Source organism: Tardiphaga sp. 709, assembly GCF_032401055.1.
Lineage (GTDB): Bacteria > Pseudomonadota > Alphaproteobacteria > Rhizobiales > Xanthobacteraceae > Tardiphaga.
The window spans coordinates 2668510-2724060 of sequence record NZ_CP135529.1 but is presented as its reverse complement, the minus strand read 5'-3'; the positions used below and the strand labels follow the sequence as shown (position 1 = coordinate 2724060).

56 protein-coding genes, 1 tRNA gene and 1 pseudogene (2 of these 58 cut by a window edge) are annotated in these 55551 nt (G+C 61.5%); 35 read left to right on the top strand and 23 right to left on the bottom strand.

The window, feature by feature from the left end:
- From RSO67_RS13440 to RSO67_RS13430, 3 genes are all read right to left on the bottom strand, one after another.
- Positions 1-1017 carry the 5' portion of a sigma-54 dependent transcriptional regulator gene (locus RSO67_RS13440; RefSeq protein WP_315843857.1) on the bottom strand. Its footprint begins 486 nt before the window's first position, so only the first 1017 of its 1503 coding nucleotides appear in the window; it begins with the start codon at positions 1015-1017; the stop codon falls past the left edge of the window.
- Positions 1018-1079: 62 nt separating this feature from the next.
- Entirely contained in the window at positions 1080-1733 is a 654-nt protein-coding gene (locus RSO67_RS13435; RefSeq protein ID WP_315843856.1) for a TerC family protein, read from the bottom strand.
- 137 nt (positions 1734-1870) lie between these two features.
- Positions 1871-2212 carry a hypothetical protein gene (locus RSO67_RS13430; protein WP_315843855.1) on the bottom strand — a complete coding sequence of 114 codons (342 nt, stop codon included), beginning with the start codon at positions 2210-2212 and terminating at the stop codon, positions 1871-1873.
- Positions 2213-2322: 110 nt separating this feature from the next.
- Between RSO67_RS13430 and RSO67_RS13425 the strand changes: the two genes are divergently transcribed.
- The 9 genes from RSO67_RS13425 to RSO67_RS13385 all read left to right on the top strand — a co-directional run bounded on the left by RSO67_RS13425 (position 2323) and on the right by RSO67_RS13385 (position 8991).
- Entirely contained in the window at positions 2323-2652 is a 330-nt protein-coding gene (locus RSO67_RS13425; protein WP_089265882.1) for a helix-turn-helix domain-containing protein, read from the top strand.
- Positions 2649-3086 (top strand): hypothetical protein, encoded by a 438-nt coding sequence (locus RSO67_RS13420; RefSeq protein WP_315843854.1) that lies wholly within the window; start codon positions 2649-2651, stop codon positions 3084-3086. Before RSO67_RS13425 ends, RSO67_RS13420 begins: the two co-directional genes overlap by 4 nt.
- A gap of 25 nt (positions 3087-3111) precedes the next feature.
- Positions 3112-5010: a M3 family oligoendopeptidase gene (locus RSO67_RS13415; protein WP_315843853.1), complete on the top strand. Its 1899-nt coding sequence runs from the start codon at positions 3112-3114 to the stop codon at positions 5008-5010.
- A gap of 137 nt (positions 5011-5147) precedes the next feature.
- Positions 5148-5372 carry an AbrB/MazE/SpoVT family DNA-binding domain-containing protein gene (locus tag RSO67_RS13410; RefSeq protein WP_315843852.1) on the top strand — a complete coding sequence of 75 codons (225 nt, stop codon included), beginning with the start codon at positions 5148-5150 and terminating at the stop codon, positions 5370-5372.
- 11 nt (positions 5373-5383) lie between these two features.
- Positions 5384-5776 (top strand): type II toxin-antitoxin system death-on-curing family toxin, encoded by a 393-nt coding sequence (locus RSO67_RS13405; RefSeq protein ID WP_315843851.1) that lies wholly within the window; start codon positions 5384-5386, stop codon positions 5774-5776.
- Between the two features lie 109 nt (positions 5777-5885).
- Positions 5886-6038: an aa3-type cytochrome c oxidase subunit IV gene (locus tag RSO67_RS13400; protein WP_068728814.1), complete on the top strand. Its 153-nt coding sequence runs from the start codon at positions 5886-5888 to the stop codon at positions 6036-6038.
- Positions 6039-6120: 82 nt separating this feature from the next.
- A complete protein-coding gene (locus RSO67_RS13395; RefSeq protein ID WP_315843850.1) occupies positions 6121-7251 on the top strand; it encodes a Re/Si-specific NAD(P)(+) transhydrogenase subunit alpha in 1131 nt (376 codons plus the stop codon).
- Between the two features lie 11 nt (positions 7252-7262).
- Positions 7263-7577, top strand: a complete 315-nt coding sequence (locus RSO67_RS13390) for a proton-translocating transhydrogenase family protein (protein WP_089265888.1) — start codon at positions 7263-7265, stop codon at positions 7575-7577.
- Between the two features lie 10 nt (positions 7578-7587).
- Complete coding sequence (locus RSO67_RS13385) at positions 7588-8991, top strand: NAD(P)(+) transhydrogenase (Re/Si-specific) subunit beta (RefSeq protein WP_315843849.1); 1404 nt, start codon at positions 7588-7590, stop codon at positions 8989-8991.
- Positions 8992-9053: 62 nt separating this feature from the next.
- Here the strand turns inward: RSO67_RS13385 and RSO67_RS13380 are convergent, their stop codons facing one another.
- Positions 9054-9446, bottom strand: coding sequence for a VOC family protein (locus RSO67_RS13380; RefSeq protein WP_315843848.1), 393 nt, complete (start codon positions 9444-9446; stop codon positions 9054-9056).
- Between the two features lie 172 nt (positions 9447-9618).
- Between RSO67_RS13380 and RSO67_RS13375 the strand changes: the two genes are divergently transcribed.
- The 3 genes from RSO67_RS13375 (at position 9619) to RSO67_RS13365 (ending at position 12027) form a co-directional block, all read left to right on the top strand.
- Complete coding sequence (locus RSO67_RS13375; protein ID WP_315843847.1) at positions 9619-10719, top strand: ionic transporter y4hA; 1101 nt, start codon at positions 9619-9621, stop codon at positions 10717-10719.
- A gap of 20 nt (positions 10720-10739) precedes the next feature.
- Complete coding sequence (locus RSO67_RS13370; protein WP_068730343.1) at positions 10740-11027, top strand: cupin domain-containing protein; 288 nt, start codon at positions 10740-10742, stop codon at positions 11025-11027.
- Between the two features lie 166 nt (positions 11028-11193).
- Complete coding sequence (locus RSO67_RS13365) at positions 11194-12027, top strand: hypothetical protein (protein WP_315843846.1); 834 nt, start codon at positions 11194-11196, stop codon at positions 12025-12027.
- 42 nt (positions 12028-12069) lie between these two features.
- Here RSO67_RS13365 and RSO67_RS13360 read toward each other — a convergent pair whose 3' ends face one another.
- The gene (locus tag RSO67_RS13360) at positions 12070-12987 is read right to left on the bottom strand and encodes a LysR substrate-binding domain-containing protein (protein ID WP_315843845.1); all 918 of its coding nucleotides are present in this window, start codon (positions 12985-12987) and stop codon (positions 12070-12072) included.
- A 115-nt stretch (positions 12988-13102) separates the two neighbouring features.
- Between RSO67_RS13360 and RSO67_RS13355 the strand changes: the two genes are divergently transcribed.
- Positions 13103-13903, top strand: coding sequence for a type 1 glutamine amidotransferase domain-containing protein (locus RSO67_RS13355; RefSeq protein WP_315843844.1), 801 nt, complete (start codon positions 13103-13105; stop codon positions 13901-13903).
- Between the two features lie 63 nt (positions 13904-13966).
- Entirely contained in the window at positions 13967-14275 is a 309-nt protein-coding gene (locus tag RSO67_RS13350; RefSeq protein ID WP_315843843.1) for a putative quinol monooxygenase, read from the top strand.
- A gap of 24 nt (positions 14276-14299) precedes the next feature.
- On the opposite strand, the gene RSO67_RS13345 is transcribed toward RSO67_RS13350, so the two are convergent.
- Together RSO67_RS13345 and rpsU are read right to left on the bottom strand one after the other, a co-directional pair.
- Positions 14300-14959 carry a tetratricopeptide repeat protein gene (locus RSO67_RS13345; protein ID WP_315843842.1) on the bottom strand — a complete coding sequence of 220 codons (660 nt, stop codon included), beginning with the start codon at positions 14957-14959 and terminating at the stop codon, positions 14300-14302.
- A 169-nt stretch (positions 14960-15128) separates the two neighbouring features.
- Entirely contained in the window at positions 15129-15431 is a 303-nt protein-coding gene (gene rpsU / locus RSO67_RS13340) for a 30S ribosomal protein S21 (RefSeq protein WP_089265892.1), read from the bottom strand.
- Positions 15432-15714: 283 nt separating this feature from the next.
- Here rpsU and aqpZ point away from each other — a divergent pair, with 283 nt between their 5' ends.
- Positions 15715-16437: an aquaporin Z gene (gene aqpZ / locus RSO67_RS13335; RefSeq protein ID WP_315843841.1), complete on the top strand. Its 723-nt coding sequence runs from the start codon at positions 15715-15717 to the stop codon at positions 16435-16437.
- Between the two features lie 26 nt (positions 16438-16463).
- On the opposite strand, the gene RSO67_RS13330 is transcribed toward aqpZ, so the two are convergent.
- The 5 genes from RSO67_RS13330 to RSO67_RS13310 form a co-directional block, all read right to left on the bottom strand.
- Complete coding sequence (locus RSO67_RS13330) at positions 16464-17498, bottom strand: 5-(carboxyamino)imidazole ribonucleotide synthase (RefSeq protein WP_315844244.1); 1035 nt, start codon at positions 17496-17498, stop codon at positions 16464-16466.
- 71 nt (positions 17499-17569) lie between these two features.
- Positions 17570-18058: a 5-(carboxyamino)imidazole ribonucleotide mutase gene (purE, locus tag RSO67_RS13325; protein ID WP_068728790.1), complete on the bottom strand. Its 489-nt coding sequence runs from the start codon at positions 18056-18058 to the stop codon at positions 17570-17572.
- Positions 18055-18234: a hypothetical protein gene (locus tag RSO67_RS13320; RefSeq protein ID WP_315843840.1), complete on the bottom strand. Its 180-nt coding sequence runs from the start codon at positions 18232-18234 to the stop codon at positions 18055-18057. The genes purE and RSO67_RS13320 overlap by 4 nt, the downstream gene beginning before the upstream one ends.
- A gap of 119 nt (positions 18235-18353) precedes the next feature.
- Positions 18354-18605 carry a hypothetical protein gene (locus tag RSO67_RS13315; protein ID WP_315843839.1) on the bottom strand — a complete coding sequence of 84 codons (252 nt, stop codon included), beginning with the start codon at positions 18603-18605 and terminating at the stop codon, positions 18354-18356.
- Positions 18606-19015: 410 nt separating this feature from the next.
- Positions 19016-19222 carry a YdcH family protein gene (locus RSO67_RS13310; protein WP_068728782.1) on the bottom strand — a complete coding sequence of 69 codons (207 nt, stop codon included), beginning with the start codon at positions 19220-19222 and terminating at the stop codon, positions 19016-19018.
- 249 nt (positions 19223-19471) lie between these two features.
- Here RSO67_RS13310 and RSO67_RS13305 point away from each other — a divergent pair, with 249 nt between their 5' ends.
- Positions 19472-19657 (top strand): YdcH family protein, encoded by a 186-nt coding sequence (locus RSO67_RS13305; RefSeq protein WP_092145731.1) that lies wholly within the window; start codon positions 19472-19474, stop codon positions 19655-19657.
- Positions 19658-19826: 169 nt separating this feature from the next.
- Here RSO67_RS13305 and RSO67_RS13300 read toward each other — a convergent pair.
- Positions 19827-20929, bottom strand: a pseudogene (locus RSO67_RS13300) (NAD(P)/FAD-dependent oxidoreductase).
- A gap of 184 nt (positions 20930-21113) precedes the next feature.
- On the opposite strand from RSO67_RS13300, the gene RSO67_RS13295 reads away from it, so the two are divergent.
- The 4 genes from RSO67_RS13295 (at position 21114) to RSO67_RS13280 (ending at position 26738) form a co-directional block, all read left to right on the top strand.
- Entirely contained in the window at positions 21114-23783 is a 2670-nt protein-coding gene (locus RSO67_RS13295) for an EAL domain-containing protein (protein ID WP_315843838.1), read from the top strand.
- 65 nt (positions 23784-23848) lie between these two features.
- Positions 23849-25015: an ABC transporter ATP-binding protein gene (locus RSO67_RS13290; protein WP_315843837.1), complete on the top strand. Its 1167-nt coding sequence runs from the start codon at positions 23849-23851 to the stop codon at positions 25013-25015.
- Complete coding sequence (locus RSO67_RS13285; protein WP_315843836.1) at positions 25012-25923, top strand: ABC transporter permease; 912 nt, start codon at positions 25012-25014, stop codon at positions 25921-25923. The genes RSO67_RS13290 and RSO67_RS13285 overlap by 4 nt, the downstream gene beginning before the upstream one ends.
- The gene (locus RSO67_RS13280) at positions 25923-26738 is read left to right on the top strand and encodes an ABC transporter permease (protein WP_315843835.1); all 816 of its coding nucleotides are present in this window, start codon (positions 25923-25925) and stop codon (positions 26736-26738) included. Before RSO67_RS13285 ends, RSO67_RS13280 begins: the two co-directional genes overlap by 1 nt.
- Positions 26739-26747: 9 nt before the next feature.
- Here the strand turns inward: RSO67_RS13280 and RSO67_RS13275 are convergent, their stop codons facing one another.
- On the bottom strand, positions 26748-28676 hold the full coding sequence (locus RSO67_RS13275; RefSeq protein WP_315843834.1) for an AsmA family protein: 1929 nt from the start codon (positions 28674-28676) through the stop codon (positions 26748-26750).
- A 265-nt stretch (positions 28677-28941) separates the two neighbouring features.
- Here RSO67_RS13275 and RSO67_RS13270 point away from each other — a divergent pair, with 265 nt between their 5' ends.
- From RSO67_RS13270 to RSO67_RS13260, 3 genes are all read left to right on the top strand, one after another.
- Positions 28942-29646 (top strand): CoA transferase subunit A, encoded by a 705-nt coding sequence (locus RSO67_RS13270; RefSeq protein ID WP_068728766.1) that lies wholly within the window; start codon positions 28942-28944, stop codon positions 29644-29646.
- A gap of 28 nt (positions 29647-29674) precedes the next feature.
- Positions 29675-30325 (top strand): 3-oxoacid CoA-transferase subunit B, encoded by a 651-nt coding sequence (locus RSO67_RS13265; RefSeq protein WP_068728764.1) that lies wholly within the window; start codon positions 29675-29677, stop codon positions 30323-30325.
- A gap of 85 nt (positions 30326-30410) precedes the next feature.
- Entirely contained in the window at positions 30411-31475 is a 1065-nt protein-coding gene (locus tag RSO67_RS13260; RefSeq protein WP_315843833.1) for an AI-2E family transporter, read from the top strand.
- 5 nt (positions 31476-31480) lie between these two features.
- Here the strand turns inward: RSO67_RS13260 and RSO67_RS13255 are convergent, their stop codons facing one another.
- From RSO67_RS13255 to RSO67_RS13245, 3 genes are all read right to left on the bottom strand, one after another.
- A complete protein-coding gene (locus RSO67_RS13255) occupies positions 31481-33154 on the bottom strand; it encodes an iron ABC transporter permease (RefSeq protein WP_315843832.1) in 1674 nt (557 codons plus the stop codon).
- A gap of 188 nt (positions 33155-33342) precedes the next feature.
- Complete coding sequence (locus RSO67_RS13250; RefSeq protein ID WP_231079250.1) at positions 33343-34359, bottom strand: Fe(3+) ABC transporter substrate-binding protein; 1017 nt, start codon at positions 34357-34359, stop codon at positions 33343-33345.
- Between the two features lie 168 nt (positions 34360-34527).
- Entirely contained in the window at positions 34528-36831 is a 2304-nt protein-coding gene (locus RSO67_RS13245) for a TonB-dependent siderophore receptor (RefSeq protein WP_315843831.1), read from the bottom strand.
- A 362-nt stretch (positions 36832-37193) separates the two neighbouring features.
- Between RSO67_RS13245 and RSO67_RS13240 the strand changes: the two genes are divergently transcribed.
- Both RSO67_RS13240 and RSO67_RS13235 read left to right on the top strand, forming a co-directional pair.
- Positions 37194-37859 (top strand): response regulator transcription factor, encoded by a 666-nt coding sequence (locus tag RSO67_RS13240; RefSeq protein WP_089266246.1) that lies wholly within the window; start codon positions 37194-37196, stop codon positions 37857-37859.
- On the top strand, positions 37856-39190 hold the full coding sequence (locus RSO67_RS13235) for an ATP-binding protein (RefSeq protein ID WP_315843830.1): 1335 nt from the start codon (positions 37856-37858) through the stop codon (positions 39188-39190). The genes RSO67_RS13240 and RSO67_RS13235 overlap by 4 nt, the downstream gene beginning before the upstream one ends.
- A 5-nt stretch (positions 39191-39195) precedes the next feature.
- On the opposite strand, the gene RSO67_RS13230 is transcribed toward RSO67_RS13235, so the two are convergent.
- Positions 39196-39903, bottom strand: a complete 708-nt coding sequence (locus RSO67_RS13230) for a Crp/Fnr family transcriptional regulator (RefSeq protein ID WP_315843829.1) — start codon at positions 39901-39903, stop codon at positions 39196-39198.
- 153 nt (positions 39904-40056) lie between these two features.
- Here RSO67_RS13230 and RSO67_RS13225 point away from each other — a divergent pair, with 153 nt between their 5' ends.
- Both RSO67_RS13225 and RSO67_RS13220 read left to right on the top strand, forming a co-directional pair.
- Complete coding sequence (locus RSO67_RS13225; RefSeq protein ID WP_315843828.1) at positions 40057-40500, top strand: pseudoazurin; 444 nt, start codon at positions 40057-40059, stop codon at positions 40498-40500.
- Positions 40501-40524: 24 nt separating this feature from the next.
- Positions 40525-41733 carry an NnrS family protein gene (locus tag RSO67_RS13220; RefSeq protein ID WP_315843827.1) on the top strand — a complete coding sequence of 403 codons (1209 nt, stop codon included), beginning with the start codon at positions 40525-40527 and terminating at the stop codon, positions 41731-41733.
- Positions 41734-41748: 15 nt separating this feature from the next.
- On the opposite strand, the gene RSO67_RS13215 is transcribed toward RSO67_RS13220, so the two are convergent.
- Complete coding sequence (locus RSO67_RS13215; protein WP_315843826.1) at positions 41749-45009, bottom strand: PAS domain-containing protein; 3261 nt, start codon at positions 45007-45009, stop codon at positions 41749-41751.
- Between the two features lie 366 nt (positions 45010-45375).
- On the opposite strand from RSO67_RS13215, the gene RSO67_RS13210 reads away from it, so the two are divergent.
- The 4 genes from RSO67_RS13210 to RSO67_RS13195 all read left to right on the top strand — a co-directional run bounded on the left by RSO67_RS13210 (position 45376) and on the right by RSO67_RS13195 (position 47173).
- Positions 45376-45747, top strand: a complete 372-nt coding sequence (locus tag RSO67_RS13210; RefSeq protein WP_115033036.1) for a phasin — start codon at positions 45376-45378, stop codon at positions 45745-45747.
- A 268-nt stretch (positions 45748-46015) separates the two neighbouring features.
- Positions 46016-46450 (top strand): phasin, encoded by a 435-nt coding sequence (locus RSO67_RS13205; protein ID WP_116663246.1) that lies wholly within the window; start codon positions 46016-46018, stop codon positions 46448-46450.
- Positions 46451-46601: 151 nt separating this feature from the next.
- A tRNA-His gene (locus RSO67_RS13200) sits at positions 46602-46678 on the top strand.
- Between the two features lie 264 nt (positions 46679-46942).
- Positions 46943-47173, top strand: coding sequence for a hypothetical protein (locus tag RSO67_RS13195; protein WP_315843825.1), 231 nt, complete (start codon positions 46943-46945; stop codon positions 47171-47173).
- A 30-nt stretch (positions 47174-47203) separates the two neighbouring features.
- On the opposite strand, the gene RSO67_RS13190 is transcribed toward RSO67_RS13195, so the two are convergent.
- On the bottom strand, positions 47204-47851 hold the full coding sequence (locus RSO67_RS13190) for an SGNH/GDSL hydrolase family protein (RefSeq protein ID WP_315843824.1): 648 nt from the start codon (positions 47849-47851) through the stop codon (positions 47204-47206).
- A 267-nt stretch (positions 47852-48118) separates the two neighbouring features.
- Between RSO67_RS13190 and RSO67_RS13185 the strand changes: the two genes are divergently transcribed.
- From RSO67_RS13185 to RSO67_RS13175, 3 genes are all read left to right on the top strand, one after another.
- Positions 48119-48370: a hypothetical protein gene (locus RSO67_RS13185; protein ID WP_315843823.1), complete on the top strand. Its 252-nt coding sequence runs from the start codon at positions 48119-48121 to the stop codon at positions 48368-48370.
- A gap of 169 nt (positions 48371-48539) precedes the next feature.
- A complete protein-coding gene (locus RSO67_RS13180; RefSeq protein ID WP_315843822.1) occupies positions 48540-48911 on the top strand; it encodes a hypothetical protein in 372 nt (123 codons plus the stop codon).
- Positions 48912-49120: 209 nt separating this feature from the next.
- Positions 49121-49801 carry a ParA family protein gene (locus RSO67_RS13175; RefSeq protein ID WP_315843821.1) on the top strand — a complete coding sequence of 227 codons (681 nt, stop codon included), beginning with the start codon at positions 49121-49123 and terminating at the stop codon, positions 49799-49801.
- Positions 49802-49870: 69 nt separating this feature from the next.
- On the opposite strand, the gene RSO67_RS13170 is transcribed toward RSO67_RS13175, so the two are convergent.
- Positions 49871-52261, bottom strand: a complete 2391-nt coding sequence (locus RSO67_RS13170) for an EAL domain-containing protein (RefSeq protein WP_315843820.1) — start codon at positions 52259-52261, stop codon at positions 49871-49873.
- 270 nt (positions 52262-52531) lie between these two features.
- A complete protein-coding gene (locus RSO67_RS13165) occupies positions 52532-52807 on the bottom strand; it encodes a metal-sensitive transcriptional regulator (protein WP_089266249.1) in 276 nt (91 codons plus the stop codon).
- Between the two features lie 175 nt (positions 52808-52982).
- On the opposite strand from RSO67_RS13165, the gene RSO67_RS13160 reads away from it, so the two are divergent.
- Positions 52983-55238, top strand: a complete 2256-nt coding sequence (locus tag RSO67_RS13160) for a heavy metal translocating P-type ATPase (protein WP_315844243.1) — start codon at positions 52983-52985, stop codon at positions 55236-55238.
- A 252-nt stretch (positions 55239-55490) separates the two neighbouring features.
- Here the strand turns inward: RSO67_RS13160 and RSO67_RS13155 are convergent, their stop codons facing one another.
- On the bottom strand, positions 55491-55551 hold the final stretch of the coding sequence (locus RSO67_RS13155) for a LysR family transcriptional regulator (RefSeq protein WP_089266250.1). It continues 833 nt past the right edge of the window; the window shows 61 of its 894 coding nt (coding positions 834-894); its start codon lies beyond the right edge, outside the window; it ends in the stop codon at positions 55491-55493.

The following is a 55551-nucleotide window of genomic DNA, read 5'->3' as shown; positions in this document are numbered from 1 at the left end:
CTCCTCGGCGCAGAAACGCGCCAGGAAATGTCGCAGCAGATACGGAATGTCCTCGCGGCGCGCCCGGAGCGGCGGCACCGTCAGCGGCAGCACATGCAGGCGATAGAACAGGTCTTCGCGGAATTGCCCGGCTTTGACGAGATCGAGCAGCTTGCGGTTGGTGGCCGAAATGATGCGGACGTCGACCTTGACCGGCTTGCGCCCGCCGACGGCCTCGACCGAACCTTCCTGAAGCGCGCGCAGCAGCTTCACTTGTGCCGATAGCGGCAGTTCGCCGACTTCGTCGAGAAACAGCGTGCCGCCGTGAGCCTCGACAAACTTGCCAAGATGCCGGTCGGTGGCGCCGGTAAAGGCGCCCTTCTCGTGGCCGAACAGGATCGACTCCACGAGGTTGTCGGGAATGGCGCCGCAATTCACGGCTACGAACGGCTTGCTGCTGCGTTCGCCCGAGCCGTGGATGGCGCGCGCGATCAATTCCTTGCCGACACCGGACTCGCCTTCGATCAGCACGGGGATCGTGGAGGTCGCCGCCTTGCGTGCGGTGCGCAGCACGGCGTCCATGCCGGCATTGCGTGTGACGATGTCGGCAAAAGTGAGCTTGCCTTCGCGGCTGTGCCTGATGCGCTGCAATTCGCCTTTCAACGCGCTGGTATTGAGCGCATTGCGCAGGCTCACCTGCAGGCGTTCGACGCCGACAGGTTTGACGACGAAATCATGCGCGCCGGCACGCATGGCGGACACAACATTCTCGATACCGCCATGGGCGGTCTGGACGATGACGGGGATGCTGAGGCCGCTGTCGCGGATCTTGTCGAGTACGCCCATGCCGTCGAGGCCGGGCATCATCAGGTCGAGGACCAGCGCGTCGATGGCGGCCGCTTCGGGATCAATCAACCGGGCCATGGCAGCGTCGCCGCTATCCACCGTGATGGCCTCATAGCCGCAGCGCTGCACCATGTTTTCGAGGAGGCGGCGCTGGACGGCGTCGTCATCGGCGATGAGGATTCGTTCGGCCATGGCAACTCCAGAGCGGGTATGTCCCGATTTGAGCCACCATGGCGATCAAAGCCTTAATGCTTTCATAACACCGGGGCGAGGTAAGCCGTCGCATAGGGCCAAACTTCGCGGGCACCGCGATAGATCATGTCGCCAGCCACGTAGAGAATGATGGCGAGGCCGACATAGGCGATCCAGCGATGCTTCTGCAGCAGCTTGGCGATGAAGGAGGCGGCGAGACCCATCAGCGCGATCGACAGCACCAGGCCGAAGATCAGGATGCTCGGATGTTCTCGCGCCGCGCCGGCGACCGCGAGCACGTTGTCCAGCGACATGGAGACGTCGGCAACGGTGATCTGCCAGATCGCCTGACCCAGCGTCTTGCGCGGGCCGTTGACCGTGCCGTCGGCATTAAGCTGGTTCTCGAGCGCGTCGAGATCGTGCTCATGCCCGGCGCGCAATTCGCGCCACATCTTCCAGCACACCCACAGCAAGAGGATGCCGCCGGCCAGAAGCAGGCCGATGATCTGCAGCAGTTGAACGGTGATGCTGGCGAAGCCGATGCGCAGGATGGTAGCGGCGATGATGCCGATCAGGATGGCTTTGCCGCGCTGTTCCTTGGGAAGGCCGGCGGCCGCAAGGCCAATCACGATGGCGTTGTCGCCGGCGAGAACCAGATCGATCATCACGACCTGGAAAAGTGCAGTCATAGCTTCAGCGGTGAAGAACTCTGTCATGTGGGCCACTCCGTATGAACGTCCAGTCCGACATCACAGTTCGGGTGAACTGCCAGAGGGGCCCGGGCCAGGACGTGCTTGTTAAAAGTCGTACTTTGCAAAACATGCGGGTTTGATCCCGCGGTTGATCCGATCCGTTACTCGGGTTGATCCGAGAGGGTGACAAGCCGAACCATCTGGTCGGGCTCGATGAGAATGGTGATGCCGACCCCGATGAAGGTCAGGACGCCGGCGACATCGAACCAGGTCGCGCGCCGCGCGAAGTTCCGCGGAAGCAGCGCGCCACCGGCCATCAATGCTGCAAGTGCGAATAGCAGGGTGGCGACCATCGGCGCCAGCGCATCGAGCGAGACAAATGCGCGCAAGGCCAGTGCTGCGGTCAGCGCCAGCAGAAGGCTTGCGGCAAACAGCTCCTTGACCCGGTGAGGGGCAGGAGGCGCATACTTGCAGCCGATGCTGTTGCGATCCGTAAAGGCCATCGTTGTCCCGTCGGGTATCGTTTCATCCCGTCCGCAACGTTCTTGCAGCTTGATAGTCGTGCTACAGGAAGTCGTCAGATTTTTAATTCATAATGGATAGTTTCGTAATCATGAAACGTGGCGAAAATCAAGAGGATTTCGCTGGAGTGCAGCGCGGCAAAGCCTTGCCGGAAGCGCGGCAGTTGCGAAAACAGGCTGGGGATTGGCTGAAGGCGCGGCGCGCGGAAGCCGGGTTGTCGCAGGTCGATCTCGCCGCAAAACTCGGTCTCAAATATTACACGTTCATCTCGCAGGTTGAGAACGGCTTCAGTCGGGTGCCCACCGAAACGATGGAAGCATGGGCCATTCAGCTCGGTCTGGAGCCGGCCGCCTTCGCAAAACATTTGCTGGTCTATTACGAGCCGGAATTGCACCGGCTGCTGTTTGGAGCACCCAAATGAACGTCATCGCATTTCAGCGCAAACCGCTGCAGGGCGCGTGGAGCGAGACCGAGCTCGCCACGCTTGCCGATACGATTGATCTCGGGCATCGCGGCCGCGAATGGGAGACTGGCGTCACCGAGAACGGCGATGCGCAGCTCTATCTGCTGGGAGCACAGCCGGAGCAAGCCTGCGAATTGTGTGTATCGCGCGTGGGTGGCCGATACATTCTCGAAGACGGCACCGGGCGCCTGTTGTTCGAGCATCGCAGCCTGCCGCTGGTGGCGGCGCATGCCCGCACTGCGCTGCGCGGGACGCGATGGTGGCTTGTCGCACGGATTGTCATGGTGTGGTGTACGATTCGCCATATGCTTCATGACGAGATCGAACCCTTGATGATCGAGGGCGAAGAACTGCTTGTCCATTTCGCTCCGCAGCTCGCTGCTTTGGTGTGACGGCTGCATCCAACTGAAAGTGTCCATGACGAAATCTGCGACTGCCCGGACTCCCAAGCCCTCCCGCAAAACTGTTTCGCGTAAATCTGCCCCGGCCAAAAAGGCGGTGCGCAAGGTGGCGTCGAAATCATCGGCCAAATCGCGAGCGGGGGGCAAGCTGCCGGAATGGAATCTTGCGGATCTCTATACGGCGATCGACGCGCCGGAGATTGCCGGGGATCTCGACAAGATTGACGCCGAATGCGCGGCCTTCGAAGCGGACTACAAGGGCAAGCTCGCGGAAGAGACCGCCAAGCCCGGCGGCGGTGTGTGGCTCGCGGGAGCTGTTCGCCGTTATGAGGCGATCGACGATCTTGCCGGCCGGCTTGGCTCCTATGCCGGCCTCGTTCATGCCGGCGACAGCGTCGATCCCGCGATTTCGAAATTCTACGGCGACGTGTCCGAGCGCATCACCGCAGCGTCGGTGCATCTCCTCTTCTTTGGCCTCGAACTCAATCGTGTCGACGATGCCGTGATCGAGCAGGCGATGCAGACGCCCGAGCTTGGCCACTACCGGCCGTGGATCGAAGACAGCCGCAAGGACAAGCCGTATCAGCTCGAAGACCGCGTCGAGCAGCTGTTTCACGAGAAGTCCCAGACCGGTTATGGCGCCTTCAACCGCCTGTTCGACCAGACCATCGCGGGGCTTCGCTTCAAGCTCGGCGGCAAGGAGCTGGCGATCGAGCCAACGTTGACCATGCTGCAGGACCGCGCGCCCGCCAAGCGCAAGGCGGCGGGGCAGGCGCTGGCGAAGACCTTCAAGGCCAATGAGCGCACCTTTGCGCTGATCACCAACACGCTGGCCAAGGACAAGGAAATCTCCGACCGCTGGCGTGGTTTCCAGGACATTGCGGATTCCCGCCATCTCAACAATCGCGTCGAGCGCGAAGTCGTCGATGCACTGGTGTCGTCGGTGCGCGCGGCCTATCCCCGGCTGTCGCATCGCTACTATCAGTTGAAGGCACGCTGGTTCGGCAAGAAGAAGCTCGCCCATTGGGACCGCAACGCGCCGCTGCCATTCGCACCGACCGGCACGATTCCATGGTCGGACGCGCAGGACATGGTGCTGACCGCCTATGGCGCGTTTTCACCCGACATGGCCAATATCGCCAAGCGGTTCTTCACCGATCGTTGGATCGATGCGCCGGTGCGCCCGGGCAAGGCGCCCGGAGCCTTCTCGCATCCGACCACGCCGTCGGCGCATCCCTATGTGCTGATGAACTATCAGGGCAAGCCGCGCGACGTGATGACGCTCGCCCATGAACTCGGCCATGGTGTGCATCAGGTGCTTGCTGCCCGCAACGGCGCACTGATGGCGCCGACGCCGCTGACGCTCGCCGAAACCGCCAGCGTGTTCGGTGAAATGCTGACCTTCAAGCGGCTGCTGTCGCAGACCAAGAGTGCCAAGCAGCGCCAGGCATTGCTCGCGGGCAAGGTCGAGGACATGATCAACACGGTGGTGCGGCAGATCGCGTTCTATTCATTCGAGCGCGCTGTTCACACCGAGCGTCGCCACGGCGAACTCACCGCGCAGCGGCTCGGCGAGCTTTGGCTCAGCGTGCAGACCGAAAGCCTCGGGCCCGCGATCGAGATCAAGCCGGGTTACGAGAACTTCTGGATGTACATCCCGCACTTCATCCATTCGCCGTTCTACGTCTATGCCTATGCTTTCGGCGATTGCCTCGTGAACTCGCTCTACGCTGTCTACGAGAACGCCCAGGAAGGCTTCGCGGAACGCTACCTCGCGATGCTCGCCGCCGGCGGCACCAAGCACTATTCCGAATTGCTGAAACCGTTCGGGTTGGATGCCAAGGACCCGACTTTCTGGGATGGCGGGTTGTCGGTCATCGCCGGGATGATCGATGAGCTGGAGGCGATGGGGTAGGGTGCCGTAAAACGTTTGTTGAACGAGCCCAAAGGGTGCGTTATACATCTGTATAACGCACCCTTTGGCGTTTCAGGGGAGGAGGTCGAACTAGACGGCAACCCGGCCGATTGTGGCCACGCATCAGGAGACTGAACATGAAACTTGAGATCAAGAAAATCGGCAATTCCGATGGCCTCTTGTTGCCGAAGGAATTGATGCAGCGGCTCGACCTAAAGCGGGGTCAGGAACTGCACGTGACAGAGTTGGCTGGCGGTGGAGTCCAACTCACGCCCTACGATCCAGATTTCGAAGAGACGATCGAGATCGCCGATCGCATCATGGAAAAATACAAGGACACACTCGCCGCATTGGCCAAATGACGAAAGCATAAATGACCGTCCCGATCGAGCCGCGCTGGATCACCTATGAGCAAGCTATTGCCATCCACAGCCGTCAGTTGCGCCGCTTTGGTGGGGCAGCAGGCTTGCGCGACGAGGGGATGTTGCGATCGGCGCTGGAGCGTCCGATCAACAAATGGCGTTACGAGCAATCGGAGCTAGCCGAACTGGCTGCGGCTTATGCGTATGGGCTCGCGAAGAACCATGCGTTCGTGGACGGCAACAAGCGTATCGCGTTCATGAGCATGATGATCTTCTTGGACAAAAATCGTGTCGCCTTCAGTCCCGATCCCGCGCAATCGACCTCGATCATCCTCTCCCTCGCTGCCGGCGAAGTCAGCGAGCAATCGCTCACGCGCTGGATTCGGGATAACTGGCCGGCATAATGCGCTGCATCATTTAAAGGCGTGCGTGGTATGCCACGAACCGTTGCTCTCCATATCCAATTGCGCTAATTCCGTGGCAACATACGAAAGTACGAGGCGGGAGACCCTGATGTCCGATCACAGCGAAGTCGCTTACACCACGGCCGATGGCAACGACTATCCGGCGCATGAGCAGACCTATGAGGGCTTTCTCGTGCTGGTGAAGTGGGGCACTATCGGCGTCGTCGCCATCGTGGCCCTAATGGGCATCTTCCTCACCTGATCTATCGCCGATTGCGCCGCCCGGCTCGGGTGGCGTCCTGTCCTATTTGCTCACGCGCGTGCCTTGCGCCGCCGGAGGCCCCATGAAGATTGCCGTTGCCAAGGAAATCGATCCGTCCGAACCGCGCGTGGCGATCTCGCCCGACACGGTGAAGAAGTTCAAGGCGCTTGGCGTCGATGTGGCGATTGAGCCTGGTGCCGGCATCAAGTCCGGCCTGCCGGACTCGGAATACACTGCTGTCGGCGCCACGATCAGCGCCGACGCGGTGAAGGACGCCGACATCGTCATCAAGGTGAAGCGTCCCGAGGCGTCCGAACTCGCTGGCTACAAGCGCGGTGCGCTGGTGATCGCGATCATGGACCCCTATGGCAATGATGCCGCGCTGAAGGCGATGGCGGATGCCGGCGTGTCGGCCTTCGCGATGGAGCTGATGCCGCGCATCACCCGCGCGCAGGTGATGGACGTGCTGTCGAGCCAAGCCAATCTCGCCGGCTACCGCGCCGTCATCGAGGCCGCCGAAAGCTTCGGCCGCGCCTTCCCGATGATGATGACGGCTGCCGGCACCATTCCGGCCGCCAAGGTGTTCGTGATGGGCGTCGGCGTCGCCGGCCTGCAGGCGATCGCCACCGCGCGCCGCTTGGGCGCCGTGGTCACCGCGACGGATGTGCGCCCGGCGACGAAAGAGCAGGTCGAGAGTCTCGGCGCGAAATTCCTGGCTGTGGAAGACGACGAGTTCAAGAACGCGCAGACCGCTGGCGGCTACGCCAAGGAAATGTCCAAGGAATATCAGGCCAAGCAGGCCGCGCTGACCGCCGAGCACATCAAGAAGCAGGACATCATCATCACCACGGCGCTGATCCCGGGTCGTCCGGCGCCACGTCTGGTCACCGCCGAGATGGTGGCGTCCATGAAGCCCGGTTCGGTGCTGGTCGACCTCGCTGTCGAACGCGGTGGCAATGTCGAAGGCGCCAAGCCCGGCGAAGTCGCTGACGTCAACGGCATCAAGATCGTTGGTTATACCAATGTCGCCGGCCGCGTCGCCGCCTCGGCGTCGAGCCTCTATGCGCGCAACCTGTTCTCGTTCATCGAAACGTTGGTCAACAAAGAGACCAAGGCGCTCGCAGTGAACTGGGACGACGAACTGGTCAAGGCAACGGCTTTGACCAAGGACGGCGCCGTCATTCATCCGAACTTTCAGCCGAAGACCGCTTAAGGAGCGCTGCCATGGATCATGCCTCGCTGGTCAGCCCGTTCGTCTTTCAGCTCTCGATCTTCGTGCTCGCGGTGTTCGTCGGCTATTTCGTGGTGTGGTCGGTGACGCCCGCGCTGCATACGCCGCTGATGTCGGTGACCAACGCGATCTCCTCGGTGATCGTGGTTGGCGCACTGCTCGCGGTCGGCGTCAACATGGTTGGCAGTGGCGGCGCCTTGGCGCGCGGCTTCGGCTTCGTCGCGCTGATCTTTGCATGCGTCAATATTTTCGGCGGCTTCCTGGTCACGCAGCGCATGCTTGCGATGTACCAGAAGAAAAAGAAGTAAGGGCAGCCCGATGAACGCCAATCTCGCCGCACTGCTCTATCTCGTCGCTGGCATCCTCTTCATCCTGTCGCTGCGCGGGCTGTCCAGCCCGGCGTCCAGCCGCCAGGGCAATTTCCTCGGTATGGCCGGCATGGTCATCGCCGTGGGCACCACGCTGGCCGCGCATCCGCCGGCCGACGCACTCGGCTGGGTCCTGGTGATCCTCGGTATCGCCATCGGTGGCGGCATCGGTGCCGTCATCGCCAAGCGCGTGCCGATGACCTCGATGCCCGAACTGGTCGCCGCTTTCCATTCGCTGGTCGGCATGGCCGCGGTGCTTGTCGCCGCGGGAGCGTTCTATGCGCCGGAAGCCTTTGGGATTCTCGATCCGGTGACCAAGAAGATCGTCGGCGCGAGCCTCGTTGAAATGTCGCTCGGCGTCGCCATCGGCGCGCTGACTTTCACCGGCTCGGTGATCGCGTTCGCCAAGCTGTCTGGCCGGATGAGCGGCGCGCCGATCATCCTTCCGGCACGTCACATCATCAATATCGCGCTCGGCCTGGCGCTGGTGTTCTTCATCTTCGGTCTGGTCCGTTCGGGCAGTGCCGTCGACTTCTGGCTCATCACCGTCATCGCGCTGGTGCTCGGCGCGCTGCTGATTATCCCGATCGGCGGCGCCGACATGCCGGTCGTGATCTCGATGCTGAACTCCTATTCGGGCTGGGCCGCCGCCGGCATCGGCTTCACGCTGGGCAATTCGGCGCTGATCATCACCGGCGCGCTGGTCGGCTCGTCGGGCGCGATCCTGTCCTACATCATGTGCCACGCGATGAACCGCTCCTTCATCTCGGTCATCCTCGGCGGCTTCGGCGGCGAGACCGCTGCAGCTGGTGGCGGCTCGGGCGAACAGAAGCCCGCCAAGCTCGGCTCGGCTGACGATGCGGCCTTCATCATGAAGAACGCGCAGAAGGTCATCATCGTCCCCGGCTACGGCATGGCGGTGGCACAGGCCCAGCACGCGCTGCGCGAAATGGCCGACACGCTGAAGAAGGAAGGCGTCGAGGTGAAATACGCCATTCATCCGGTGGCAGGCCGTATGCCCGGCCACATGAACGTGCTGCTGGCGGAAGCCAACGTGCCTTACGACGAGGTGTTCGAACTCGAGGACATCAATTCGGAATTTGCGCAGGCTGACATCGCCTTCGTGATCGGCGCCAACGACGTCACCAATCCGGCGGCGGAAGACGACAAGACCTCGCCGATCTACGGCATGCCGGTGCTGCAGGTCTGGAAGGCCGGCACCGTGATGTTCATCAAGCGCTCGCTGGCGTCCGGCTATGCCGGCATCGACAACCCGCTGTTCTATCGCGACAACACCATGATGCTGCTCGGTGACGCGAAGAAGGTGACGGAGAACATCGTCAAGGCGATGTAACTGGCCCGCATGGATTTCATTAAACGCCCGGCTGAAAAGCCGGGCGTTTTTCGTTTGGAAGGTCAGCTCGCAACGTCCTCTTTCGGCAAGCGATATAGCGCGCACAGCTTGTTGCCGTCGGGATCCCTGAGATAGGCGAGATAGAGCTTCACGCCACCTTCGCGGATGCCCGGCGGCTCTTCACAGGTGGTGGCGCCATTGGCGATGCCGGCGGCATGCCAGGCATCGGCCTCTTCCTGTGACTTGGCGAGAAAGCCGATCGTGCCGCCATTGGCAGCGCAAGCAGGCTCGCCATTGATCGGCTTCGACACCGAGAAAGTGCCGGTCTTGGTCCGCCAGAATACCCGGTGGCGATCGACGGCGCCGGGCGGGACGCCCAGCGTGCCGAGCAGCTTGTCATAAAACGACTTTGCGGCTTCGAGGTCGTTGGTGCCGATCATGACATGTGAAAACATCTCGCTTCCTCTCCGGGTTTCTTGCAAACTCACCTTCAGGTGATACGCAACTATACGCATCATCTGCAGTTTGGCGAGACGGCATGACCCTGCGTCGCAATCGGTCTTGTGGGTCTGCAATGGCGGCGTGTCGCTTGCTGCCGAACCCGTTTTCAATCAGGACACTTGCTTGATGTCAGCACATCCCATGCCCAGATCGTCCTGGATTTTCCCCACATTGGCCGTTCTGCTTTTTATCGCGACGTCGATTCCTTCGCTCGGGATCGGATTCACGGAGACGACGGCTGGCATTGTGTTCGCGGTTGTTCTGCTGATCATCCTGTTCGGCACGGTGTTCGCCGCCGTGCATCATGCCGAAGTCATCGCACACAAGATCGGTGAACCGTTCGGCACGCTGTTGCTGACACTGGCCGTCACCATTATCGAGGTGGCGCTGATCGCCAGCATCATGCTCGGCGATAAATCCGTCCCGACGCTGGCGCGCGATACAGTCTTCGCGGTGGTGATGATCGTTTGCAACGGGTTGGTTGGCATCTGCATCCTCGTCGGAGGGCTGCGCTACCGTGAGCAGGATTTCCAGGTCACGGGGTCGAATATCTATCTCAGTGTGCTGATTGTGATGGCGACGATCACGCTCATCCTGCCGAATTACACCCTGACCACTCCAGGACCTTTCTATTCGAACGCACAGCTCGCTTTTGTCAGCGTCGCCACCATCATGCTCTATGCGGTGTTTCTCTACACACAGACCATCCGACATCAGGATTACTTCGTCGCAGACGGAAGTGGCGAAGGTGCCGCAGGCGGGCATGTTTCCAACCGTCTTCTGGTCGTCAGCGCCGTTTTGCTGCTGGTCTCGTTGCTGGCGGTGGTGCTGCTGGCGAAGAAATTCTCGCTGGTGGTAGATGCCGGCATTGAACGGATCGGCGCGCCGGAAGCCTTTGCAGGTATCCTCGTGGCGCTGCTGATCTTGCTGCCGGAAAGCGTCGCCGCGATTTCTGCCGCGCGTGGCAACGATCTGCAGAAGAGCATCAACCTCGCACTCGGTTCATCGCTCGCCACCATCGGACTGACGATACCTGCGGTTGCGGTGGCAGCCTATGCGTTAAACAAGGAATTGGTGCTCGGTCTCAGTGCGCAGAAGATGGTGCTGCTGGTGATGACCTTCGTGCTGAGCATGCTGACCTTTGGCACCGGGCGCACGAACATCCTGTTCGGGCTGGTCCATTTGGTGGTGTTTGCGGTATTCATCTTCATGGTGTTTGTGCCGTGACCACTTTGGAGAATGAGACGATGCTCGCTGCCCAGTCCGACGTTCAGCAGGACACGCCCGAAGTTCGCGTCACCGAATGGAGACTCGCGCCCGGCGCGGCGACTGGTCACCACACCCATGGGATGGACTATGTGATCGTTCCGATCACCACGAGCGTGATGACCATCGTTGCGCCGGACGGCACCCGCTCGCAGGCGCCGATCACGACCGGCAAATCCTATTTCCGCAAGGCAGGCGTCGAGCATGACGTTCTGAATGAAACCGACAAGGAAATCGTGTTTCTCGAGGTCGAGGTTAAGAAAGCTTAACCTTGTCTGCCTCCAGCGGCTGCCGGTTCATTGTGTTTAGCCTGCTGAGGACCAGCTGAAACAATTCAATGCGACGGATTGGAACTTTGCCTTCGATCCGTCGCGATTGATCCCGAAATCAGCCTCAAATTTCCAGCATGAAGCAGCTTGGGGAAGAGGCCGGTTCATGCTGCACAAGTATCTCTCGAAGTTCACCATCGATATCTTGCCGTCGATTCTGGCGACGATCGTGGGTGCCTATATCGTCAATCACTACATCATCCCGAAGGCGAGCCCGGATCGCCCCGCTGCGGCTGTCGCATCGACGCCTGCGGAGCCGAAGCCTGACACCAAGGCAGCGACAGCCAAGCCCGCCGAGAATTCTGCCGACCTCGCCCATCTGCCCGAATCGGCCCCGGCCAAGGCCGGCGACAAGCCGGTGGTCGAGAAGGCCAGCATCGAAAAGCCCGAGGCAGCCACCACACCCGAGCCGCGCCGCCATCAGCCCCCATTGCGCGAGAAGGCAGCAGCCAAGCCGGCTCCGGCCGCGCCTGCGCCCGTCCTTGCCACCGTGGGCACCGCGCCGGCGGCGAATGCCAGCGCTGATGAACGCCGCGACGCCAACGATCTTGCTCGTGCTGCCATCGAGCGCCTGAACCGCAGCGAGCCGCGACCCCAGGAAGCTGCCCGTACGCCCGAGACCTCGCGTGCTCCGGAAGCGCCGCGGGTGCAGGAAGCCGCACGGACTGTTTCCCCTCCGTCGATGCAGCAGTTGCCGCCGCCGATCGTGGTGGCGACGCCAAGCGTCGAGAAGCTCGATCCTATGCCTTCGCCGCAGTCTGAGCGTTCCGAAGCGCGGCGCATGCGTCCGCCCGGCGAGATCCCGGCACCGCAGCCGATGGACCTGCAGGCGGATGCTGTCGGCGGACCGCGCTCGGTGCGCACCAACGTGGCCGAAGACGTGCTGTCTGCCGCGAAGTCGGTGTTCAATTCGGTGATCCCGCGCCCGTTCGAGCGGTAAGCCAGCGACATCCAGGGCGCGACGAGTCATATTTTTCGCGCGTCATTCCTCCGACGTGCCACCCGCGATCTCTCTCGTCACCTCCGCCACCAGCGACCGCAGCCAGCGATGCGCCGGGTCGTTGCGATAGCGTACATGCCAGGCCATATCGAGCGGGAAAGTGCCGAGATCGACAGGCGCAGGCAGGATCTTTAAGCGCGGGTCATGGGCGAGGTGGTCGCAGATGAGTGTCGGCAGTGTCGCGCAATAGTCCGTCACCGCGATCATTTCCGGCACTGCCAGAAAGTGCGTGACGGAGACTGCAACCTCGCGCCGGATGCCGCGCTGCTCCAACGCGTGAAACAGGCCGACGCGCAGGCGGCCGGGTGGCAGCACGTTCACATGCTTGAGCCGTTCGTATTGCTCCTGTGATATCCGATCATGAATCTCTGGGTGATCGGCGCGCACGACGCAGGCGAGGCCTTCATCCATCAGATGCTGCACCACCAGGCTGTCCGGCGGATCAACGACGCGCCCCAACACCATGGTTGTCGTGCCCGAGATGACGCCGGTCTCGGCGAGATCATTGCCGAACGGCGTCAGCCGCAGCTTGATGCCGGGAGCCTGCTCGCGAAGCCGCGCGACGATCGCGGGCATCAGCACGAACTCTACGTAGCTGTTGGGTGCGATGGTCACCGACAATTCGGCCTGCAGCGGATCGAAGGTCTGTTGCCCCAGGACCACTTCGTCGATCTTCGCCAGTGCGGCGGCCACCACCGGCGCCAAGTCCTGTGCCATCTGCGTCGGCTGGATGCCGTAACGCTCTCTGATGAACAGCTGGTCGCGCATCATCACGCGCAGCCGCGCCAGCGCGTTCGAGAGCGCGGGCTGTGTGATTCCCAGCCGCTCGGCGGCGCGGGTCACGCTGCGCTCCTCCATCAGGGTGACGAAGACCGGCAGGAGATTGAGATCATAGCGCATAATCTATAATGTCCTATGAATATCTAGAATTAAAGAAATAAATTTCTCGAATATAATTTCGAGGAGCATTCTACCTCCGTCCAGATGGACGTAACCGAGCTCAACGGAGGCAATCATGTCGAAGGGAAAAGTGCTGGTGGTCGGCTCTAGTGGCACCCGAATCGAAGTCCAGGGCGGGCGCTTTGGTGCAACTGGCCAGTATCTCAACGAGACTGTCGTTCCGGCGATGGCTCTGATCGCTGCCGGTTATGAGGTTGTGCTCGCCACGCCGAGTGGCACCCAGCCACATATCGATGAGGCCTCGGACAGCGCAGTGCATTTCGGCGGTGACGAAGCCGCCTATCAGAAGGCGAAGGCCTTCTTCGCCAAGGATCCCGCTATGACCGATGTGCACGTGCTGCGCACGGTGGCCGAGCAAGGGTTGGATGAGTATGCGGGTGTGTTTGTGCCGGGCGGGCAGGGACCGGTGGTCGACCTCATGCAGGATCCGGATCTGGGCGAGATCCTGCGCCACTTCCATGCAAAGGCGAAGCCGACGGCGCTGCTCTGCCATGGCCCGATTGCGACCGTCGCGGCGATGCCGCATGCCCGCGAGTTCCGCTCGGCGCTGATCGCAGGCGATCCCGCCAAGGCCGGTGAATGGGCGAAGGGATGGCAATATGCCGGATACAAGATGACGGTGTTCTCGGCGACCGAGGAAAAAGTCATCGAAGATCAGATACTGCACGCCAAGCTCTACTTCAACATGCCTGATGCGCTGCGCACTGCCGGCGGTAACGTGAGTGTCACGGCAACCGACTTCGAGCCCTATGTGATCGAGGACCGCGAGCTCATCACCGGGCAGAACCCGCGCTCAGATCATCCGATCGCCACAGCCCTGATCGCGGCGTTGGATCGTAAGGTGGCGAAGGCGTGAGACCTTGCGTGATCGGCGGGACGTAAGACCCGCCGATCACCGCTTTCATGAAGGGACCAAGATATGCCGACTTCCGTGAAGATCGCGGCGATCCTTGTCGCCCGGCCGGGTAAGGCCGATGAACTGAAAGCACTGCTCCACGGTATGGTGGCGCCCTCACGCGCGGAGGCGGGCAACCTCCGCTGGGATATCTGGCAGGATCAGGCCGATCCTAATCGCTTCGTGCTTGATGAACTATACAAGGACAACGCTGCCGTGGCCGCGCATCGTGACACGCTACATTTCAAAGTTTATGCGGCAAAGATCAGCGAGCTCGCCGAACGCAGCGCATATGTGCTCGATCACGTCGAAGTGGCTGACATTCGCGGGTGACGACGACTCGCGCATATCTTCGAGTTAACCCGCCCTTCCACCCATCCGCGCGAGGCCGCTCCGCGCTGCATCGTCCTTCGGGCGCAGCGCGACCGCGCGGCTGTAGGAATCTGCAGCCTTGGCCCTGTCGCCAAGCTTCTCATAGGTCGCGCCGCGGGTCAGCCAGACCTGGGCATTGCCCGGTGCCACCTGCGAAGCCTCGTCGAGATCCGCTGCGGCTTCCTGGTGTTTGCCGAGGGCGAGATAGCATTGCGCGCGGCCGAGCAGGGGATCCGCCTGCTGCGGTGTCAAGCCGTTGGCTGACGTAAAATCCGCAATGGCGAATTCATATTTCTTCTCGGACTGATAGAGCAGCCCGCGTTGGTAGAAGATCTGCGCACTGTGCGGATCGAGGTCGATTGCCTGATTCAAGGCGAGCAGCGCGTCATCGGGTTTACCGGACTGTGCGAGCGCCTGCGCGCGTGCAGCGTGGATCTGCGCATCCTGCGGATTGGTCTTGCCGGAATTCGTGGGCGACGGGGGCGCCAGGGCCGTTGTCTTCGGTTCGTCCTTGTCAGAACCCGGTGTTAGTGACGACAGGTTGAATGAGCATCCGGTGCTGCACAGACCCGCAACGACAAGGGCAATCGCGGTAAGGCCGCGGGCGCCGAAGCGGAACGGGGACTCGCGGACGGGACATTCCATGCAGGGCCAATCTCACGCAGCGACCAATGACCTATTGGTAGCGCGACATCGGGCAAAATGCACCCGATCAAGACCAGCGCGCCAAGGAAGTAGTTCTCGCAAAAAGCAATTGCGCAAAAAAAATAACGCGGGCTTTGGCCCGCGTTATCGAACTTAAATGATGAAGCGCTTAGCGCGCCGGACGCGGAGCGCCCGCGCCGCCAGCGCCGGGACGGCCGCCACGATCGGCGCCAGGACCCGCGCCGAACACCGGCTTCGGCTTCATCGGCAGCAGGCCTTCGCGCTGCAGCTTCTTGCGAGCAAGCTTGCGTGCGCGACGCACGGCCTCAGCCTTCTCGCGAGCCTTCTTCTCAGAGGGCTTTTCGTAGTGACCGCGGAGCTTCATCTCGCGGAAAATACCCTCGCGCTGCATCTTCTTCTTCAGCGCCTTGAGAGCCTGATCGACGTTATTATCGCGAACGAGAACCTGCACGCGGCATCCTCTTTTCAATTGATCGGATTTGAATTTCGGTAAAGTGAAGGGCCGACAAAGGCCATGCCCTTAACCTCAAGGGCGCCGATGTACCAGATGAAATGGCGAATGTCCACCTTGCGGCGCCGTCATTTTAACCTTCTGGGCTGGGAAAATAACGTGCTTTTTCCGGATTTTCCCGGGTGGGGATAGGGCAGGTTCCCTGTCTCGACAGGTATTGGAGCACGGACGCATAATTCCCGCGGCGACTCAGCCGGGACGCCGATTACGACCGGAGAGCATCATGAATGGGAAAAAATACGCGGCCGAGCTGATCGGCACCTTTTGGCTCACATTTGCAGGCTGCGGCAGTGCCGTAATCGCGGCAGCATTTCCGCAGGTCGGTATCGGTCTCGTCGGCGTCTCGCTGGCCTTCGGCCTCAGCGTCGTGACCATGGCCTATGCCATCGGCCACGTTTCGGGCTGCCATCTCAATCCTGCGGTCACCGTGGGTCTTGCGGCGGGTGGACGTTTCCCCGCCGGCCAGATTCTCCCTTATGTGATCGCGCAGGTCGTCGGTGCGGTTGCAGGTGCGGCCGTGTTGTATGTCATCGCCAGCGGCGCTGCCGGTTTCGACCTTGCCAAGGGCTTTGCGTCGAACGGCTACGGCGATCATTCGCCCGGCAAATACAGCATGGTCGCGGGCTTCATCATGGAAGTCGTGATGACCATGATGTTCCTGTTCATCATCATGGGCTCCACACACGGCAAGGCGCCTGCGGGCTTCGCGCCGCTGGCAATCGGGCTTGCGCTGGTGATGATCCACCTCGTCAGCATTCCAGTCACCAACACGTCGGTGAATCCGGCGCGCAGCACCGGGCCGGCATTGTTTGTCGGCGGCTGGGCACTGCAGCAGTTGTGGCTGTTCTGGGTGGCACCGCTGGTTGGCGGTGTTCTCGGCGGCGCGATCTATCGCTGGCTGAGTGACGAGCCCGCTGGTGTGGTGGAAGGCAAGGCGACCAGCTGACGAATGAGGCGGTGAAGCCGGCGTCGTTACGTCGCCGGCTTCACTTCAACCACATGACCCATCTTGCGGCCGGGCTTCGGCGCGCCCTTGCCATAGAGATGCACGGTGGCGCCGGGGACGGTGAGCCACTTGCCGTAGTCGAGAATGTCGTCGCCGATCAGGTTGATCATGGTGACCTGGCCGTGGCGGACGGGTTTGGCGAGCGGCCAACCGGCGATGGCGCGGATGTGCTGTTCGAATTGCGACACCGAGGCGCCATCGAGCGTCCAGTGGCCGGAATTGTGCACGCGCGGCGCGATTTCGTTCACGACAAGCGTCGCACCGTCAATGGCGTCCTTTTGGCCCGGCACGACAAACAGTTCGACGGCAAAGACGCCGACATAGACCAGCGCGGTGCCGATCTTCTCGGCGATCTCGCGTGCCTTCGCGGCAAGCGCGTCGGAGATGCGTGCGGGCGCATAGGAGAATTTCAGGATGTGATCGCGGTGCTCGTTTTCGGTGACGTCGAAACATTCGACTTGACCGTCGGCGCCGCGTGCAGCGATGACCGAAACCTCGCGTTCGAACGGCACGAAGGCTTCAAGGATCGCGGAATTGGTGCCGAGATCCTTCCAGACCTGATCGAGATCGTCACCCTCGCGGATGATTGCCTGACCCTTGCCGTCATAACCGAAGCGACGCGTCTTGATGACAGCTGGCAGACCGATCTTCTTGACCGCTGCATGAAGCTCGCCAGCATTCGCAACGCCTGCGTAAGCGGCGGTGCCGATACCCAGCGACGTTACAAAATCCTTCTCGGCCAGACGATCCTGCGTGGTCTGCAGGATTGTCTGCGCGGGCAGAACCGGGCGCCGCGCGTCGAGGATCATCGCGGTGGCGGCCGGCACGTTCTCGAATTCGTAGGTGATGACGTCGCAATCACTGGCGAACAGTTCGAGCGCCTCGACATCCGCATATTCAGCGCATGTCGCGTTCTGCACCACGTCGAAAGCCGGCGAATCCGGATCCGGTGAAAAGACCTGACAGCGGAGGCCGAGGCGTGCTGCGGACATCGCTAACATGCGACCAAGCTGGCCGCCACCGAGAATGCCGATCGTATCGCCTGGCTTAAGAACCTTCGTCACCACAGCGCTCACGCCGCACCTTCCGGCTTTTCAGCCACGGCATCGGTCTGCGCCTTGCGCCAGGCGGCGAGCTTTGTCGCCAGTGCCGTGTCGTGCAGCGCCAGCACGCTCGCCGCGAGCAGTGCCGCATTGATCGCGCCGGGCTTGCCGATGGCCAGCGTGCCGACGGGCACGCCCCCCGGCATCTGTACGATCGAATAAAGTGAGTCGACGCCGGACAGCGCCTTGGATTCCACGGGCACACCGAATACCGGGAGTTCCGTCAGCGCCGCGGCCATGCCGGGCAAATGCGCAGCGCCGCCGGCACCGGCGATGATGATCTGGAAGCCCGCTGCCTTGGCGCCCTTGGCGAACGCGACCAGCCGGTCCGGCGTACGGTGGGCCGAGACGATGCGTGCCTCGTGGGATACGCCGAGTGCAGTCAGCGTTTCGGCGGCATGGCGCATGGTTTCCCAGTCGGACTGGCTTCCCATAATAATGGCGACGGGCGCGGTCATTCCGTATTTTCTTTCGCGAATCCAGAAAGATAGGCTGGAAATACAATGTCGTCCCCTTGCGTGGCAAGGAGCGTGGCAAACATGATCTCGTCTTGGTGAAGACTGGCAAGCCTTGTAACAAATCCCATGCAAAAGAAAACCCGAACGCCTGCTGCAAAGCCGGTCAAACGTTCCATGAAGCCGGCATTTCGGGGTTCCAAGGCGTTGGTGTCGCTGCCGAAAAGCCGCGGGCCGGCGGCCGCCTGACGCCGTGACCTGCGAAAGTGTAGCTAGTCGATCGTCGACGTTGGCGCCTTTACAATGCGCTGAGGTCGCTTGGCACTTCGCCAAAGGCGCGGATCACCTGCGCGTCGCCGAACTCGCCGATCATCGGATCGCCGGTACGGCTGAAGGCCAATGCGCCGATCGAGCCTGGCGTACGGGACAAGAGTTCGGCGCGGCGGATGGCGCCGGATGCACTCTGACATTCCTCGGCGGCACCGGCGGCCGGCGAACCGGAGTCGTCGTGCAAGAAGGGCAGTGCGACGTAATAGGTGATGTCGGCCATGGTGCCCTCACGAGTCGATTGATTTCGGCGCGAGCGTGTTCTTATTTTGTTCTTATGTCAAGTTCGGCGCCCTGTGAGCGATCTTCCCGTCGCGCGTCTTCATCCGCCGAAGCCGGCTTGCGCTGCGCCAGCGTCAGGCCGCCCAGTGCGAGCGTCACTTGATCAGTTCGCGCAGCCCATCCAGGTAAAGACGTCGGTGAACGATACAAACAACAGACGTGGAATGATGTGCCGCGTGCGCGCAAACTTCCGCCGCGCCACATCGCGATGCCATTTTGATGATGGGCCAGCTCAGCGCCCAGCCGACCGCAGTCACCGTGACGCAAAGAAAGCCGATCCATTGATCGTTACGCGTTGAGTTCGCAGCCCTGGCCGTTCTTTAACCCACAGCCACAGCGCGACGCGTTGTCTCAGGCAATAATATCCGGGGTGATCTGATCTTCGATGAAGGAGATCCGATCTTTCAGCTGAAGCTTCCTCTTCTTCAACCGTTGCAGTCGCAAAAGATCGGGTGCCGGTGAATGTTGCAAGGCATCGATAGCGGCGTCGAGGTCGCGATGTTCCTGCTGCAATCGGGCGAGTTCTAACGGGAGTTCGCGATCTTCGTCGTCGTTCATGTTTCTAGCTGACTGGATTCGCAAGTCATTTGCGAGGAATTTCTAGGATGACTATCGCCGGTGCAGGCGCACCACGCAAGCCGTCCGGTTCCATGTTTTTGCGGCGCAATCAGGTCACGATTCGTTTCACACGATACCTGAAACTCAAAATACACTTTTCAATACCCATCGACAGATGTCCACTGTCATGTAGAATTCATCGTCCAACCGAACGTATCCTGAGGTTCAATCCTACCGAGGAGTTTTCGAATGGCACTACAGGCGCATCTCGTCGAACTGGAACGCAAGCACAAAGTTCTCGAAAGCGAATTGCACGAAGCGCTCGTGCACCTGTCTACCGACGATCTCCGCATCGTCGAACTCAAGCGTCGAAAACTGATGGTCAGGGACGAAATACAGCGTCTCAAAAACGGGGCCAGCGACACGGTGCACTGATCAACGGCTGCACTGATCATCGAACGATAAATCACAGCATCGACATTGCCGTTTACGTCACTGCTTTGGCGTAGGTGCTATGACGTCTTGTCCTCATTCCGCGATAGGTTTGCGACGAAGCTCCAGTTATTCGGTTGGCCTGGATCGCTTCGCCTGCAACCCTTCGCGTTTAATTTTCCGCCATGTCAGCTACGTAGTCCGCGATGGCCAGGGATGATGTCAGCCCCGGTGACTCGATGCCGAACAGGTTGATAAGGCCCGGCACGCCATGGGTCTGGGCACCCTGGATCATGAAGTCCTGCACCGCGACTGCGGGCGGCACGATCTTCGGCCGCATTCCGGAATAGCTTGGCATCAATGCGCCGTCGGGCAGGTCCGGCCAGTAGCGCCTGATGGCCGGATAGAACCTCTCTCCGCGTGCCGGATCGACCGTGTAGTCGATGTGATCCACCCACTCGACGTCAGGGCCGAAACGCGCCTGGCCGGCCAGATCGAGCGTCAGATGCACGCCGAGGCCGCCCGGTTCCGGCACGGGATAGATCAGCCGCGAGAACGGCGCTTTCGCATTGCAGCTGAAGTAGCAGCCCTTCGCCAGATAAGCGGGGGGATCAGGTCGAGCGGCATGCCGTCGAGCATGCGAGCGATCGCGGTTGCGGACAGGCCTGCGGAATTGATCAGCATGTCGCAGGCGAGTGTCATCGGAGCCTCGCCGCCCACATCCAGTTCGAAACCGTCGGCGGTGACCCGGCCACGTTCCAGCGGCGCGAGGAACGCGAAGGCCGCGCCGGCGGCTTCCGCTTCACCGCGCAGCGACAACATGTAGCTGTGGCTATCGACAATTCCGGTGGAGGGGGACAACAGCGCGGCTTCGCAAGCCAGTGCCGGCTCCAGCGCCCGTGCCTCTGTCCCGGATAATTGCTGGAGGTCAGCGACGCCATTGGCTTCGGCGTGCGCTTTGATCGAAGCCAGTTTGGCGATCTCCTCCGGACGTGTGGCGACGATCAGTTTCCCGGAGTTGCGATGTGGGATGCCGCGATCCCGGCAATAATCATAGAGCGCCTGTTTTCCAGCGACGCAGAGCCGCGCCATCAGGCTGCCGGCCGGATAATAGATGCCGGCATGGATGACCTCGCTGTTGCGCGACGAGGTCACGGTACCAATCGCGTCCGCAGCCTCCAGCACGATGACCTCGCGTCCCGCTTCCGCCAGTCGCCGGGCGATCGCAAGACCCACGACGCCGGCGCCCACCACCACGCATTCAACCTTGTCCATGTCGCGTCCGATAGTTTGCTGCGCAGGTCATCCGCGGTTCGACCTTGTGGCGTATTAGTAAAACATTAAGCATCACAGCTAATTACCACCAATTTTCGCCGCATTCTGCAGGTGCGACGATACGCATTTACCTGATCCACATACCTGTAACCAAACACTCACGCTGCGAATACGCGGGTGTGTAATGACTGGCAAGATCGGGCGATCAGACAGCAAGGCGGCAGTGTCCGTCATCGCGGTCGCGTGCCTTCTTGGCAGCATTACCGGAGCCCATGCGGAATCCTCGGCGGTTCATTATATCAGCGAACTCGACCCGCAAATGATCTGGCAGCTTCTCATCGGTGGATTTGTCGCGCTGGCATTTCTCGCCGCCATTGTGCTGTGGGTCGCCTCGGCACTGCGCAACGTGCGTCGCGAGCAGCAGCGGCGCAATGCGTTTGTCGGTTCTGCCCTCAATCATCTCGGCCAAGGCATCGTGATGCTCGACGACCAGAAGCGGGTCGTGTTTTGCAATGATCGCTATCTCGAGATCTACGACCTGACGCGCGCCGACATCACCAAGGATATTACCGGCCCAGGATTGCGCGAGTTACGCCGCCAGCGTGGCAAGCTCGATCTGGCCACCCAGAGCTTCTACGAGCAGACTGTTTCCGCCGGCGAGTACATTGCCGAAATGCCCGGCGGGCAATCCGTCCACGTCAAGTTCAGCCGGCTTCCCAATGGCGGCGCCATTGGCATTCATGAGGACTGCACCGAGCAGCGTTTCCTGCAGCGCGAGCTTGCGACCACCAAGCAGTTCCTCGAATCTGTCCTTGATCACGTCCCGATCTGCGTCGCGGCCAAGACCATTGACGACGGCCGCTATATCTTCGCCAACCGGGCTTTCGAGACCTTCTCTCGACTCTCGCGCGATAAGATCGTCGGCAAGCGACCGGATCAGATATTCTCCGCACAGTCTGCGAAAGCGATTGCCGAAGCCGATGCCCTGGCAGTGGAAACACGCAGTCAGTGTCGCAGCGAGTTCAATGTGGAGATTGGTTCAGACGTCCGCACGCTGGATAGCAATCGCGTGATTGCCTTTAACGAACGCAATGAGCCGGCATTCCTGATTGCGCTGTTCGAGGATGTGACCGACCGCAAGTCGCTGTCCAAGGAACTGGAGAACGCCAAGAAATTCCTTGAGACCGTACTCGACAACATTCCTGTGTCGCTGATGGTGCAGCAGATCAGCACCGGTCGTTATCTGTTCGCCAACCGCGGCGCAGAGGTCATTCTGGGTCGTAAACGCGAAGACGCTATCGGTCTGACCGTTCCCGAAATGCTTCGCCCGGAAGAAGCGAAGCTGATCGTCAGCCGGGATCAGGCAGCGATCAGGGGCCGAACACCGATTGCGGAAGAGCATCCGATCAGCACGCGCGACGGATTGCGGCTGTTCCTGACCCGCCGGGTTACCGTCCTCGACGAAGCAGGCGAGCCGCAATATCTGATCAAGACCCACGAAGATGTCACCGACCGCCGCCAGACCGAGGCGCGGATGGCGCATATGGCCTATCACGACGGCCTGACCGATCTGCCGAACCGCCCGGCCTTTTTGCAGGCTCTGTCGCAGATGATCGATGCCTGCGGCGAGACCTCCGAGGAATTCGCGGTGCTGTCGATCGATCTCGACGGCCTGAAGGAGGTCAACGATGTCTTCGGTCACGCCATCGGCGACAAGCTGCTGATCGAGGTGTCGCGTCGTGTCGATGCAGCCGTGGGCGGCGGAGTTGTGGCGCGGCTCGGCGGTGACGAGTTCGGCGTGATCATCGACGGCGCGCAGCCCGCGGCCGGGCTGTTGATCGCAGAGCGGATCTCCGCGGCCCTTGCGGAGGAATTCCCGATCGAGGGCAAATCGGTGCGGACAGGCGTCACCACGGGCATCTCGCTGTTCCCGCGCGACGGCCATGACCCAGCCGCTCTGCTGGCGAATTCCGGCGCGGCGCTGTTCCGTGCCAAGTCGCAGTCGCGCGGTTCGATCAGCATCTTCGAGCCGCAAATGGACCAGCAACTGCGCGATCGCCGCGTGCTGCATCAGGACCTCTCGGCCGCGATCCGCAATGGCGAATTGTCGCTGCACTACCAGCCGCAGGCACGCGCTGGCCAGACCGTGGTCGATGCCGACATTACGGGCTTTGAGGCGCTGGCCCGCTGGATCCATCCGACCCGCGGCTTCGTGCCGCCCGGAGACTTCATTCCGCTGGCCGAAGAAAGTGGTCTGATCGTCGAGATGGGCGAGTGGATCCTGCGCCAGGCCTGCCTCGAGGCTGCCTCCTGGCCGGTACCGCTGCAGATCGCGGTCAACCTGTCGCCCGCGCAGTTCATGCATGGTGATCTCGTCGGCCTCGTGCATTCGATCCTGCTCGAAACCGGCCTGCAGCCCGGTCGACTTGAGCTGGAAATCACCGAAGGTGTGCTGATCGAGGATTTCGACCGCGGCGTCGCGTTGCTGCGGCGGTTGAAGGCGCTCGGTGTGCGCATCTCGATGGACGACTTCGGCTCCGGCTATTCCTCGCTGACCTATCTGCAGGCATTCCCGTTCGACAAGATCAAGATCGACCGCGCTTTCGTGATCAATCTGGGCCTCAATCCGCAGTCCGCCGCCATCGTGCGCGCGGTCATCGGGCTTGGCCATGGCCTCGACGTCGCGATCGTTGCGGAAGGCGTCGAGACCCACGAGCAGCTCTGCTTCCTCGCCAGCGAAGGCTGCGACGGCGTACAAGGCTACTTCATCGGGCGTCCTGCCCCGATTGCGCAATATGCTGCGCTGGTCGGACGGATTGCCGCCGCTACGCCCGCCGCGCGCATGGTCGGTTGAGCGACAGACCGTTGCGAAGTGCCGATGCTGTTGAGCCCGCGGCGTTCCGCGGCTAGCTTGCGGTTATGACGAATCTCACTGCGACAGTTGCGGATCCGGCGGCCAGCGATGCGCCGGTCGTCGCCTATCCCACGCCCTTGCTGCGGATCGACGGCGTCACCAAAAAATTCGGCGCGCATAGCGCAGTGGACAATCTCTCTTTAGACATCAAGGCCGGTGAATTCTTCGCGCTGCTCGGCCCGAGCGGCTGTGGCAAGACCACGTTACTGCGCATGCTGGCTGGTTTCGAGGCACCGGACACGGGCAAGATCGAGTTGAATGGCGAGGATATCGCTGCGGTATTGCCGCATCAGCGGCCCGTCAACATGATGTTCCAGAACTACGCGCTGTTTCCGCATCTCAACGTGCGCGACAATATCGGTTTCGGTCTCAAGAGCGCTGGCTTGACGCGTCTCGGCATCGATACGCGGGTTGCCGAGATGGTGGCGCTGGTCAAGCTCCAGGGACTGGAGAAACGCCGACCGGATCAATTGTCGGGTGGCCAGAAACAACGCGTGGCGCTCGCCCGGGCGCTGGCGCGGCATCCGCAATTGTTGCTGCTCGATGAGCCGCTGGCAGCTCTCGACAAGAAACTGCGCGAAGAGACCCAGGTAGAGTTGATGGCGCTGCAGCGCCAGCTCGGCACCACCTTCGTGATCGTCACCCACGATCAGGAGGAGGCGATGACCATGGCCGACCGCATCGGCGTCATGAATGACGGACGTCTGCAACAGGTAGCGACACCGCGACAGCTTTATGAGGCGCCCGCATCGCGCTGGGTCGCGGAGTTCGTCGGCGACATCAACATCGTCGAGGGCGGTATCACGCACCGTGACAGTCATCGCCTGACCATTGCAGGCCGCGACGTAGGAACCTTGTTTGCGATCGAGCCGCGACAGCCTGTCGGCGATGCGGTCATCTGCGTTGCGATCCGCCCGGAGAAGATCCGGTTGTCGCGTCGCGGGCCGGCGACGGACCTCATCAATAGCGGTGCCATGAACAGCCTTGAGGGTGTCATTTCCGACGTCGGCTATCTCGGCGGTCGCTCGCTCTACAAGGTGAAGCTCGACCGTGGAGCCACATTGCGGGTCGCTCTCGCCAATACCGCGCGGCTCGATGTCGATGCCTATTCGATCGGCGAGCGCGTTGCGGCATGGTTCGCCCCCGATGATTGCGTGGTACTGGTTCAATGAGCCGCAATCGCATCTTTACGGCGCCGGCGCGGCTCGCTGCCATCCCGCCCTATGTCTGGATGGTGCTGTTCTTTCTGGTGCCCTTCGGCTTCGTGCTGAAGATCAGCCTGTCGCAGACAGCGATTGCGCAGCCGCCTTATCTGCCGGTGTTCGGTCTGTCCGAAGGAATCGCCGGGCTCAAGGCCTCGTTTGCCGCGCTGTCGCTGGATAATTTCCGGTTGCTCGTTTCCGACAATCTCTATCTCGCATCCTATCTGCGCAGCGTCCTCGTCGCCGTCGTATCGACCCTGATCTTGCTCGCGGTCGGTTATCCCATCGCCTATGGCATGGCGCGTCTGCCACGGCGCTGGCAGGGCATCGCGATGATGCTGGTCATCGTGCCGTTCTGGACCTCGTTCCTGATCCGCATCTATGCCTGGATCAACATCCTGCAGCATGACGGCTTGCTCAATAAGGTCCTGCTCGCGCTGCACGTTGTATCGGCGCCAATCGTGTGGCTGTCCACCGACAGTGCGATGTATCTCGGCATCGTCTATTCCTATCTGCCTTTCATGATCCTGCCGCTCTATGCCACGCTCGCGAAGCAGGACCCCTCGCTGATCGAGGCCGCCGCCGATCTCGGCGTCTCGCGCGTCGACGCCTTCTGGCTGGTGACAGTTCCCTTGTCCCTGCGCGGCGTCGGCGCCGGGGCACTGCTGTGCTTCATCCCGATCATGGGCGAATTCGTCATTCCCGATCTGCTCGCCGGATCGAATTCGCTGATGATCGGCCAGACGCTGTGGCTCGAGTTCTTCACGAACAAGGATTGGCCGGTCGCATCGGCTACCGCCATCGTGTTGCTCGGACTGCTGTTGATCCCCCTGCTGGTCTATGACCGGCTGCAGCGCCGGCAGCTGGAGGCGCGCTGATGGCCGTGCATCCGCTCCGCCTGTCGCGCTTTAACGTCACGTCGCTGGTGCTTGGCCTGGCGTTTCTATATCTGCCGATCGTCATTCTGGTCATCTATTCGTTCAACGCTTCGCGGCTGGTGACCGTGTGGGGCGGCTGGTCGACGCGCTGGTACACCGAATTCTTCAACGACCGTGCGATGCTCGATGCTGCCTGGATGAGCCTTCGCGTGGGGGTCGTGTCGGCGACGCTGGCAACGCTGCTCGGCACTTTGGCCGCGATAGCGTTGACGCGTGGTGCGGGATTTCGCGGCCGGATGCTGATGTCCGGGATGCTCTATGCGCCGCTGGTGATGCCCGAGGTGATCACCGGCCTGTCGCTGCTGCTGCTGTTCGTGGCGCTGGACGCCGGGCGCGGCTTTGTCACGGTGACCATCGCCCACACCACACTCACCATGTGCTTTGTCGCTGTCGTGGTGCAATCGCGCCTCGCGAGGATTGATCGCAGCCTCGAGGAAGCGGCGATGGATCTTGGCCGCGATCCGCTCCGCGCATTTATAGCCGTTACGTTGCCGCTGATCTGGCCGGCCATTGCCGCGGGCTGGATGCTGGCCTTCACGCTGTCGCTCGACGACCTCGTCATCGCCAGTTTCACAACCGGGCCGGGCTCGGCAACGCTGCCGATCAGGATCTATTCGGAAGTGCGTCTTGGCGTGAAACCGGAGATCAACGCGATCTGCACGCTGATCGTCGGTTTCATCGCCGTCGTTATTGTACTGGCATCGCTGGTGTCGAAACTGTCGAGCGCCCGGGGCGAAAGCGCCGCGCCGTTGTAAAGCGAAAAGTTAATTCGCCTTCGGTGCTGCATCGGCAGGTGCTGCCGCTGCAGGTGCATCGGCGGGCTTATCCGGCTCTGCTACCGGCGCCTGTTTGGGCACACCCGTAAAGCGCTCGATCACCGAGCGTACGGCGTCGCGGGTCTTGCGATCCTTCACCGCATCCAGCAAAGGCGCCGCGCCCGGCGATCGGCGGATCAGGCTTTCCGGATCTGGGAAGATCAGCGGATCGTCCCACGGGCCCTGGATCACGAAAGGCAGCTCGAAGCCGCCGGTGCCGTTGGTTGCCGGATTGAGACTAGCGATGCCCTTGAAATCATATTCACGTGAGGGCACCGACGCGGTACCGGTCAGCGTCAGTTTTGCAGCGGGACCATCGATACGGATATCCTGTGCGGTAGCGATGCCGTCGTTGAATTTCACGGACATGTTGAGCGTATTGAACGGCGTCGAACCCGAGCGGAAATTGCCGGCGCCGGACAGCGGACGTCGCTCCAACCGCTTCAGCAACTGTTCGACGTTGAAGCCGCTGATGGCGCCGTCATGACCGGTCAACGTCGCGGTGCCGTCGAGTGATTGCGCGAGACCAAAGGGCGATGAGCCCGAGGCCTCCAGCATCATGCTGAGATTGCCGCGGCCGGTGAGCTTGTTGACGCCGAACAGATCGCTGGCACAGGCCTGCAGGTCGACATCGCTGAACTGGAACTGGGCCTTCACATCAGCGACTGCATCGGAATGGGCAACGTTGAACGAACCACGGACGATGCCGCCATACATCTGCGCTTCACCTACCGACAGCGCCAGTGTGCCGCCGCGCAGGTTGGCGCCGAGCGCGGTGCGGCCGAGCACTGAAGAGCCGACGGTGACCTTGGCGGCCGACAGGCGCATGTCGAGATCAGTGGTGGACAGCGCGTTCAGATCGAACAGCTGCCGGTTCCAGTCGCGGGCGCCGGAGGCCAGCAGCCGCACGGTGGACACATAGGGCGTGAAGTCGAGCGCACCGGCAGCCAGCGTCGCCTGCAGCGTCTGGCGGCCCGTGTTGCTGTAGGTCATGACGCCCTCGGCACTGTTGCCGTCGAGTTCGACATTGACGTTGGTGAGTGCAATCGACGGGCCCACCAAGCTGGCACGCGCCTTCAGGGCAAAGCGGCCGAAACCGCCGGAGCCGGGCGGTGCCTGACCGACCCAGCGCAGCGCATTGCGCAGCGACAGGCTGTCGGCAGTCAGCGTGCCTTCCATGACCAGACTGGCCTTGTTGGCGACGGTGCCGTCGAATGCCAGCTTGATCGGCGCACCGGCGATGCGTGCCTTTACGCCGGAGCGCTCACCGGACAGTGCGGCAATGAAGTCGCTGACGCTGAGGCTGCCGTCGATGCGTTCGCCGCGCCAGTCGAACTGGCCCGTTGCCGCGAATGAGCGCGAGATCGATGGCCAGGCGAGCGACAGGTCGATGTCGCCGAGACGCTCGGTGTTGTGTGGGTCCTGATAGTGCAGAACGCCGTCCTGGATGCGGATCTCGGAGAAGGATAGTGGCTGTTCAGCGCCCGGCCTCATGGTGCGGGCGATGGACTCGATGAATGGCGTCCAGTTGCTTTCGCCGGAGGCCTCGCGGATCACGCGGATACGTGGCCGCAGCATCATCATGTCGGCGATCTCGAAGCGCTGCAGCAGCAGCGGCAACAGCCGCAGATTGGCCGTCAGCACATCGACCGTCAAAGCGGGATCGATCGACCCGCCGCCTTTCAGGCCGACATCGTGAAACGAGACATAGCTGCCCGGAAAGACCGAGACATCCACCGCGCCGTTGACGACGAAATCCAGCCCGGTCACGGCGCGGATCTGGGCCTCCACGGCATGGCGCAACGTATCGCGGTTGAGCAACCACGACATGGCAAACAGCCCGATCACTGCAACACCCAGGAGCGCCGCAATCGGCATCCCCAGGCGTCTTATTCCTTGGGCACTCGTCAATGAACTATCCGGGTTGGTTGGTGGTCACACATAGCGGGGCGGCATCCATGTGCGCCCACGTCCAAGGTCCTCAATTTGAAGGGTTTTCTTGACGCTTTCAAGGCCATAGCGGGGGTGATGGGGTCGCAGTCCCCCGCGATTGACCTGCCGCGGAGTTTCCGCCTAATAATCCACGACATAGCCGCCCGCGCCCGCTGGGTTCTCAGCGCATTCCTGCATCAGGTCGATTCCCATGAACAAGGTCTACCCCGACGCCAAATCGGCACTCGACGGCATTCTCAAGGACGGCATGATGATCATGTCCGGCGGCTTCGGCCTCTGCGGCATTGCCGAAGACCTGTCGGACGCCTTGCGCGATTCCGGGGTCAAGGACCTCACTGTGGTGTCCAATAACGCCGGCGTCGACGGTATCGGCCTGTCGCGCCTGCTGGAAACCCGCCAGATCAAGAAGATGATCTCGTCCTATGTCGGCGAGAACAAGCTCTTCGCCCAGCAGTATCTGGCCGGCGAACTGGAACTCGAATTCTCCCCGCAGGGCACGCTGGCCGAGCGCATCCGTGCTGGCGGCGCCGGCATCCCGGGCTTCTACACCAAGACCGGCGTTGGCACGCTGATCTCGGAAGGCAAGCCGACCATGGAATTCAACGGCGAGACCTACATGCTCGAGCGTGGTCTGTTTGCCGACATTGCCATTGTGCACGCCTGGAAGGGCGATACCGCAGGCAACCTCGTTTATCGCAAGACCGCCCGCAACTTTAACCCGATGATGGCGACCGCCGCGAAGATCACCATTGCCGAAGTCGAGCATCTGGTGCCGGCCGGCGAGATCGACCCGGATCACATTCACACCCCCGGCATTTTTGTGAAGCGCATTGTCGAGGTCGGTACCGGCAAGAAGCGGATCGAAAAAGTCACCTCGCGTCAGCGTCCCGCGTAACCGCCAAAAGCAAAAACAGGAGAGAACGATGGCTTGGACCCGTGATCAAATGGCAGCGCGCGCGGCTAAAGAACTGCGCGACGGATATTACGTCAATCTCGGCATCGGTATTCCGACGCTGGTGTCAAACTACATTCCCGAAGGCGTGGACGTTCAGCTGCAGAGCGAGAACGGCATGCTCGGCATGGGCCCTTTCCCCTATGAGGGCGACGAAGATCCGGACCTCATCAATGCCGGCAAGCAGACGGTCACCGAACTGCCGGAGACCAGCTATTTCTCGTCGGCGGATTCGTTCGGCATGGTCCGTGGCGGCCATATTGATCTGTCGATCCTCGGCGCGATGCAGGTCGCCCAGAATGGCGACCTCGCCAACTGGATGATCCCCGGCAAGATGGTGAAGGGCATGGGCGGCGCGATGGACCTCGTCGCCGGCGTCAAACGCGTCGTCGTCGTGATGGAGCATTCGGCCAAGGATGGCGCCAAGCTGCTGAAGAGCTGCAACCTACCGCTGACCGGCGAGCGCGTCGTCGATATGGTCGTCACCGATCTCGCGGTGTTCACCATCGACAAGCACGGCAATGACGGCATGGCTCTGATCGAACTCGCCGATGGCGTGACGCTCGATGAGGTGAAGGCCAATACCGAAGCTGAATTCCGGGTCGCGCTGACCAACACCTGAACGATTGCGCGTTCCGAACGTTGACATGATGCCCGGCCTTGTGCCGGGCATTCGTGTTAGTATCACCCCTCACTAGGAAGCCGACATGCGCGCCAGTCTCGAAGACCGTTTCTTTCTGCTTCTGATCGTCGTGGTCACGTTGGCCTTCGGCTGGATCATGAGCTCGTTCTACAGCGCGATCCTGTGGGGCGTGGTCATCGCGATCATGTTCGCGCCGATGCATCGGCGGCTGGAGCGCCGGATGCCAAAGCATCCAAACTCGGCCGCCTTGCTCACCGTGGGATTGATCGTGCTGATCGTGATCCTGCCGCTGACACTGGTTGGCGCATCGCTGGCGCAGGAAGCGGCTGTCGTTGTCGGCAAGATGAAGTCTGGCCAATTCAATCTCGGCACGTTTCTGCAGCAGATACTCGATGCCGTCCCGCAATGGGCAAGGGGACTGCTGGATCGCTTCGGCGTTGCCAATCTCGGCGGCATGCAGGACAAGCTGACTGAGGGCCTCGTCAAAGGCAGTCAGTACTTTGCATCGCAGGCGCTGAACATCGGTCAGAGCACGTTCGACTTCATCATCAATCTCGGCATCATGCTTTATCTGCTGTTCTTCCTGTTCAAGGACGGCGAAGCGCTGTCGGAGCGTGTGAAGAATGCCATTCCGCTGCGGCCCGAGCTGCGTGACGATCTGATGGAGAAGTTCACGGTGGTGATCCGCGCCACGGTGAAGGGCGGCATTCTGGTCGCGCTGGCACAGGGCGCGCTCGGTGGGTTGATCTTCTGGATCCTTGGCATCAATGCTGCGTTGTTGTGGGCCGTGCTGATGGCGTTCCTGTCGCTGTTGCCGGCGGTGGGTGCTGGCCTCGTCTGGATGCCGGTCGCGCTCTATCTGCTTGCGACGGGCTTGGTCGTTCAGGGCGTGATCCTGATCGCCTATGGATTTCTCGTCATAGGTTTGGTCGACAACATCCTGCGCCCGATGCTGGTCGGCAAGGACACCAAGCTGCCGGATTATCTGGTGCTGATCGCGACGCTCGGGGGCATTGACGCCCTCGGTCTGAACGGTTTCGTTGTAGGTCCCGTGATTGCGGCGATGTTCGTGGCGGCCTGGGCGATCTTTGCGGAGTCACGCAAAAGCGGTTCGGTCCCGATCGCGTAAGCGCGTTACACCGGCCCCTGCGGCACATCTGCAAAGCGTGTCAGCCAGACCACCGGGCCGATGCTCGCAGCGACGATGAGAAGTGCGGCCAGGGCGCCTTCTTCAAAGCTGCCACGACTCGCATATTGATAGATCGAAGTCGCCAGCGTTTCGACATTGAGCGGTCGCAGCAGCAACGTGGCGGGCAGCTCCTTCAGACAATCGACAAAGACCACGATGACGGCGCCGAACAATGCCGGACGCAATAGCGGCAGTTGAATCACGCGCAGTGTGGTGATTACCGGTGCGCCGGCGGCGCGAGCGCTATCGTCGTAATCGACGGGGATGTGCTCGAAGCCGGCCTTGATGAAACCGGTCGGCACCGCCAGGAACCGGATCACATAGGCGATCACCACGGCGGCGCCAGAGCCGACCATGACAAGCCCGGGCGATGCGAGACTGAGCCATCCGGCGAGCTTGCTGAATCCATTGTCGATGAACAGCACCGGCGTCAGCAGACCCAGCGCCAGCACCGTTCCGGGCAGCGCATAGCCGGTCTGGGCGACAGCGACCGACAGGTTGGTCAGCCGCGAAGCACGCCAGCGCTGAGCGACGATCACCACAAGCCCGAGAAGCAGCGCGGCTCCCGTGGCAATTGCGGCCAGCGCAATGGTGTGGCCGGCATCGCGCCAAACCGTCGTTTCCATCGATAGCAGACCGCGGCGCAGGCTCTCGCGCAGCAGATAGAGCAAGGGCACGGCGAAGCCAAGCAGGGCAGGGAGGAGACAGGCGGTGAAAGCAAGCCATCCGCGTAGGCCTGTCAAAGGCGTGCGCGGTGCCAACCGCGGATTCTCCGAAGAGAATTCCACGCTGCCTTCGCGGCGGCCGAAGCGCTCGATGGCGATCAGCACCCCGACGATGGCGAGCATGAACAATGACAGCTGCGCAGCACCTGCAAGGCTGCCGCGGTTGAGCCAGGTCGTGAAAACCGAGACGGTGAGCGTACGAATGCCCAGATATTCGCTGGCGCCGATATCGTTCAGCGTTTCCAGCGATACCAGTGCGAGGCCCACAGCGAGGGCGGGGCGCGCCATCGGTAGCGAGACTCGGCGGAACGTCGTCCAGCGATCGGCACCGAGTATCTTCGCGGCTTCAGCAAAATCGGCGCTGCGATGCTGGAACATCGCGCGAGCAGAGAGATAGACGTAGGGATACAACACGATGCCGATCACGAAGATGGCGCCGGGCAACGAACGCAGGCTCGGCAGCCACCCGATCGCGCCGGGCAACGACATTGCCGTTGCCAATGCGCGATGGACGAGGCCCAGTGGCTCGAACAGGTCCACATAGACGTAAGCGGCGAGATAGGTCGGAATCGCCAGCGGCAGCGGCAAGAGCCAGAGCATGAGCGTGCGGCCGGGGAAATCATGCGCCGAGACCAGCCATGCGGTGCCGGCACCGACCGCGAGCGTGACGATACCGACGCCGATCAGGAGGGCTGCGGTGTCGCGCAGCGCCTGCGGCAATACATAGGCGATCAGATGCTGCCAAAGCTCGGGCTCCGGCTGTAGCGCCAGTAGCGCGATGCTGATGACTGGCGCAGCCACAAGGAGCGCGGTGGCAACTGCGACGAGAATCGCGAGCGCTTCGGTGCGGGAAGGCCTCACGGGCGTGCATGCCCGCGTGAGCACTCTCCACATGTCATCCCCGCGAAGGCGGGGATCCATACCCCAAGGAGAAGTAAGTCAGAAATTGCCGTAGCCACAGCGCCCTACCGAGAGTTCGGTGCGTATGGGTCCCCGGCCCCGTGTGCGCTGCAGGCACACAGGGCGGAGACAACATACTGATAGGCTGTGCATCATCACAGCCTACGGAGCAATAGCCGGGCTCAATTATCAAACCCGACCTTGTCCACCAGCGTCGACGCGGCTTTGCGGTTCGCGGCAATCTTGGCGATGGGCATCGGGTCGGCATTGAGCTTGCCATAGCCCGCGATGGTCGGATTGATCGTGATGCCGGCGCGCACGGGATATTCGTAATTGGCGTCGGCATAGACCTGCTGGGCATGCTCGCCTGCAAGCCATTCGATCAGCTTCATGGCATTGGCCTTGTTCGGCGCATGTTTGGCCAGCAGCACGCCGGACAGGTTCACATGGGTGCCGCCGCCTTCAAAGGTCGGCAGGATCACCTTGGTGGCTTCCGCCCACGGCTTCTTGTCGGGATCGGCATTCATCATCAGCGCCCAGTAATAGGTGTTGCCGATGCCGAGATCGCATTTGCCGGCCGCGACGTCGCGGGCGGTCTCGCGGTCGCCGCCGGACGGCTTCTGCGCCAGATTGGCCTTGACGCCGCGCAGCCATTCCTCGGCCTTGGCCTCGCCGTGCTTGGCGACATAGGCGGCGAACAGGCCGTTATTGTAGATGTGCTGGCCGGAGCGGATGCAGATCTTGCCCTTCCACTTCGGATCGGCCAGTTCCTCATAGGTGATGGCATCCTGCTTGACGCGATCCTTCGACGCATAGACCACGCGGGCGCGCATGGAGATGCCAGCCCAGTGGCCGTCGGGATCGCGATATTGCGCCGGCACGACCTTCTCGATCACCTCGGATTTCATTGGCTGCGTCACGCCCGCCTGCACGGCCTCGTCGATGCGGCCGATATCTACCGTCAGCAGCACGTCTGCCGGGCTGTTGGCGCCTTCGGCCTTCATGCGCTGCTCGAGGCCCGAGCTGGCCGAGATCACATTGACCTTCACGCCGGTATCCTTGGTGAAGGCCTCGAAGATCGGCTGCACGAGCTTGGTCTCGCGATAGGTATAGACATTGACCTCTTCGGCCGCCTGCAGCGCGGATGAGCCAAGGGCGGCGAAGAGGACGGCGGTGGCGAGGGCGTGGTGCTTGATCATGAAATGGCTCCGGCAAGGGGCATATCGACAATGTCAGGTGGAGTAGCGCAGTGGGCGTTCGAATGTCAGTGACTGAACGTCGCGTGGACAAAAGATTAGATTGATTCCAGATTTAAAAGTGGGCCGCAGATAAGCAACAGCTTACCTGCGGCCCGATGTCGAGAGCTCTTAGAAGTTCGCCGTCACCGATGCCCGGAACGCGCGCGGCGAGCCCGGCGTGATGTTGTTGGCCGCATCGGCGGTGGCGTAGTAGCTGGTATCGAACAGGTTCTCGATGTTCAGCTGGGCACGCCACGTCTTGTCGAGCCGGAAGTAGATTGCGGCATCGACGCGGGTGAAGGCTTTCAGCTTCACTGTATCATCCGACGTGGCGAAGAAGTCGTCGTAATGGATGATACCGAGGCCGGCACCCCACATCTCGTTGAACTGATATTTGTTCCACATGGTGAAGGTGTTGAGTGGCACCAGGCCGACGCGGTTGCCTGGGACGATTGTGGCGGAGCTGGCATCGACGATGCGCGCGTCGGTGTAGGCGTAGCCGCCGGTGACCTGCCACTGATCGGTGACATAGCCGGTCAGGCTGAGCTCAGCACCCTTGGTGTTGGTCTTGCCGAGGGCGACGACCTGGCCGCCCACGATGAACCTCTGGTTCTCCCGGTCGAGATCGTAGACGGCTGCGGACGCCTGCAGTCGCGGGGTAATGTCCCACTTTACGCCGACTTCGTTGTTGATGAATTTCTCCGGCACGGTGACGGCGAGCGATGGCGTCAGCGAGCTGAACTGGTCGCCAGCGCTTGGCAGATACGAAATGCTGTAGCTGCCATAGACCGAGAGATTATCGAGTGGTTTGATGATCACGCCAGCGCGCGGTGAGACAAGGTTGTCGACGCGGCTGTCGAGAGTGCCGCCCGGATTGAGGTTCTGTGAGGTGAGGTCGAAACGATCGTAACGAACGCCGCCGATGAACTGCAGGTAACGGCTGACCTCGATCTGGTCCTGAATATAGACCGATGCGATATCGAGCGTCGCATAGGAGTTGTTGTCGGAGGCGTTGTTGTGGATGAACGACCACGGGGCAAAGGTGGTCGGGCTGGCCGCGGGAACGAGCAAGGTCGCGCCGCCGTTGATCTGGCCGGTGTTGCGAAGGCTGAAAGTGTTCTGCCGTCCGAACTCGGTACCGAATACGATCGTGTGCAGCACGGGACCGGTATTGGTCTTGTAGGTCCAGTCGGTCTGATTGAACAGGTTCTCGCGCTGAGCCAGGTTGTTGTAGGCCGAGATGGACGCGGTGCCGCCGGGGGTGACGAACGTTCCCGTGGTCGGGAAAACGTTCTGGTAGAACTTGTCGTAGTTCGCATAGCGTGACGAGTTCTTGACCGTCAGGCCATTATTGAAATCGTGGTCGATGACGGCGTTGGCAATGTGGACGTCCTGCTTCGAATAGCTCTGGTCCGGATTGCCGAAGAAGGTCGAAGCATTGGTCGCGAACGGCACGGTCGGGCGTGCATTCGTGGGCGCTGGCACAGTGCCCTGTGCCGGGATGCCGCGATCCGCGGTGCGGTCGTCATGCAGATATTCGTAGCTGAGCTTGACCTTGGTATCCTCGCCGCGAATCGTCACGGTCGGATTGATGCCATAACGCTCGAGGTGGCCGTAGTCGCGATAGGTTCCGGAATTCTCATACATCGCGTTGATGCGCGCCGCGACGTTCTCGTTCACGGCGCCGCCGGTATCGATCGTCACGCGCTTGTTGTCGAACGATCCGCCCTGAACAGTTACCTCACGGATCGAAACTCCGTCGGCTTCCTTCTGTACGCGATTGATGACGCCGCCGCCGCCGCCGCGGCCGAAGATCATGGCATTCGGTCCCTTCAGGACCTCGATGCGCTGGGTGTTATAGAGATCGCGGAAATACTGCACGTCGTCGCGAATACCGTCGATGAAGAAGTCGGCATTGGTGCGCTGCCCGCGGATGACGACGTCATCGCGATTGCCTTCGCCCTGATGCGGCACGACGCCCGGCACATAGCGAACCGCTTCGCCGATGCTGCGGAAATCCTGATCCCGGATGAATTCCTTCGTGAGCACCGTGACCGATTGTGGCACGTTGAGGAGCGCGGTGTTGGTCTTGGTACCGCTCGAAATATTCTGGGTGATGTAGCCGACCTGGCCGGACTGTGCGTCCTGCGGGTTGACGCTGAGCGGCTGGCGAACCGGCTGCGGCGCAACAGCGCGTGTCCGGGCGACGCGGCCGGATGCGGCGCGCTGCGGCTGGGCACGGCGGACGCGCGGCGCGCTGGGAGCGTCGACCTGCACCGGCGGCAATGTCGATGAGCCGGAATTCGCGCTTTGCGCAATGGCTGGCTCTGCGATGCAGAATCCCGCCGCGATGATGGCCGCCGCGCTCGTCGAAATCAGAAAAGCTTTGCGCGCCGCCGTGCCGCGCCCCCCGATAGAAGTCCTGGAAGTCATTACTACGCCCCTGAAATATTCTCCGCTCATGCAAATGCCGGCGGTCCTTGTGCTTCCTCGGAAACACTTGGACACATCTGCAATTCGGAGTATTAGGCGCGAATTATATGGCGTTTAGAATAAATCGAACTTCGCGGGATATGCCCAAGGTGTGTGATCCGTGCACCAATAGGCGTCGAGATAATTTGTAATCGTTCTAAACGAAGGGCGACGGCTAGCCTGCGCCAAACGATTGGTCACTGGACAAGCGCTGCGCGTAAGCGCCGCAGTCACCGACACCTGGGATAAGGGAATATCGGGATGCCTCCGATGTTGTCTGACTGACTGGCCTTCCGAATGTCCTGCAGGCACGAGATTGAATAATGCGCGTTCTACTGATCGAAGACGATGCCATGTTCGGCAAGGCGCTGGTGCGCGGCCTGAGCGAGAATGGTATGAGCGTCGACTGGGCGCGCAATGGCCGTGATGGCTTCGCCGCGATGGACCGATCGGAATATGCGGTCGCATTGATCGATATCGGTCTTCCCAAGATGTCCGGTCTGGACGTGCTCAAGGCGAAAAGGAAAGCCGGCATGACCACGCCGGCCCTTATCATCACCGCGCGGGATGGCGTGTCCGACATGGTGGCGGGTCTCGATCTCGGCGCAGACGATTACATCGTCAAGCCGTTTGAACTGCCGGTACTGCTCGCGCGAATCCGCGCAGTCACGCGCCGCGCCAATGGTCGCGTGGTATCGCTCATGACGTCCGCGGAGATCACGCTGGATCCATCGACGCAGGTGGCGACCTTCCGCGATATCAAGCATCTGCTGTCGGTGCGCGAATTTGCGGTGCTGCAGGCCTTGATGGAGCGGCCCGGGCAAATCCTGTCGCGTAGCCAGATCGAGAGCCGGATTTACGGCTGGGGCGAGGAAGTCCAGAGCAACGCGGTCGACGTTCTGATTCACGGACTGCGCAAGAAATTCGACAAGGATATTGTCCGCAATGTCCGTGGTGCGGGCTGGATGGTCACCAAGGAGGGCGCATGACGTCGTTGCGAAAGACCGTGATGACGTATGTCACGGGTCTGCTCATTGTCGTCGGCGTCGCCGCATCGGTTATGTCCTATTATTTCGTCAAGTATGAGGTGAACAGCTTCCAGGACAACGCTCTTCACGAGGTTGCGCTTACGGCGGGCATGGTGTTCCGGCATGATATCGAGCCGCGGATCGATGCCGAACTGGAAGACCAACTGGTGATCCAGATCTGGGATCAGTCGAAACAGCTCATTCACCGTTCGGGCCCTTCGGTCGATATCCTGTTTCAGTCGGAACTCGGCTATGCCGACGTGACCGCGGGTGGAGAGCGCTGGCGCGTGTTCAGGTCGCGCGACGCGACGCATGCGATCCAGGTCGCACAGCGCTGGAGTGCGCGCGAAGAAGTGGCCGCCTATGCGGCCGCGGGCGCTGCGGTGCCGCTGGTCGTTGCCATCCCGATTGCGTGGCTGATGATCTGGTGGGCCGTGAAGCGCGTATTGTCCGGGCTTGGAACACTGTCGGCCGATATCGGCCAGCGCAGCGCCGATGCGAAGGACGCGCTCAGCTTGACAGGCGTTCCGGTCGAAGTCGCCCCGCTTGTGACAGCCATGAATTCCTTGATCGAGCGACATCAGACCGCGCTGGAGACCCAGCGCCGCTTTGTGTCTGACGCGGCGCATGAATTGCGGACGCCGCTCGCGGCGCTTCAGATCCAGATCGATAATCTGCGGGCACGGGAGCTCAGTGAGCCTGAGCGTGAGATCGCGCAGGATCTGCTCGACGGGATTCGGAGGGCCTCTTATTCGGTCAACCAGTTGATGACCATGGTTCGCGCCGATGCCGGCATCGAAAGCGAAACCGAAGTCGTCGATGCGGAGGCCTTCGTGCGGCTGGTGGTGTCCGGCTTCGTGTCCATCGCGGAGGCCAAGGGCGTCTCGCTCGCGATCGTACCGGGGACGCGTGATGAACTGAATGTCCGTGCCGCCGATCTCCGGCTGATCGTCTCGAACCTGCTCGACAATGCGGTGCGCTACACGCGCGCCGGCGGCGCGGTCAGCATTAAGGCTGAGCGCCGAGGCACGGATTTCGTCATCGAGGTGATCGACAGCGGATGCGGAATACCGGAATCCGCCGTGCCATATCTCTACGATCGCTTCTTCCGTGCGGCGCCCATGGATATCGATGGCACCGGGCTCGGATTGGCGATTGCCCGAACGGCGGCGGATCGTAACGGCTTCGGTCTCGATATTGCAAACCGCGACGATGCTCAGGGCGTCAGGGCTGCTGTCTCGATCCCACTCGGAGAAGTGTCGAACGAAGTCAGGCAGTTCGAAGCGGCGTAACCGCGCTACGCGTCGTCACCTGGAACGGCATCAGCGAGCGCACGCAATGTCTCGGGTTCGCGCAGCACGATGCGCTGCCGGCTGCTTTCGATCAGCCCGCGCTGTTCCCAGGTGCTGAGCGTGCGGCTCACGGTGAAGACCGTGGCGCCGGTCATTTCAGCGATATCCTGCCGGCTCAACTGGAAATCGATCTCGACGCCTTGCGCGGTCTTGCGGCCTGATTGATCGACCAGCCGAAGCAGAGCATGAGCAACGCGTTGCTCGACCTGCTGGGTCGACATCTCGACCACGCGCGTATGAGCCTCCTGCAGCCGGCTACCGACGGTCTTGAGCGTGTTGGCGGCGAGGGCGGGATAGTCGGCAACCAGCCGCGTCCAGACCGCGGTGGGCCACACCAGAACCACGCTGTCATCGACGGTCGTTGCGGTCGCCGGATAAGTCGTCAGCCCCATCGCCTGGCCGATCCCGAAGATCTCGCCGGTCGCGACATAGCGCACGATCACCTGTTCGCCGGCGGGCGTCATCTTGGTCGCGCGGATATGGCCATGGAGCAGTAGATAGAACGAATGGACGTCCTCGCCCTGCTCGAAAATCACCTTGTTCTTCGGGACGCGGATCGAATGCGCCTCGCGCAGGATCGCCTCGCAGGCTGCGGTGTCGAGACTCTCGAACAGCGGCAGATGCGCGACCATGGAGCTGTCGACCGCCGACATGCGTTCTCCGTCAAGTTCCCGTTCTGGCCACTTCTAGACCGTGATTGCGGGCGTCGATCAAGCGGAAGTTTGCGCTGGCGCAATGTCGAGGCCGGGCGGCAGGCCTAATTTGGCGCATCCGGCTGAAATGACCGGAGTTTACGGAGAAATACGATGCGCAAGGCTCTCATGCTTGCAACCGCCGCCGTCCTTTTCGCTCTGACAGGTGCCGCTGGCGCTGCGGAGGTCGAGGTCAAAATGCTCAACAAGGGCGCCGACGGGGCCGCAATGGTGTTTGAGCCCGCACTGGTCAATGTGCAGCCCGGCGATACCGTGAAATTCGTGTCGACCGACAAGGCACACAGCGTTGAATCGGTCAAAGGCATGTTGCCCGCCGATGCGTCCCCGTTCGTCGGCAAGATGAGCCAGGACCTCGTGGTGACCTTCGACAAGCCCGGCGTCTACGGCGTGAAATGCGCGCCGCATTACGGCATGGGCATGGTGGGACTGGTGGTGGTCGGTACGCCAACCAATGCGGCCGAAGCCAAGGCAGTGACCCATCCCGGCAAGGCCAAGACAGTGTTCGCGGCGCTGTTCGAGAAAGTCGCCGCGAAGTAACACGCCCCAAACGGGAGAGTAACGATGACGCTTCTTCGTGTTCGCTCCATCGCCGATTGGCCGTTGCTCTCGGCCGGCTTCCGCCCCTTTTTCCTGCTCGGTGCGTGTTATGCCGGCTTGGGAATTCTGATCTGGATGCCGGCCTTCCATGGCCGGCTGGCGCTGGCCACCGGTTTTGCGCCGCGCGACTGGCACATTCACGAGATGCTGTTCGGCTTCATGTCGGCCGTCGTCACCGGCTTTCTGTTCACGGCCATTCCGAACTGGACCGGTCGACTGCCGATCCGCGGCTTGCCGTTGCTCGGGCTGGTCGTCCTCTGGATCGCCGGACGGATTTGCCTGATGTTTTCGGCCTATACCGGCTGGCTCACGGCGATGCTGGTCGATGTGAGTTTCCTGACGCTGGTCGCTGCCGCTGCAACCCGCGAGATCGCGGCGGGCCGCAACTGGCGCAATCTGCCAGTGGTCGGCATCGTCGCCTTCCTGCTGGTCGGCAACATCGCCTTTCATGTTGAAGCTCATCTTGCTGGCGTCGCAGACATCAGCATCCGGATCGGCGTCGCGGTCGTGGTGTTGCTGATCTCGCTGATCGGCGGCCGGATCATTCCGAGCTTCACCCGCAACTGGCTGGTGCGCGAGAATCCCGGTCGGCTGCCAGTGCCGTTCGCGCGTTTCGATATGGTTGTCATTGCCGTCAGCGCCGCCGCGCTGTTGCCGTGGATCGCGCGGCCCTTTGGCGAGCTAACGGGGGCAGTTCTCGCGCTGGTCGGCTTGCTGCACATCATGCGTCTTGCGCGCTGGGCCGGCGATCGTACGTCGCGCGAGGGCCTGCTGCTGATCTTGCATATTGGTTACGCTTTCGTGCCGCTGGGCTTCCTGCTGAATGCCGCAGCGGCAGCAGGATGGGTCGCGGCTAGCGCCGGCTTGCATGCATGGATGGCAGGCGCGGCTGGCGTGATGACGCTGGCTGTCATGAGCCGGGCAACACTGGGCCATACCGGTCAGGCACTGCATGCCTCACGCATCACGCTGATGATCTATGCTGCCGTCATCGTGGCGGCACTGGCGCGGATCGGCGCCGTGATCGAGCCGGCTTACAGTCTGCCGCTGCTCCATGTTGCAGCATTGACGTGGGTCGCAGCCTTTATCGGCTTCGCCGTCTCATTCGGTCCGCTGCTGATCGGCTATCGCAAGCCGCGCCGTTCCGCCGCGGCGATGGCGCTCAGTCGCTAACTCGGTGAAGGCCGCTCAGGCCTTCACCGCCGCATTCGAAAATGCCACCTCGATCAGCGTGCCCGAGCTCGGAGCGGTCTTGATCTGGAAGCGCGCGTTGTTGGCTTCGACCAGCGCCTTGGTCAGAGACAGGCTGACGCCAGAACTCTCTGAAGAGTCAGCCGGCGTCGAGCTACGGAACGGTTCCATCGCGGCGGCGAGTTCGTTGTCGTTAAGGCCGTGACCGGTGTCGCGGACGCGCAGCACGATCTCACCGAAGTCCGACAATGCGGTGGAGACGATCACCTGACCGCCGGCATTGGCGAGATGGATTGAGTTGCCGATCAGATTCAGCGTGATCTGTCGTAGCGCGCGGGCGTCGGCAACGACCGTGGGAAGCAGATGCGCCAGCGAGGTACGGATGATGATGCGGCCGCGATTGGCCTGCGGCTGCATCACCGCAACGCATTGCTCCACCATCTCGTTGAGGTTTTGCGTGGTGAAAGCGAGATCGATCTTGCCGGTCTCGATGCGTGACAGATCGAGCAGATCGTTGACGATCGCGATGACGCGTTCACCCGAGGCGCGAATGTCTTTCATGTATTCGACATAGCGCTCGTTGCCGAGCGGGCCGAAGCGCTGGTCGACCATCACTTCCGCGAAGCCGATGATGGCATTCAGCGGCGTGCGGACCTCATGGCTGATCCGCGCCAGCACATCGGCCTTGGCCGTTGCCGCACGATCGGCCTGACGGCGTGCGTTCAACAGTTCGGTTTCAGTCTTCTTGGTCTGCGTCAGGTCGCGGAATACGGCAAAGAAGTTCGGTCCATCCGTGCGCGTGCGGCCGATGGTCATCGACAGCGACACGAGGCCGCCGGCGCGCACCTGGCCCAGGGCCTCACGGCCATGATCCACCAGGCTGGCCACGCCGGATTCCTTGACGCTTGCGAGATAGTCCTGCACCACGCGGCGGCTTTCTGCTGCGAAGAGGTCGGTCACATTCCGCTGCGTCAGTAATTCGCCGCTATAGCCGAACAGCGCCTCGGCGCTCCGATTGCAGGAATTGATGTTGCCTTCGGCGTCGAACATGATGACGCCTTCGGCCGTGGTATCGAGGATCGTGGCCAGATCTTCGGCATCGATATGGCCAGCGGGCAATGGCGCGTCCGCAACGGGCGCAGCGATCGTAACAGGGGCGGCGACAGGCTCTGCCTTGGGCGGAGAGAAAATCAGCGCATGCGCCAGTTCGTTGTCCCATGAAATCGTGTACAGGCGCGCTTCGGCGGGCACTGCGTTGCCGGACTGGTCGCCGCCTGAAATCGTGACGGCGGTGCCGCCATCCGAGGTACTGGCCGCAGAAGAGACATCAGCTCCGACATAAAGCGCATCGAGGCCACCCGCTTCTTCCAGTGCGTTCAGGCTCGGATAGTTCATCCGGGCGAGGAAGGCAGGATTGGCGAACAGCAGGCGATCGAGGCGATAGATCAGGACGCCGACCGGCATCAGGTCGAGCAGCACCTTGTCGCGCATCATCTCGCCGCGTGGTGCAGCCGGTGGCGTTGTCAGCCAGGCAGCCTGTGACGCCGCCTCAGTTGGCTGAGACAAGGTCTGGACAGCCGTCGGTGCATCGTCCGTCTCGCTGTCCGCTTCGGGTGTGTTCGTGCTTGTGATCAGTCCCGTTTCCGACTCAAGCCGTGCCGACAATTGCCGCGCAAGCTCGTTGAAGGCGCTGTTCTCGACAGGCGTCAGTGCCGGCGATCTGGGATCGCCTGGTCGAAATGGCACGACGTTCTCGGGTGGTTGCACGGTGCTGTCCGGTGTGGTTGGCGGTGGTGTCTGTTCTGGTATCGGGTTGGTGGTGAGGGCAATTGGTTCATCGAGACTGTCGCCGACAGGGCCGGCCTGCGCGACATCGGCGGATAATGGTCGGGGCGGTGGATCGCCGATGTGATCATGTCGACGCTGCTCGGCGAGCCGCGTCATTCCATCGAGGTCGCGGCAAACACCGAAACCGCGATAGCCGGTGAAATTGCGCTCGCGATCGAACAGCGGCAGGCCAGAGAGTTCGACAGGCAGGCGGCCACCGCCATCCACCGGCCAGAGCAGCGTGATGCCACTCCACGTCTGCTGCGTGGCCATCGCCTTGACGACGTGGCTATCGGGATCGAGGTTGAATTCGGCTGTCAGATCGTTCCACTTGTGGCCAAAGCTTGCCGCTGTGCGTGGGCCGATCAGGTGGATGAACTCGTCAGAGTTCAGTGTGAAACGCTTCTCCGCGTCGATCTGCCATACGAAACGGAGCGGTGTCGTGCGCGGTTCGATTTCTGGCAGCGCAACGGACGCAGGTTGGTCGGCAACGGCTTCGACGGTGGGCGATTGCGCATCAGTCCCAGTCGGTGCGTCGGCATGTGCGATGGTTTCGGCGATCACCTCTTCGAGATGTACGTCGCGATCGATCTCGGTGTTTTCCGGCTCGATCGGAGCGTCGATGTCGATGGCGTTTTCGCTCGAGTCTTTTGCCCCGGGGGCCTGATCGAATTCGACAAACAGATCGCTCGGCTCCGCAAGGGCGCTCTGCGGTTCAACGCTGGCCTCCGGTTCTGCTGGAGCCTCAAGTTCTTCTTCGCTCGGTGCCGGATGCACAGCGCCCGGCGCAATCAGCGCCACCAGTCCGACATCGGCGCCACTGCCCACGCGCTGCAGTACCATGCGGCCAAAACCGATAGGCGTTTCAATACGGCCGTCCTTCAGCGCGCCGTCGCGCGCATGATCGAGGCCGGCATCCGAGAGATTGCGAAAGCCGAGCAGCGCCCGAGCCATTTCGTTGGCGCCGACGAACAGGCCGTCGCGTGCAAAGGCGGCGATCGGAGTGTCGATTCCCTCGACGAGATTTTGCAGCCGTTCGACCAGCGGCATGCCGCGGCCACCGAGCGGCTCCGCTGCGACAACGAGAATGCCGCTGCCGCCATCGGGAAATTCAAGCTGCGAGCAGGCGCAGGTCATCAGACTGCCCAGCGGGGCGCCGAAGCCGCGCAGGCGCTCCAGCCGCATCGCGCCACTGGCCGGCAGCCGTGAGCTGAGCTGGGCTATCTGGCGGCGATGGGTATCGGCGGGTCCGAAAGTCCTGGCAAACAGGTCCGCTGCATTACGGGCGCCGAATAGTCGCGTGCCGACCGGATTGGCCCACAGCACACGGGTGCCGTCGCGCGACCACAGCCAAACCGGCTGGTTGCTGGTGGCGTGTACGGCCAGCCGTGCATCGCCAACGCCCCGCAACTGAAAATCCGCATTGTTCATCGGCACTTCATGACTGACTCGTTGGGCGTCCGTCCGGTATCCGCGTCACAGATTGCGGGCCAAACGATGGCATCCTTAATAATTCGTTAGTATCGCCCGCGCAGACGCGCAGGTCCACGTCCCCCGCCCATTCCAGCAGGCCAAAGCAGCAATAACGTTAATCCGCTCCGAGGGTTCGGCATTCTGCCGAACGGAGGGGCTGGGCCATGCGTTGGCAGTTGCAAAACAAAAACAAAGGTCCACGATGGGATCGGACGAGGACGGGACGCCGCGTCACATCGGCGATGCCAAGCTCGGCTAGATTGCAGTGGGCGACACGGGAGACGGTGCCGTGGATGGCTTCGTCAATGCAAAATGGAGCGGGACATGACCGACCAATTCGAAATTCCGAAGGAAATGCGCGCAATGGCCGAAGCCAGCTTTGACCAGGCCAAGCAGGCATTCGAGAAGTTTCTGGCCAGCGCCCAGAGCACGGCGTCGTCGATCGAAAACCGCGGTGAGACCGTGCGCGCCGGCGCCAAGGATGTCAGCACCAAGGCGATCGCTTATGCCGAGAAGAACGTCGCCGCGTCGCTGGATTATGCCCAGCAGCTGCTGCACGCCAAGGATCTGGGCGACGTCATGCGGCTCCACAGCGAATACGTGCAATCGCAGATGAAGTCGCTGGCAGAGCAGGCCAGCGAAATGGGCCAGATCATGAGCCGCGCTGCCATGGACGCCGCCAAGCCCAAGAGCTGACCGACCTCTGCGCTCTCCGTTCTGCAATCAATGGTTGATATTTGGCGAGTTCCATGACGTGGGCGCGCATTCGATCCGGGTCTCATGCGATTCTGCGGTGCAATATTCTGTTGCGTCGCACAATTCCGACATGATATTGCGGTAACCACAATGACGCATCGCTGATGGCGATGCCGCTCTGTTTCCCGCCAGCTGATGAAAGGCACCGGTGCCTTCCGCAGCCTCCACGGGTTTATTGATTTCACCCCCACCACGAAGGATGCACGCTATGGCCGAATCGACCGATCCGTTCTCATCTTCCGTTATCCCGTTCCAGGTGCCGGAGCAGGTCCGCGCGTTCGCCGAAAAGGGCGTCTCGCAGGCGCGCGAGGGTTATGCCAAGTTCAAGGACGCTGCCGAGACCCATAACAGCACGGTTGAAGCTGTGTTCGGCACGGCCACCAAGGGCGCTGCCGAATATTCGGCCAAGCTGCTCGACATTGCCAAGACCAACACCAATGCGGGCTTCGACTTCGCCCAGTCGCTGATCGGCGTGAAGTCGCCGTCGCAGGCGATGGAGCTGTGGACCGCTTTTGCGCGCAGCCAGGTTGAAACCTTCACCGGTCAGACCAAACAGCTGGCCGAACTCGGCCAGAAGATCGCCTCCGAGACCGCCGAACCGATCAAGACCGGCGCTTCGAAGCTGTTCCAGCCGGCCGCCTGAGCCGATCGCACCGCCAAATAATCGAAAGCCCGGGCCGCAAGCCCGGGCTTTTGTTTGCGCCAAAAATCATCATCGCGGCCTTGCCAAAGTGATGCGTTGCACCTAGTTTCCCGCCTGTTCGGGACCCCCTGATTTTGGGGCCGGTCAGGATGCAGTTGTAGCTCAGTTGGTTAGAGCGCCTGTTTGTGGAGCAGGAGGTCGGTGGTTCGAGACCACCCAACTGTACCATACAAATCAATCATTTAGCCGATTCGAACGTGGCCGTTGCTTTGGGCTGCGGCAATGTCTGACCGCGTGGGTCGGGCCGGTAACGCCGGCGCGCCGGTCAGATCATTCAGCGTGCCCACGATCTGCTCGGGGCTGTAAGGTTTCCGCACAAACAGCCCGCCTTCGGGCAACTCGACGTCCCAAATGCCCGCGTGCTTCCGCTAGGCCGGTCGTGGAACTCGATTGCCATCGTTCCGTTGGCTTCCCAACGACCGGGAGGCAATCATGATCGACGCTGATATCAGCAATACCGCTATTGCGATGATGTGCGACATCGCGCGTGCCTCCGGGCTCGATCTCAATGCCGAAAAACGTGCCGTGCTTGACGGGCTGATTGCCCAAGGGCTTGTCGAGGTGATCGATCAAGCCAAGCCGGCAGCGGCGCCGAAATTTGCGATCACGTTGAAAGGGCAGCAGCTCCTTGACGAGCGCGGCGTTGGCGTCAACGAGGCCTGATGCGGTTTCCTGCGTTGATCGCTTTCGCTGTTACTTGCCTTTGCAGAGGACCTCGCTGACCCCGCCGAGCACCGCCTTGGTCCAGATCGCATAGCCGGCATCATTCAGATGAACGCCGTCGGTTGTGTATTTCGCCGGCATGGACGGGATGGTGACAAGGCTCGCGCCAGCATCGCCGGCGATGGTTGGCAGCAACGCGTTGTAGTTGTCGATCGCCCGGTCGTTGATGCGCGCGTTATCGGATTTGCCAGCTTCAGCAGGCGTCACGGTCGCGATGGCCATTCGTGGAGCCGTGGATTTCAGCGCCGCGAGCAAAGCGAGATAGTTGGTCCTGTATGAGTCCGCGTTCACAGGGACCGCAGCATCGTTGAGTCCGAGGGAGACGACGACCATGGCGGCCTGCTTCCCGCCAAGTGCTTTTGTCAGCATGGCATCGAGACCGCTCGATGTCGTCGACCCGTCGATTCCGGCATTGACGATGGGCCGACCGCAGACGGCACGGGGGAAGGTTGCGCGTTTGACGATGCTGTCGCCGAGGATGATGACGGGATCATCGACCTGTTTCAATGCTGCCCTGATCAGAAGCGGGCGCGGCGGCGTCGCGTCATTCCCTTTGGGCCATGCCGCCCAGCCGCACAATCCCACGAATCCGACAATGCCAATACGGGTCCAGTTCATGATCGTGAACCGCCCGCACAGGTTCGGAGTGTCGCTTTTGTCTCACTGTTCATCCTGGACCGTCTCTCGCACGAGGTCGCGACGGGGCAACGGCGCCGCGATGTTCGGGAGAAACTACAGGGCCGGCGCGAAGGCAAGTCCGATCCCCGTCACGTTCGCCTTGCCAAGCTGGCAATCGTCTCCGACACTCCCACGATAACGTGCAACCAGGGGGAGACTATGCCGGTACGTCCAGGGATTTTGAGCGGGTCGCTTGCCATGTCACTCATGATCGGCGCGTCGTTCTCGGCGACGCCGTCACAAGCCTATACCGAGGATCAGCAACAGCTTTGCACCGGCGATGCCTTTCGGCTCTGTAGTGCAGCCATTCCGGATGTCGACCGCGTGACGGCGTGCATGATCCAGAAGCGGGCGCAATTGAGCCCGGGCTGCGCGCAATTCTTCCGGGCAACCCCGGCCAGCGCGCGCAGACCCGCGGGCAAGTCGCGAAGGACGAAAAAACCGACGCGTCCGAGCTGATCAGGCTTCGCTTTCACGTGAACGTTTAGTCAACGTGCAGAACGGCGTGATCTCGCCGAGTCGCTGCACCGTGATGCCGTCGATCGTGGCAAAAAAATGAACCCGTGACAAACTGACACGTTGGTATCACGCCACGAAGCAACATCTCCGGACGATGAGGAGCGTCATTTTGAGCAGTAAAGCCAATATCGACTACAAGGCCGAACTCAATCGGCACCTTGCATGGTTCGAAACCAAACTTCCGCCCGGCCCCGCCAGATTTGTAGGCTGGTTGCGCAAGCCCTCGTCGAAGCTCGTTCGATTTCCGCTTGGCATTTTGCTCATTATCGGGGGCATTTTCAGCATTCTTCCCGTGCTGGGCCTCTGGATGTTGCCGCTCGGACTCATCCTCATCGCACAGGATATTCCGCCACTGGAAAAACCGGTGGCGCAGTTTCTCGGTTGGCTTGAGCGGAAGTGGATCGAACGTCAGCGCGCGAAGGGCATTGCTATCGAAGGCCCGGACTCAACGCGTTCCAACGGCGCTGATAGCAAGATTTGAGCGTCTGACTTGATAGCAGAGTGCGACAAAGTGGCGACAAGCGTACTACACCTGACTCATTTCGGGCCTGTTGCGCCGCACTGTGTGACTCAAAAACCAACATTCCAAACAAATCAGGCACATATCCTTGAATTACGCGTAAATATGACTTTAACGAATCAGCAGACTGATTCATTTTCGCCTCCTGGGGTCAATCTGGAGGCCAACATATGAACGTCATAGTTTTCGCATCGCGTAAAGGCGGCTCGGGGAAGAGTACCCTGGCTGCACATCTTGCTGCTCAAGTTCATAAATCAACGAAGCCTTGCTTGCTCATCGACGCGGATCCGCAGGGTTCGTTGACGCTGTGGCACAAGCTGCGGGGAACAAATGAACCGCCGCTGAAGATCGCAAATCGCAGCGTGACCGAAATGGTTGCCGCCGCGAAGCGTGACGGTTTTGAATGGGTGTTCATCGACACGCCGCCGAATACATCGGCTGTGGTCGACGATGCCATCAAGAACGCAACCATGGTGATCATTCCTGCGCGTCCCGGCGTGTTCGACGTCGACGCTGTGCAGAGCACGATCCAAAGCTGCCGTTCGGCCCGCAAGCCCTATGCGGTGGTCATCAATGGTGCGCCCGCACGCCGTGACGATTCCGAAAGCCGTATCGTGACGATCGCCCGCGAAGCACTCGCCAAGTTCAAGGCTCCGGTGTGGTCCGGTCAGATCACCAACCGTGCAGATCTCCTGCTCGCGCTTGGCAACGGCGAAGGCGCCCGCGAATATCAGGCAGAAGGTCGCGCAGCCAGCGAGATCGGGAAGCTGTGGGCGGCGATCGAACGTTCGATCAAGGCTATTCGCGGCAACGGATCGGCGACCGGCGCGATGCACAAGCAGGCGGCCTGATAGCCGTTCTGCTCTTTTGACCCCAGAAAAAAGCGCGCGAGACCTTCGCGCGTTTTTTGTCGTTTGCGGCTATGCCGTGGCAGCTAAGTCTTCAACGATCGCCGCTGTGGCTGTCCTCGTTGTCTTGCCCTGGGTGATGTCCAGGAAATGCTCGATATGGGCGGGCCGTCCGAGCAGATAGCCTTGGACTTCGTCGCAACTCTCATCGCGCAAGAACTGAAGCTCCGCTTCGGTCTCAACGCCTTCGGCTAGCACGGGAAGTCCCAATCCGCGACCGAGACCGAGCACCGCCCGCACGATCGCCGCTGCCTGGCTGTTGGTGTTGACCGATTTGATGAACGAGCCGTCGATCTTGATCTTGTCGAATGGAAAGGCACGCAAGTTCGACAGTGACGAATAGCCGGTGCCGAAATCATCCATCGCGATGTGAACGCCAAGCGCCTTGATCCTGCGCAGGGTGGAGAGCGCGCGATCGAAATCGCGGATCAGGGCGGTTTCCGTGATCTCCAGTTCGAGCCGGTGCGCGGGTAAGCCCGTTTCCAGCAGGATCTCATGGACGATCGCGACGAAATTGTCGTGATAGATCTGCACTGCGGATACGTTGACGGCGATAGTGAGTGGCTGCTTCCAGCTCGCGGCTTCCTGGCAGGCGGTGCGCAGCACCCATTCGCCAATGTCGAGAATCGCGCCGGCTTCCTCGGCAACGGGAATGAAGATATCGGGCGGCACGTTGCCGCGTACTGGATGTGCCCAACGCAGCAGCGCCTCGAAGCCGATGACCGTTCCGTTCTGAATGTCTTCTTGCGGCTGATAAGCCAGCTTCATCTGATTGCCGGCGATGGCGTGACGCAAATCGTGCTCGAGCATTCGCCGGTCGCGAACCGCTTCGCCCATTTCGGCCTCGAAGAAGCGATAGGTGGCGCGGCCCTCAGTCTTGGCCCGATAAAGCGCAGTGTCCGCATGGTTGAGAAGCGTCTCCGGATCCGTGGCATCGTCGGGACAAACTGCGATGCCGATGCTGCTCGAGATGCCGTCGTCCTTCGCGCGCAGCGTTTGGAGGATTTCCTCGGCGAGGCGTCCTGCTGCGTCGGCATTTGCCAGACCCGGCAACAGAATGGCGAATTCATCGCCGCCGAGGCGGGCCATCATCTGCCCTTTTCTGAGCATTGCCGTGATACGTGACGCTGCGGTCTGCAGCACCTTGTCGCCGGCGGCATGGCCGAACAGGTCGTTGACTTCCTTGAAGCGGTCGAGATCGAGGTAGAGCACGGCGAGCTTCTTGCCGTCTGTCAGTGCCGTGATTTCCTGATCGATCCGTTCGTTGAAATGGCCGCGGTTGGGCAGCGATGTCAGTGCGTCGTGTTGGGCGAGATAGCGGATGTGCTGTTCTGCTTTCTTGCGCGCCCGCAGGTCGCGAACGGCGATCACCTGATGTGGCCGTCCGGCGAAATCGATCGGTCGCAGGATCACCTCGACGGGAATCACCGAGCCATCGCGATGGCGCAAGCTGGCTTCGATCGGCTGGTTCGGGTAAGTGAGCAATTTCTTGCGCGAGATGTCTTCCGGAAAACAGCTTTCCAGCCTGGTGCCGACAAACTTCGTAGCGGATGAGCCTGCGAGAGTGGCGAAGCTGGTATTGACGGTGACGACTTCGCTGCCGTCACAGACCAGCAGGCCCTCGACCGCGGCATTGGCAAGGCCGAGCATACGGTCGGCCTCAAGCTCCGAGCGTCGGCGGTCACGGATATCGAGTATGATGCCGGCCAGCGCCATTCCGATGATGGCAAAGCTTGCGAGCGCGACACCGGTTGCGAGCCATCCGGCCGGCACGGCCAGTTGGGAAACTTCTACGGTGGGGTCGGGGATGATCGAGACCGCGCCCATCGCGGTGAAATGGTGGCTGCAGATCGCCAGCGTCAACAGCACGGCGCCGCTGATTTTCCATTTCTCCTCGGTGCCATAGAGAGCCACGGGAAGAGCCGCTGCGCCAATCAGCGCACCAAGCAAGATTGATACGATGACGAGCACCGGATCCCACAGGATAACCCCGGGGATTTCGAGTGCTGCCATTCCGGTGTAGTGCATCGCGGCGATGCCGCCGGCGACGATGGCGCCACCAAGCCATGGCCCGTGCCGCCAGTTCGGCAGCAATGATACCGCGAGTCCGGCGCCGGTCAGCAGGATTGCCGCGACCAGCGACAGGAGGGTCAGAATGATATTGTAGCCGCTTGGAATTCCTGGCGAGAAAGCCAGCATCGCAACGAAATGCGTTGCCCAGATTCCGAAGCCGATGGAGATCGCTGACACCATCAACCATATGCCGCGCATCTGGCCGCCCGATCCGCGAGCGTGGCGCAACAGGTTGACCGCAGCGAAGGATGCAAGCGCGCAGATGAGGGCTGCGAGCACCACGAGTTTCAGATCGTGGGCCGTCGCGATGCAATTATAGACCTTCAACATGAACCGATACCGCAACGGCGGGAATGCCGCGATTGCGGGCGAAGCTAGGGGGAATTGCGTAAGGAGACGTAAATACCGCCTGGCGGATGAGCATACCGCATCCCCGCTTTATCGCTCAGCATGCTTACGGAAATGCAAACTGGTATCTTTTCGCGCATTCCTATCTACCCATGCGGCAGCTCTGCTGCGTGCTGCACTTTTGCCGCGCAAAAATGATAACCAACGATCAACCCTGTCGCGAACGGCCTGACGTATCGTTGATGTGAGCCGTCACCGGTCGACGCGGCTGACCACGTCCATCAACTCCGCGATCTTGCGACGCTGATCGGCCTTGTCGCCTGACGAGATCGCGTGCTCCACGCAATGCGCAACATGATCTCGCAGGATCTCCTCTTCGACTCGCCGCAAGGCTGCGCGGGCCGCGGCGATCTGCGTAACCACGTCGATGCAATAGCGGTCGGCCTCGACCATGCCGGCAAGGCCGCGGACCTGGCCCTCGATCCGTTTGAGGCGTTTTAAACAGGACGTCTTGATCTCGCTGCGCATGAGGTTCATATACCCCCATAGGGTATAGGTTTCAAGAGGCGAGGTCACGGTGGCAGAGACAACTCACACGCATACGGGGCATGATGCCCATGCCGGTCACACGCATGGCGCATGCTGTTCGCATGGTCACCATCACGAGGCTGCGTCGGCCAAAGTGCTCGATCCGGTCTGCGGCATGACCGTTGATCCCGCGACCGCCAAGAACCGCCTGATCTATCAGGGGCATGAATACTTCTTCTGTGGTGCCCGATGCCGCGAGCGCTTCAACGCCGATCCCGAAAGCTTCCTGAAGCCGAAGGAGCCCGCCCCGCCAGCGCCGGCCGGCACCATCTATACCTGTCCGATGCACCCGGAGATCCGTCAGGAAGGACCCGGGAGCTGTCCGATCTGCGGCATGGCGCTGGAGCCGGAGCAGGTCTCGCTCGACGACAAGCCAGATCCTGAACTGATCGACATGACCCGGCGCTTCTGGATCGCGCTGGCGCTGACCCTGCCGGTCTTCGTGCTGGAGATGGGATCACATCTCGGCCTGATGCAGCTGGTGTCGCCGACAATGTCGAACTGGATCTCGTTCGTGCTGGCGACGCCCGTGGTGCTGTGGGCCGGCGCGCCGTTCTTCGAACGCGGCTGGCGCTCGGTGGTGACGCGCAATCTCAACATGTTCACGCTGATCGCCATGGGTACCGGCGTGGCGTGGGTCTACAGCGTTGTGGCCACCTTCGCGCCTGGTTTGTTTCCCGACGCGTTCCGTGACCATCACGGTGCAGTGGCGGTCTATTTCGAAGCCGCTGCTGTCATCACCGTGCTCGTTTTGCTCGGTCAGGTGCTCGAACTGCGCGCGCGCAATCAGACGTCAGGTGCGATCCGCGCGCTGCTCGGGCTTGCGCCGAAGACCGCGCGGCGCATTGGCAAGGACGGTGATGAGGACGTCGCCCTCGACGCCATTGCCATCGGCGATTTGCTGCGGGTGAGGCCGGGCGAGAAAATTCCCGTCGACGGCGTCGTTACCGAGGGACGTTCATCGGTGGATGAATCCATGGTGACCGGCGAGTCCATGCCCGTGAGCAAGGCCGAAGGCGCGCGCGTCATCGGTGGCACCGTCAATCAGAGCGGCGGCCTCGTGCTGCGGGCCGACAAGATCGGCCGCGATACGATGTTGTCGCGCATTGTCGACATGGTCGCCAAGGCACAGCGCTCGCGTGCGCCAATCCAGCGTCTCGCGGATCGTGTCGCCGGCTGGTTCGTGCCGGCCGTGCTGGCCGCAGCGGTGATTGCATTCATCGCCTGGGCGACCTTCGGGCCGGAGCCGCGGTTCTCGTTTGCGCTTGTTGCTGCGGTCACCGTGCTGATCATCGCGTGCCCCTGTGCACTCGGTCTCGCAACGCCCATGTCGATCATGGTCGGCGTCGGTCGCGGCGCCCATGCCGGCATTCTGGTGCGTGACGCCCAGGCGCTGGAGCGCCTGGAGAGCATCGACACCATTGTGATCGACAAGACCGGTACGCTGACGGAAGGCAAGCCGAAACTGGTGAGCATCTCGCCGGCGGAAGGTTTCAACGAAAGCAACATTCTGCAACTTGCTGCGAGTATCGAACGGTCCAGCGAGCATCCGCTGGCGCAGGCCATCGTCAATGAAGCAAAGCAACGCAATGTGGCGCTGAGCGATGCCAGTGACTTCGCCTCGCCATCCGGCAAAGGCGCGTCGGGTGTGGTCAATGGCAAGCGCGTTGCGCTCGGCAATGCGATGCTGATGGACGAATTGAAAGTGGATACGACGCGCTCCGACGGCGTCGCCGAACTGGCGCGGCAGAACGGTGCGACTGCTATCTTCGTTGCCATCGATGGTAGCGTTGCCGGCGTAATGGCGATTGCCGATCCGGTGAAGCCATCGGCGCAGGATGCGTTGAAGAAGCTGCGTGCCGACGGCCTGCGGATCGTCATGCTCACCGGCGACAATGCGACGACGGCAAAGGCCGTGGCAAAGACACTGGGTATCGATGAGGTCGAGGCGGGTGTGTTGCCAGAGCGCAAGAGTGACGTGGTCACGCGTTTGCGCGGCGAAGGCCGCCGGGTCGCCATGGTTGGCGACGGCGTCAACGATGCACCTGCGCTGGCTGCTGCGGATGTCGGTATCGCCATGGGCACGGGGACCGATGTCGCGATCGAGAGTGCCGGCGTGACCTTGCTGACCGGCGATCTGATGGGGCTGGTGCGTGCGCGCGAACTATCAAAGGCTGTGATGAGCAATATCCGGCAGAATCTGACATTTGCGTTCATCTACAATGCGGCGGGCGTGCCGGTCGCGGCCGGGGTGCTGTATCCGATTTTCGGTATTCTGCTGTCGCCGATGATCGGTGCTGCCGCGATGGCGCTGTCCTCGGTGAGCGTGATCGGGAATGCTCTCCGGTTGGCGAAAGTGAAGCTGGACTGACAATTCGCGGGCGCAAAAAAAGCCGGACTCAAACGAGTCCGGCTCTGAGGTATTGGCCTCGAGAGGCCGACACAATCACCTTCCAAGAGGGATTACTGAGACTTCGCGCCACTGGAGGAGGGGGACAAATGCGCAGCGCAAAATCTCAGCGTCTGAGAAGTATGATCCCTGAAGGTGGCATGCAGCAACGCATCACTTGGCATGTCTGACATGCTGGGAAGCGTGGGCATATCTGCCCTGAAATATTGCGGGTTAGGACGGCCAGCGCTGTGCCTTGCTGACGATGAAGTCGCGGAACACCTGCACACGGGCC

Bases quoted from the DNA above. Each gene is read 5' to 3' on its own strand.
- aqpZ (WP_315843841.1), top strand. From the start codon at position 15,715: ATGAATGGGAAAAAATACGCGGCCGAGCTGATCGGCACCTTTTGGCTC.
- RSO67_RS13380 (WP_315843848.1), bottom strand. From the start codon at position 9,446: ATGTTTTCACATGTCATGATCGGCACCAACGACCTCGAAGCCGCAAAG.
- RSO67_RS13425 (WP_089265882.1), top strand. From the start codon at position 2,323: ATGAAACGTGGCGAAAATCAAGAGGATTTCGCTGGAGTGCAGCGCGGC.
- RSO67_RS13225 (WP_315843828.1), top strand. From the start codon at position 40,057: ATGCGCAAGGCTCTCATGCTTGCAACCGCCGCCGTCCTTTTCGCTCTG.
- RSO67_RS13320 (WP_315843840.1), bottom strand. From the start codon at position 18,234: ATGGAACGTTTGACCGGCTTTGCAGCAGGCGTTCGGGTTTTCTTTTGC.
- RSO67_RS13350 (WP_315843843.1), top strand. From the start codon at position 13,967: ATGCCGACTTCCGTGAAGATCGCGGCGATCCTTGTCGCCCGGCCGGGT.
- RSO67_RS13240 (WP_089266246.1), top strand. From the start codon at position 37,194: ATGCGCGTTCTACTGATCGAAGACGATGCCATGTTCGGCAAGGCGCTG.
- RSO67_RS13435 (WP_315843856.1), bottom strand. From the start codon at position 1,733: ATGACAGAGTTCTTCACCGCTGAAGCTATGACTGCACTTTTCCAGGTC.
- RSO67_RS13360 (WP_315843845.1), bottom strand. From the start codon at position 12,987: ATGCGCTATGATCTCAATCTCCTGCCGGTCTTCGTCACCCTGATGGAG.
- RSO67_RS13235 (WP_315843830.1), top strand. From the start codon at position 37,856: ATGACGTCGTTGCGAAAGACCGTGATGACGTATGTCACGGGTCTGCTC.
- RSO67_RS13295 (WP_315843838.1), top strand. From the start codon at position 21,114: ATGACTGGCAAGATCGGGCGATCAGACAGCAAGGCGGCAGTGTCCGTC.
- RSO67_RS13290 (WP_315843837.1), top strand. From the start codon at position 23,849: ATGACGAATCTCACTGCGACAGTTGCGGATCCGGCGGCCAGCGATGCG.
- RSO67_RS13190 (WP_315843824.1), bottom strand. From the start codon at position 47,851: ATGAACTGGACCCGTATTGGCATTGTCGGATTCGTGGGATTGTGCGGC.
- RSO67_RS13165 (WP_089266249.1), bottom strand. From the start codon at position 52,807: ATGCGCAGCGAGATCAAGACGTCCTGTTTAAAACGCCTCAAACGGATC.
- RSO67_RS13250 (WP_231079250.1), bottom strand. From the start codon at position 34,359: ATGATCAAGCACCACGCCCTCGCCACCGCCGTCCTCTTCGCCGCCCTT.
- RSO67_RS13220 (WP_315843827.1), top strand. From the start codon at position 40,525: ATGACGCTTCTTCGTGTTCGCTCCATCGCCGATTGGCCGTTGCTCTCG.
- RSO67_RS13205 (WP_116663246.1), top strand. From the start codon at position 46,016: ATGGCCGAATCGACCGATCCGTTCTCATCTTCCGTTATCCCGTTCCAG.
- RSO67_RS13390 (WP_089265888.1), top strand. From the start codon at position 7,263: ATGGATCATGCCTCGCTGGTCAGCCCGTTCGTCTTTCAGCTCTCGATC.
- RSO67_RS13375 (WP_315843847.1), top strand. From the start codon at position 9,619: ATGTCAGCACATCCCATGCCCAGATCGTCCTGGATTTTCCCCACATTG.
- RSO67_RS13385 (WP_315843849.1), top strand. From the start codon at position 7,588: ATGAACGCCAATCTCGCCGCACTGCTCTATCTCGTCGCTGGCATCCTC.
- RSO67_RS13260 (WP_315843833.1), top strand. From the start codon at position 30,411: ATGCGCGCCAGTCTCGAAGACCGTTTCTTTCTGCTTCTGATCGTCGTG.
- RSO67_RS13410 (WP_315843852.1), top strand. From the start codon at position 5,148: ATGAAACTTGAGATCAAGAAAATCGGCAATTCCGATGGCCTCTTGTTG.
- RSO67_RS13370 (WP_068730343.1), top strand. From the start codon at position 10,740: ATGCTCGCTGCCCAGTCCGACGTTCAGCAGGACACGCCCGAAGTTCGC.
- RSO67_RS13245 (WP_315843831.1), bottom strand. From the start codon at position 36,831: ATGACTTCCAGGACTTCTATCGGGGGGCGCGGCACGGCGGCGCGCAAA.
- RSO67_RS13175 (WP_315843821.1), top strand. From the start codon at position 49,121: ATGAACGTCATAGTTTTCGCATCGCGTAAAGGCGGCTCGGGGAAGAGT.
- RSO67_RS13405 (WP_315843851.1), top strand. From the start codon at position 5,384: ATGACCGTCCCGATCGAGCCGCGCTGGATCACCTATGAGCAAGCTATT.
- RSO67_RS13310 (WP_068728782.1), bottom strand. From the start codon at position 19,222: ATGAACGACGACGAAGATCGCGAACTCCCGTTAGAACTCGCCCGATTG.
- RSO67_RS13415 (WP_315843853.1), top strand. From the start codon at position 3,112: ATGACGAAATCTGCGACTGCCCGGACTCCCAAGCCCTCCCGCAAAACT.
- RSO67_RS13345 (WP_315843842.1), bottom strand. From the start codon at position 14,959: ATGGAATGTCCCGTCCGCGAGTCCCCGTTCCGCTTCGGCGCCCGCGGC.
- RSO67_RS13280 (WP_315843835.1), top strand. From the start codon at position 25,923: ATGGCCGTGCATCCGCTCCGCCTGTCGCGCTTTAACGTCACGTCGCTG.
- RSO67_RS13170 (WP_315843820.1), bottom strand. From the start codon at position 52,261: ATGTTGAAGGTCTATAATTGCATCGCGACGGCCCACGATCTGAAACTC.
- RSO67_RS13275 (WP_315843834.1), bottom strand. From the start codon at position 28,676: ATGCCGATTGCGGCGCTCCTGGGTGTTGCAGTGATCGGGCTGTTTGCC.
- RSO67_RS13355 (WP_315843844.1), top strand. From the start codon at position 13,103: ATGTCGAAGGGAAAAGTGCTGGTGGTCGGCTCTAGTGGCACCCGAATC.
- RSO67_RS13430 (WP_315843855.1), bottom strand. From the start codon at position 2,212: ATGGCCTTTACGGATCGCAACAGCATCGGCTGCAAGTATGCGCCTCCT.
- RSO67_RS13305 (WP_092145731.1), top strand. From the start codon at position 19,472: ATGGCACTACAGGCGCATCTCGTCGAACTGGAACGCAAGCACAAAGTT.
- RSO67_RS13230 (WP_315843829.1), bottom strand. From the start codon at position 39,903: ATGTCGGCGGTCGACAGCTCCATGGTCGCGCATCTGCCGCTGTTCGAG.
- RSO67_RS13420 (WP_315843854.1), top strand. From the start codon at position 2,649: ATGAACGTCATCGCATTTCAGCGCAAACCGCTGCAGGGCGCGTGGAGC.
- RSO67_RS13185 (WP_315843823.1), top strand. From the start codon at position 48,119: ATGATCGGCGCGTCGTTCTCGGCGACGCCGTCACAAGCCTATACCGAG.
- RSO67_RS13160 (WP_315844243.1), top strand. From the start codon at position 52,983: ATGACCGTTGATCCCGCGACCGCCAAGAACCGCCTGATCTATCAGGGG.
- RSO67_RS13400 (WP_068728814.1), top strand. From the start codon at position 5,886: ATGTCCGATCACAGCGAAGTCGCTTACACCACGGCCGATGGCAACGAC.
- RSO67_RS13210 (WP_115033036.1), top strand. From the start codon at position 45,376: ATGACCGACCAATTCGAAATTCCGAAGGAAATGCGCGCAATGGCCGAA.
- RSO67_RS13285 (WP_315843836.1), top strand. From the start codon at position 25,012: ATGAGCCGCAATCGCATCTTTACGGCGCCGGCGCGGCTCGCTGCCATC.
- RSO67_RS13195 (WP_315843825.1), top strand. From the start codon at position 46,943: ATGATCGACGCTGATATCAGCAATACCGCTATTGCGATGATGTGCGAC.
- RSO67_RS13255 (WP_315843832.1), bottom strand. From the start codon at position 33,154: ATGTGGAGAGTGCTCACGCGGGCATGCACGCCCGTGAGGCCTTCCCGC.
- RSO67_RS13365 (WP_315843846.1), top strand. From the start codon at position 11,194: ATGCTGCACAAGTATCTCTCGAAGTTCACCATCGATATCTTGCCGTCG.
- RSO67_RS13315 (WP_315843839.1), bottom strand. From the start codon at position 18,605: ATGGCCGACATCACCTATTACGTCGCACTGCCCTTCTTGCACGACGAC.
- RSO67_RS13395 (WP_315843850.1), top strand. From the start codon at position 6,121: ATGAAGATTGCCGTTGCCAAGGAAATCGATCCGTCCGAACCGCGCGTG.
- RSO67_RS13270 (WP_068728766.1), top strand. From the start codon at position 28,942: ATGAACAAGGTCTACCCCGACGCCAAATCGGCACTCGACGGCATTCTC.
- RSO67_RS13265 (WP_068728764.1), top strand. From the start codon at position 29,675: ATGGCTTGGACCCGTGATCAAATGGCAGCGCGCGCGGCTAAAGAACTG.
- purE (WP_068728790.1), bottom strand. From the start codon at position 18,058: ATGACCGCGCCCGTCGCCATTATTATGGGAAGCCAGTCCGACTGGGAA.
- RSO67_RS13215 (WP_315843826.1), bottom strand. From the start codon at position 45,009: ATGAACAATGCGGATTTTCAGTTGCGGGGCGTTGGCGATGCACGGCTG.
- RSO67_RS13330 (WP_315844244.1), bottom strand. From the start codon at position 17,498: ATGTTAGCGATGTCCGCAGCACGCCTCGGCCTCCGCTGTCAGGTCTTT.